We start from the raw sequence: 57,671 nt of genomic DNA, 5'->3' as shown, positions 1-57,671 counted from the left end.
CGGGATAGCCGGCCCGGGCGACGGCACCCATGGCGGCGAGCCGCTCGCTGAGCGGAGCGGTGCCGCCCTCGTAACGCGCTGCCGCCGCCGCGTTGACCGAGAAGCGGATGCGGGTGCGACCGTGATGCGGCAGGTCGAGGAGCGGTTCGACCGCGGCGAACTTCGTCGTGAAGCGCAGCTGCACCGGCGCCTCCCAGGCGCCGAAACGACGGATCGCTGCCGAGAGCGAGCCGGTGAGGTGCTCGATCCCGAGCGGATCGGTGTAGCAGGACGCCTCGAAGGTCGTGCCCTCGGCCGCCCGCGCTTCCTTGGCGCTGGTGACGCCGCCCTGCCCCAGATAGCCGTCGAGATTGCCGAGGATCGCGTCGAGGTTGGCGTAGACGCGCGTCACCGGCGGCCCCGAGAGGGAGCCGGCGAGATAACAGTACTGGCAGTGCGCCGGACAGCCTTCGGCGAGATCGAAGCGCCAATCGGCGCTCGGCGGAATCGGTTGAAGCTTCAGCTTCGTTGGCGGTGCGGTGACGATGGCGAGCGTCGCCTTGGCCTGGGCATAGGCCCGGCGCGGGTTCTCGTCGCGCAACCCGATGAGCCGGTTGCTCTTCAGGCGTTCGATCGGGAGACCCAAATCTTCCGCTCGCGCAACGATCTGCCGGCCATGGGCGTGTTCGAGGGCGGCCGGGGTCACCAGCACCCGGCGCGGATGCCAGAGACGCGCGGAGCGGGGCCGCGGCACGGGCCGGGCATCGGCCTCCTCGGTCGGAACAAGACTCATGCTGCCCCAACCCTTGGCCCCTGCCGAAGGTCCGGGGATGCGTCCTTTCGGAACCGTCGAAGGCCTCGGGCGCTGTTTTCGCGCGGAGGTCTTGCGAGGTGTCGATGACGGAGCTGGAGACGAAACGCGCGGCGATCGCCGACCTTCTCGCCCGGATCGAGGGCCTTAATCCGCGAAACGCTGGGGATCTCGACCGGCGGGTGGAGATTGTGGTGGACGGCTTCGATCCCGGAGCGCCGGAGCCGTCCGATCCGGCCAGGGCCGACCTGCACCGTCTGCTTAAGTCATACCGCGACCTTCGCGATCTCCCCGCCGACCGCAACAACGTGCGGCTTGCCGAGAAGGGCGAGGTGTTCGCGCCGGAGGACGACGCCTGACGCGCGATCCGGCGCGGTGATGCGTCGGAGAAGCGGGCCGAATGACCGGTTGCGATGACTTGGCAAGGGGCTCGGCCCGCGCCAAGCGTCGGCAGATGACCAAGACCCTTCTCGCTTATTCCGGGGCCGCTTTGGCTGAGATCGCCGGCTGCTTCGCCTTCTGGGCCTGGCTGCGGCTCGACCGGTCGGTCTGGTGGGTCGCGCCGGGGCTCGTTTCGCTGGCGCTGTTCGCTTGGCTGCTCACCTTCGTCGAAAGCGAGGCGGCCGGGCGGACTTATGCCGCCTACGGCGGCATTTACATCGCCGCGTCGATCCTCTGGCTCTGGGGCGTCGAGGGGCATCGTCCCGACCGCTGGGATCTTGCCGGCGGGGCGATCTGCCTCGCCGGCACGGCGGTGATCCTGTTCGGCCCCCGGAGCGGCTGAGCCGCTCCGGGGTGGAGGAAATCAACCCTCGCGGATCAGGATCAGGGTCGAGAGCGGCGGCAGGGTCAGGCTCAGGGAGTGCGGCTGGCCGTGGCTCTGCTCAGCCTGGCTCTGCACGCCACCCATATTGCCGACATTCGAGCCGCCGTAGCGCTCGGCGTCCGAGTTGATCGCCTCGCGGTAGTAGCCGGCCGTCGGCACGCCGACGCGGTAACCCTCACGCGGAACCGGCGTGAAGTTCGACACGACGATGGCGATCTCGCCCTCTGCCTTGCCCTTGCGCGCCCAGGCGATGACCGAGTTGTCGGAATCGTCCGCCACCAGCCACTGGAAGCCGCTGGCCTCGACATCGCGGGAATAGAGCGCCGGCGTCGAGGTGTAGACGTGGTTGAGGTCGCGGATGAGATCCTTCACGCCGCCATGCAGGGGAACGTCGAGCAGGTGCCAGTCGAGTGACTGGTTATGGTTCCACTCGCGCTCCTGGCCGAACTCGCCGCCCATGAAGAGCAGCTTCTTGCCGGGGTGCCCCCACATGAAGCCGAAATAGGCACGCAGATTGGCGAATTTTTGCCAGCGGTCACCCGGCATCTTGCCGAGCAGCGAGCCCTTCCCGTGTACCACCTCGTCGTGAGACAGCGGCAGCACGAAGTTCTCCGAGAAAGCGTAGAGCAGGCCGAAGGTCAGGTTGTGGTGGTGGTAGCGCCGGTGGATCGGATCCTCCGACATGTATTTCAGGGTGTCGTGCATCCACCCCATGTTCCACTTGAAGCCGAAGCCGAGACCGCCCGTGTAGGTCGGGTGCGACACGCCCGGCCACGAGGTCGATTCCTCGGCCACCGTGATGGTGCCCGGCGCGTGGCTATAGGTGGCCTCGTTGGTCTTGCGCAGGAAATTGATGGCGTCGAGATTCTCGTTGCCGCCGTACTGGTTCGGAATCCACTCGCCCGCACGGCGCGAGTAGTCGAGGTAGAGCATCGAGGCCACCGCATCCACGCGTAGGCCGTCGAGATGGTAGTGCTCGAGCCAGAAGCGGGCATTGGCCGTGAGGAAGGCCGACACCTCGACCCGGCCGAAATTGTAGATGTAGGTGCCCCAATCCTGGTGGAAGCCCTGGCGCGGGTCGGCATGCTCGTAGAGATGCGTGCCATCGAACAGGCCGAGGCCGTGGGCGTCGAGGGGGAAGTGCCCCGGCACCCAATCGAGCATCACACCGATGCCGGCCGCATGCGCCGCGTTGACGAAAGCGACGAAGTCGTCGGGCGTGCCGAAGCGGCTGGTCGGCGCGAACAGCGAGACCGGCTGGTAGCCCCAGGAGCCGTCGAACGGGTACTCGGTGATCGGCAGAAGCTCGATATGCGTGAAGCCGAGTTCCTTCACGTACGGGATCAGCCGGTCGGACAGCTCCTTGTAGGTCAGGTAGCGGTTGCCCTCGCCCGGCACCCGTGCCCACGAGCCGAGATGGACCTCGTAGACCGACATGGCGGCGTGGCGCGGATCCTTCTCACCGCGCGTGTCCATCCAGGCCGCATCGTGCCATTGCGGCTCGTTGAGCCCCTGGAGAACGGAGGCCGTCTGCGGCGGGTGCTGGCCGCGGAAGGCGACCGGATCGGCCTTCAGCGGCAGCACGGAGCCATCGGGGCCGCGGATTTCGAACTTGTAGTTCTGCCCGGCCTTGAGACCCGGCACGAACAGCTCCCAGACGCCGCCATTGAGCCAGAGCCGCATCGGGTGGCGCCGGCCGTCCCAGTCGTTGAAGTCGCCGACGACGCTGACACGGCGGGCATTCGGCGCCCAGACCGCGAACCGGAACCCGGCGATGCCGTCGAGTTCGCCCGCATGCGCACCGAGCACGCGATAGACGAGGTTGCTGCCGATCAGGCGCAGGCCGTCGATCTCGCTCTGGTCGAGCGACGGGCCGAAGCCGTAGGGATCGTGGCGGCGGGTGCTGGTGCCGTCCCAGGCCTCCACCTCGATCTCGTAGAGGGGCCGACCCTCGCTCTTCACGCTCGCGACGTAGAACCCGTCGGGATGAACGCGCTCGAACGGGATGCTCTGCCCGCCCGTGACAAGGCGGGCCGCCTTCGCCTCAGGCAGGATCGCACGGACCTCCCAGGCACCCGGCGCGACCTGATGCGGCCCGAGGACGCCGAACGCGTCGCCGTGATCGGCTGCCATCACGGCCGCAATGGCATCGGGATGGAGGTGGCCATCGCGCGCTTGCGAGGCCGAGCGTCCCACACGGGGAGCCCCCTCTCCGCCAAGCGCATCCGTCGACCGGGGCGCGCGCGGCGCCTCGGTCGAGCCTGACCTGTTCGGGACGTTGGCGGCCGCCTGCCCCTCGTTACGAGCCGCGGCCTTATCGTCCAGAGCCGTCATCCAATCACCTCTCTCGGAAGCGCTCCCGGGCCGATACAGGATGGGGCGCGGGAGCGCGCAGGTCACACCGAAGCGCGGTCGCGCTTGGCTTCATCCAGTATGTTGAGAACACCCCGTGCCGGGATTTCGATCCAGTCGGGGCGGTTGTTCACTTCGTAATCGACCTCGTAGAGCGCCTTGGTCAGCAGGCTCAGGCGCAGCAGACGGGATTGCGTCTCCGCATCCTCCACCGCAGCCCGGCTGCCGGCCACGGCTTGCCCGTAGCCGTCGAGGAACGCTGCATCGATCATGCCGCGCCACGCGATCGCCGCATTGCGCGCCCGCTCCTCGCTGTCGCCGAACCGGGTGGTGATCTCACGCACCACCGTCTCGGCGCCGTAGGCGAAGGAGCGCAGCATGCCCGCCACGTCGCGCATCGGAGTCGATTTGGCCCGGCGTTGTTCCACCGGACGCGAGGGCTCGCCCTCGAAATCGACGATGATGAGATCGCCCTCGGAGGCCAGCACCTGCCCGAGATGGTAATCGCCGTGGATGCGGGTCTTGGTGGCACCCCGCAGGGGGCCGGAGGCCAACTCGGTGATGAGCGCCTCGACCTCGCCGCGGCGGGACGCGAGCGCCTCGCTGGCCGAGCCGGGCGACCACGCGGTGATCGCAGCGAGTCCCTTGAACGCGCGCGCAGCCTGATGGCGCGCGTCATCCGCGAGCGAAGCGAGATCCGCCTCGCCGAACGGCTCGACTGCGAAGGCCGGATCGTCGGTGTCGATGGCGAAGGCCCGGTGCAGTTCGGCCGTGCGCTGGCCGAGCAACTGCGCCCAGCGAAGATGTGCGTTGAAGGCATCCTCCGGCGCTGGCGCCTCGCTCTCGGGTGCGAGCACCACGATCTCGAAGTCGCGCCGCAGGCCTTCCAGCATCAGTGTCCAGGCGTCGCCCTGGTTGAGGACGAACTTCTGGAGCAGCGCCAGGGCGGTGCGGGTGCCATCCTCGGCCACGTGCTCGACCACGCCGAGCAGCGCCGGCGTGTTGGCGAAATGGGCCTGCTCGGTGAGGAACCGGCCGATCTCGATCTCGGGATGGGTGCCGGGCTGGAGGCGGCGCAGCAGCTTGAGCATCATCCGCGCGCCGATGGCGATCGAGGTGTTGCTCTGCTCGGCCGAGAGGCGGCGCACGTCGGCGGCCTCGAACGGCACTTCCGGATCGTAGGCCGAGGTCGTCGAGAAGACGAGGCTTCCGCGCTCGGACGGGATCGTGACGCCGTCGCGCATCGCCTCGATCAAGGCGACGGCGAACGGCGCGGCGGCGGCAGCCTCGTAGAGCAGGCCGGTGCGGGGACCGCGGCGCACGCGGGCGACCGCGTGGTCCAGCAGAGTCTCGTCCTCGCGGCCCTCCTCGACGGCGAGCGGCACGAAGTAGTCCTGGCGCTCGCCATTGGCGAGGGTCACTGCCACCCGCGGCAGCAGGAACTTGCCTTCGCCGGAACCGTCTTTGACGATGGCGCTGTCATCGACCTGCACCGACTTGATGCTCGTGCCCTTGGCGCCGAACCAGCGGCGCGAACCGATGAAGGGCGGCGCCACCGTGCGCTCGAAGGCCGTGCGCTCGCGGCCCTTGATGAGGGTCTCGATGCCGCCGGTGAGCACCAGGGTGAACAGCTCCGGGCTCTGCGGCTGCGGGCCGATCTCGCCGGTATTCGCGACCGAGAGAGCGAACCAGTAGAAGCCGTAGGCCGGCAGGGTCAGCAGGTAGGGCAGTTCGCCGATCGCCGGGAAGGCCGTGCCGCCGGTCAGCTCGATCGGGATTGCGCCGCGCAGGTCCGACAGATCGAGCTGCACCGCCTGCGGGGCCCGCGAGAGGTTGGCGACGCAGAGGATGCGCTCGTTCTCGTGCTCCCGAATCCAGGCGAGCACCTTGCGGTTCGCCGGATACAGGAACTGGATCGCGCCGCGCCCCAGCGCGACCGAGTTGTTGCGGATCGCTATCATGCGCCGCGTCCAGTTCAGCAGAGAGGTCTGCGCCTGGATCTGCGCCTCGACGTTGATCGCGTCGTAGCCGTAGATCGGGTCCTGGATCGAGGGCAGGAACAGCTTCTGCGGGGTGGCCCGCGAGAAGCCGCCGTTGCGGTCGGGCGACCACTGCATCGGCGTGCGCACGCCGTCGCGATCACCGAGATAGATGTTGTCGCCCATGCCGATCTCGTCGCCGTAGTAGAGCACCGGCGTGCCGGGCATCGACAGGACGAGGGACTTCATCAGCTCGATCTTGCGCCGGTCGTTCTCCAGCAGCGGCGCAAGGCGGCGGCGGATGCCGAGATTGATGCGGGCGCGCCGCTCGGCAGCGTAGAACGACCAGAGATAGTCACGTTCCTCTGCCGTCACCATCTCAAGCGTCAGCTCGTCGTGGTTGCGCAGGAAGATCGCCCACTGGCAGCCCTCGGGGATCTCGGGGGTCTGGCGCATGATGTCGGTGATCGGGTGCCGGTCCTCCCGGGCGATCGCCATGTACATCCGCGGCATCAGGGGGAAGTGGAACGCCATGTGGCATTCGTCGCCCTCGCCGAAATACTGCGCGGTCTCCTCCGGCCACTGGTTCGCCTCGGCCAGCAGCATCCGGTCGGGATACTCGGCGTCGAGCGCCGCACGGATCGCCTTGATGACGTCGTGGGTCTCCGACAGGTTCTCGCAGTTCGTGCCGTCGCGCTCGATCAGGTAGGGGATCGCGTCGAGCCGCAGCCCATCGACGCCCATGTCGAGCCAGTAGCGCATGACCTCGATCACGGCCTCCAGCACGGCCGGGTTGTCGAAGTTCAGGTCAGGCTGGTGGCTGTAGAATCGGTGCCAGAAGTACTGCTTGGCGACCGGGTCCCACGTCCAGTTCGACACTTCCGTGTCGAGGAAGATGATGCGCGTATCGGAATACTTCTCGTCGGTATCCGACCACACGTAGAAATCGCGCTCGGGCGACCCGGCCGGCGCCTCGCGGGCGCGCTGGAACCAGGGGTGCTGATCGCTGGTGTGGTTGATGACCAGCTCGGTGATAACGCGCAAGCCCCGCTCGTGGGCGGCTGCCACGAAGCGGCGGAAATCTTCCATCGTCCCGTACGAGGGGTTCACATCGCGGTAGTCGGCGATGTCGTAGCCGTCGTCGCGCAGCGGCGAGGGATAGAACGGCATCAGCCAGATCGCCGTGACCCCGAGGTCACGGACATAATCGAGCTTCTGCGTCAGCCCCTCGAAATCGCCGATCCCGTCGTTCGACGAGTCGAAGAACGACTTGACGTGGATCTGGTAGATGATGGCGTCACGGTACCACTGCGGATCGCTGCGATCGATCATCCCGTCGCTGCCTCACGTCACTTTCGAGAGCGGAACCGGGCCGTGTGGCACCGGGCTGCGAGCCTCCTCGGCCCGCTTCTTGGCGAGAACACGACGGTGACGCCGTATTCCGCCCGATCTAGAGCGCCCCGCACCGAAAGTGGAGGCCGGTTCGATGCGGGGCGCGGGTCGTCAGGCGCGCCGAGGGCGAATCCGCCAGACGATTGCCGAGCGGTCGGCGGGATCGAGGGCGATCCGGTGGTTCTTGCCGTAGAGCTCGAACTTGTAGCCCAGCAGCAGGTCCTCGACCTCGACTGCCCCGTCGTCGGGCAGGCCGAGCAAATGCAGCGGCACCTCGTAGGTGCATTCCTGCCGGTTCTTCGGGTCGAGGTTGACCATCACGAACACGCAGTTGTCACGCTCCGGCGTCACCTTCGCATAGGCGATGATGTCGTCGTTCCAGGCACCGGTGAAGTGGATGTTCCGGAAGTCCCACAGCGCCGGATTGTCCCGGCGAGCTTGGTTGAGCTTGATGATGTGGTCGCGGATGTTGCCGGGACGGTGATAGTCCCACGCCTTTAGCTCGTACTTTTCCGAATCGAGATACTCTTCCTTGCCCGGATAGGGCGCGGCCTCGCACAGCTCGAAGCCGTTGTAGATGCCGTAGATCGACGAGAGCGTGGCTGCCAGCGTCGCGCGCACGATAAAGCCCGGGCGTCCGCTGGTCTGGAGATAGTACGGGTTGATGTCGGGCGTGTTGGCGAAGAAATTCGGGCGGTAGTACTCGCCCATCTCGCCAGCCAGTTCCAGCGCGTACTCGGTCAACTCCTGCTTCGTGTTGCGCCACGTGAAGTAGGTGTAGCTCTGCTGGTAGCCCGCCTTGGCGAGCTTCTTCATCATCTTCGGCCGGGTGAAGGCCTCGGCGAGGAAGATCGCGTCGGGATACTGCGCGTTCACTTCGCTCAGCATCCACTCCCAGAACGGGATCGGCTTGGTGTGCGGGTTATCGACCCGGAAGATGCGAGCACCTTGAGCGCACCAGCCGAGGACGATGTCGCGCAGCTCGATCCAGAGCGAGGGCAGCGCCCCACCGTAGAAGTGGACGTTCGAGATGTCCTCGTACTTCTTGGGCGGATTCTCGGCGAATTTGAGCGTGCCGTCGGGCCGCCACTCGAACCACTCGGGATGCTGCTTGATCCAAGGATGGTCGGGCGAGCACTGGATCGCGAAATCGATCGCGACCTCCATGCCGTGGGCGTGGCTGGCGGCGACGAGTTGGCGAAAATCCTCCAGCGTGCCGAGTTCGGGGTGCACGGCTTCGTGCCCGCCCTCCTCGGAACCCACCGCGTAGACCGAGCCGACATCGCCGGGCTGCGCCTTCAGCGTGTTGTTCTTGCCCTTGCGGTTGGTCTTCCCGATCGGGTGGATCGGCGTGAAATAGAGCACGTCGAAGCCGAGTTCGCGGATCTCGGGCAGGCGCCGGATCACGTCCGCGAAGGTGCCGTGGCGGTTCGGATCGCCCGACTGCGAGCGCGGGAAGATCTCGTACCAAGCCGAGAACCGGGCCGCGAGCCGGTCGGCGATGACCGGGATGTTCACGGGATAGCGCGAGAGGTTCACCCGCTCGGCGTTGCGCCGGACCAGCGACATCGTTTCCGGCGCCAGGATCTTTTCCAGGATCACCGATGAGCCTTCGGGCTCCGCGGCGAGCGAGCGGATCAGCCCGTCGAGCCGCTGCTTGTCGGCCCCGCTCGCTAGATCCTCGGCAATCTGGATCAGCTCGACACCCTCGATCGTCTCCAGCCGCACATCCACGCCGGCATCGCGCTTCTTCAGGGTGTCGCGCACCCAGGACGAGAAGCCGTCGCGCCACGCCTCGATCGTGAACTCGTAGCGGGCGTTGCGCTCGAGCGGGAAGTGACCGGCCCAGCGGTCGTTGTCCACGAACACCATCGGGTCGCGCCGCCACGTCTCCTCGCCGACGACGCGGGAGAGGATCGCCGCGTTGATGATCTCGTGACCGTCGGAAAAGATGTCCGCTTCGACGCGCACCTGCTCGCCGACGACACGTTTCACCGCCGAGCGGCCGCCGTCGATCTCCGGCGTCACCGCCTCGATGACGACGCGGCCCTTGCCCTGCGGCACGGTCGCGGGCGGCGGTGCGGCGATCTTGGCACGCTCGGCCACGAGGATGCGCAACTCGCCCGGCAGCAGATCGATGCTGGCACCCGGGTGGAAGGCGATCGGCTCGACGTCGGGCGTGCGGTCATCGAAGGGGCCGAGTTGGCCGCCGGTGCGCTCGATCAGGCGACCGGCATCGACCGGTGCCGGAGCGTCACCCGGATTGAACAGGAGGAGTGTCGCCGAATGCGCCGAAGCCGGGTGCCCGGTATCGGTTCGGAACAGGGCGGTGAAGGGCGCATCCGGCGCCGAGAGCCGCATCTGTGCGCCCTCGACATTGGCGGCCGGAATCGAAGCCTTCAACGCGTTGATCGCCGTCACGTAAGCCGAGATGTCGATTCCCGTGTCGTGCTCGCGCGAACCGGGCGTGGTCTCGACCACGTGCAGCGCCCGGCGATACCCCCACTCGTAGCCGATCGGCATCAGCACGCCGGCCGAAAAGAAGGCGGAGAGCGCGTAGCGTGTCTTCAGCCTCTGGGCGACCGCTTCCGCCCCGCCGGGGATGTCGGCGGCGAGCCGGCTCATGTCGTGGTTCTCGGGGAAGGCAATGGAGGGCGCGACCACCCGCAGCCGCTCGTACTGTTCCAGAGCCCAGGGCGCCTTGAGGTTCCACCACGCGAACGAGTTGAACAGGTAGTCGAAGCCGGCACCTGCCGTCGCCTGCGCCTCCTCGAAGGTGCAGCCCAGCGTCTCGGCAGCGAACAGCGTGTCGGTTTCGCGCTGCTTGGCGGCCTGGATCAGTGCGCGCCAGACATCCGGAGGGACCTTGTAGGCGGCGTCACAGCGGAAGCCGCGCACGCCGAGCCGTTGCAGCCGGGCGATGTAGCCGTCGAAGATGCGGATCAACTCACCCCGAGCGTGCTCGGAATGGTAGTCGAGTTCGATCAGATCGCCCCAGACCGTGCGCTTTGACGGATCGTCGGGATCGATCGCCGCCGGGCTCACCGGCTTGCCCTCGGCGTCGCGCACGAACAGGTCCGGCCGGTCGTGGAACAGGCGGGCATTGTCGGCGGTGTGATTGATGACGAGGTCGCTCATCACCGACACGCCGTGCGACTCAGCGGCCCGGCAGAACTGCGTGATCTGCTCGTCGTCGGACGTGCCGTCACCGTCGCGAAACCGCTCGTCGAGTGCGTCGAGATCGGCCACCGCATAGAGGCTGCGCGAGCCGCCGGTCTGGTGGAACGGGTTGAGATAGACCCAATTGAAGCCGAGATCGGCGATGCGCGGCAGTTCCGCCGTCCAAGCCGAGACGGTCCCGACGAGGAGCGGGAACAGGTTGTAGATGCGCGGACCCTCCGCGCGGGGCGCGAAGGCGGCCGGAAGGGCCACCGTCTCCGCGCCGGTCCGGGTCGCGGGCGTCATCGCGGTGTTCGGTGCGTTCATGGATCGCCTCCGTCTTGTCGCTTCTCGCCAAGCGCGTTTTGATGAATCGAGGCCGTGGTCCAGCATTGACGAAACGCCGAACGACCAAACTCGCTCACCGCCCGAGAGGACGGCGAGCCTGTGTTTCATGGGGCCGCCTCAGGCAGCCCGCCGCAACACCAGATAGGGCAGTTTGGCGAAGTGCCGACCGAGGTCGAGCCCGTCGCCCTCCGCCGCAATCTCGCCGCCGCCGACCACGTCCACCCACCGGCTGCCGGCTGGCACGGGCAGGACGGTTCCGGCGAAGGCTTCGCTGGACCAACCCGATTCGGCCGTCATCCGTGCGACGAGCCTCGGCACGGCGACCAGCAGATCGTCCTCACCCGAGGTGACGGCCGAGCGGGTAAACGCGATGACGTGATCCGCACGTGCCCCTTCCGCGGGGAGCGGACGGTAATCCGCATCGGCGTAGAAGGCCGGGCGCGCCGCCCGATCGGCGAGCAACCGCGCCAACGTCGCCTGTTTCACGCGCCCGTCTGGCCAGGAACCGATCAGCGCGTCCGGCGTGCCGCCGGCCTCGAGCGCCCGGGCCCTTTCCGTGTAGTCGACAGGCCGACGGTTGTCGGGATCGACGAAGGAGAAGTCCCAGAACTCGGTGCCCTGGTACGTGTCCGGAATACCGGGAAGGGTGCATTTGAGCACGGTGCGTCCCAATCCTGCGATCATGCCGAGGAACGCGAGACGACGCACGAGCGGCCGGAGCCGATCGAGGCAATCCGAGCCGGGCACGATCAGGGCCGCGAAGAGCGCGTGGACGGCGCTCTCGTAACCTTCGTCCACGTTGACCCAGCTCGACCGGCGCTTGCTCTCGCGCAAAGCCTTCTCGGCATAGGCGTCGAGCCGTTTGCGGAAGTCTTCGATCGCGTGCGGGTCGTCACCGTCCAGAAGCTCGAGCGGCCACGCGCCGAGTATCGCCTGGAGGAACATCCACTGGTCGTTCGGGTCCGGTGCCGGCTCGCCTTCGACCTGCTTGATCAGCGGCTCGGAGGCACGGCGCCACGTGTCCCAGGCGCGGGCCCATTCCTCCGGAAGCTCGGAGAGAGCGAGTTGGCGCGTGCGGGCATCCTCGCCGCGCTTGGTGTCGTGGGTGGCCGTGGTGATCATCGCGTTCGGCCAGTCGCGGGCCCGCGCGGCCTGAAGCGCGTGGAAGTGCTCCGCGTCGAGGCCGTACTCGCCGGGATCGCCGCCGACCTCGTTGAGACCGAGCAGTTCGACAAAGCGATAGAACAACGTGTCTTCCAGGCTCTTGGCCATCACCGGGCCGGTGAGCTGCTGGAACCGGCGGCGGAAGCGCAGGACCACCTGCTGATCCGGGTGACCGGCAGAGCCGAGATCGGTCCGGCCGAGCAGGGCTTCGGCAGCAAAGTCGTGCACCGAACGATCCGGCAGGGCGCTCCAGCGCTTGGCCTTGCGCACGGCGCCCTCGATCAGCCGCACATCCTCGGCCTCGATCTCGGTCTCATCGAGATCGCCGGGCAGGTAGGAGCGATAGACGGGGAAGCGCGCCACGATCTCGATCAGCGCCCGACGGATCGCGTTGGTGGAGAAGTCGCGGGTGCGCCGGTCGGAATCGGCGATCTGCTTGAGGTCGCCGGTCATCACCTCGAGTTCCGAAGCGAAACTGATCTCCAGAATCTCCGCCTTGGCCGCCCGGAATTGGAAGCCGTAGGGCGTGTCCATATCGGTGGCCCACCGATAGAATTTTTCGATGCGCGGCTTCAGCGCTCGATCGACCAGGATGCCGTCGAGCTGATTCAGCACGTCGTAGCCGGTGGTGCCGGCGACCGGCCAGTCGCGCAGCTTCTCGCCGGGCTCCAGGATCTTCTCGACGACGATGTAGAATCCGGGACCGACGGCGGCCTGAAGCGCGCGGGCGTAACCCAGCGGATCGGCCAGCCCGTCGATGTGGTCGATGCGCAAGCCGTCGATCCGACCCTCGCCGATGAGGCGGAACAGCAGATCGTGCGAGCGGACGAACACGTCCGACAGCTCGACGCGCAGGCCGGCCAGCGAGTTCACGTCGAAGAAGCGGCGGTAATTGATGTCGCTCGACGCGATCCGCCAATGGGCGAGCCGGTAGGATTGCTGTTCGAGCAGCCGATGCAGCGGTCCGAAACTGTCGGGATAGTCCCGGTTGCCGTTCAGGAGATGCAGCGCCCGGTAGATCGAGGCGGCGATCTGCGGCGAGGCCCGCACGGTGCCCGCAAGCTGGCGCTTCAGTTCCTCGGCGGCCTCCGGCATGGCCCGGCGGCGCTCGAGATTGGTCTCCTCACCCATGGCCCGCAGGCGCTCGGTGATCGCGAGGACCTCCGCCGACATGTCGTCCCCGATCTCGCCGAGCGCCGCGAGCGCCCGGTTGAGGATCGTCGGGTATTGCAGCGGGCAGATCGGGAACTGATGCTCGTAGTGCCAGACGCTGAAGGCGCCGGACGCCTCGTCGAATTTCAGTTCCAGCGTGCCCTTCTCCAGAGCCTCACCGTAACGCTCGCCGAGGAAAGGGATGACGAGCTTGCCGTTGGCGCCGAGCCGCTCCCAATCGATGTCGAAGGCGTTGGCCGCGGGCGAGAGGCCACCCCATTCGAGCACCGAGAGCCACCAGGGATTGTCGGCGCCGCCCACACCCATGTGATTGGGCACGATGTCGAGGAGCAGCTTCAGGCCATGGGCGTGGAGCGCGTCGGTGAAGCTGCGGAAACCCTCCTCGCCGCCGATCTCCGGATTGATCTGGGAGTGATCGACGATGTCGTAGCCGTGGGTCGAGCCGGGCCGTGCCCGCTGCAGCGGCGAGGCATAGACATGGCTGATGCCGAGCTTCTGAAGATAAGGGACCGTCTTCTCCGCATCCGCGAAGGTGAAGCCTTCGTGGAACTGGAGGCGATAGGTCGCCCGCGGCGGCGCCGAAGCGAGGCGGGCAGCGCCCGAGCGCGGTCCCCGCTCCTCCGCCGACAGGGCGGCGGCGAGCTTGGCGAGCGGCCCACCGGGGGCAGCGATGGCTTCGAGGTTTCTGTCGAGCTTGCGCCGCCAGTTCGGATAGCCCTCGGTCGAGCCGGGCACGTTGGCCTGCGACAGCTCGCCGACGACGTCTTCGTACTGCACGGCGGTCAGGATTGACGGCGCGCGGGCGAGGTAGCGGGCGGCCGCCTCGAGCGGCGCATGTTCCGGCGGCTCGGAGCTCGGCAGGAGTTGCTGAGCTGCCAGCGCCTCCGACAGGCGCCAGCGCTCGGCGACGCGCTCGGTGCGTTCGGCCTCGGCCCGCTCGGCATCGTAGAGGCCCAGCGATTGCCGGGTATCGGTATCGACGCCGCGCCACCAGCCGACGAAGGTCGGCAGGTCGTGGGTGGTGATCGCGGTCAGCGCATCCTTCGGATAGGCCTCGGGCGCCTTGAAGGCGCCGCCCTGCTCCCGCTCGAAGGCGAGGATGCGGTAGCTGAGGATGCCGGACTGCATCAGCGCATCGGAGAAGCCCTCCGGCGCGGTGCCGAGATCCTCGGCGATGACGAGGCACTTGGCGCGGTGGCTCTCCAGCCGCAGCACGGCCAGCATCGGCTCGAACGGCATCGCGACATACGCACCCTCGCGGGCGGAACGTCCGAGCGGGATCAGGAACAGGCGCGCGAGCTGGAATGCGTGGTCGATGCGGATCGCGCCGGCATGGCGCATGTTCGCTTTCACCAGGGCCCGGAAGGCTTTCAGACCGTCGCGCTCCATCTCCAGCGGATCGAAGGCCGGCAGGCCCCAGTCCTGGCCCTTGGGGGCGAGTAGATCCGGCGGCGCGCCGATCGAGACGCCGTTGGCGAAGCGCTCAGGATGCGACCAGATCTCCGAGCCACCCCGGTCCGCGCCGACCGCCAGATCGCGATAGAGGCCGAGCCGCATGCCGGCAGCCAGCGCCATCTCGGAGGAGGCCTTGAGCTGGGTGTCGGCGAGGTATTGCAGGAAGACGTGATAGCTAATGCGGTCCGCGTGCGTCTCGGTAAAGGCCCGCACGGCGTCGGTACCGGCGCGGCGATACTCTTCCGGCCAATCGCCGAGCCAGTGCGCGCCCTTGGTCCGGAAAAGTTCGGAGAGCGCGTCGAAGGTGGCGTGCGATATGAGGTTCTCGCCGCCTTCCTCGCGAAACGCGGCGAAACCGGCATCCTTGCCGGCTCGAGCTTCGGAATCCTCCCAATAGGCTTCGAGGATGGGCGAGAGAACTTCCCAGACGCCGGCATGATCGACCAGGGAGATGTCGCGCAGCGTCTCGATGCGGGCGCGGTGGCGTTCCAAAATCTCAGCGGCGCGGCTCCCGGCGAAGCCCGGCAGAGCGCCCGGTTCGATGTAGAGGGTTTCAAGGAAGAGGCGCGAGGACGGCGAATAGGGGGAGATCTTCGCCCGGTCCGTGGGGAACAGGGCGTGGGCCGGGCTGAGCCCGAGGAACGAGGCACCGCGCAAAGCCGCATCGCGGGCGGCACGGCCGGCATCCGCATACGTGCCGATGCCGAGGTTGCTCGGCGAGCGCAGGCCGTAGAGCTGGGCGGCGAGGCCCCAATCGCGGGCGCCGTCCTCGGCATAGGCACGCGGGCGCCAGCAGCGCTGCGGTGCAGCGACGATCCAGGCCTGGGCCCGGCGTTCCCCAACCGTAACGGCGAGCCTGTGATAGCCCGGCGTCAACGGCGGCAGGTCGAACCCGGCGCCGTCTTCCGATGCGGTGAGGGTGGCACGTCCCTCACGGGAGCGGTCGTGCTCATCCACCAACCGCCACGCGACGGCGCCGGAGGTGACGCCCATCCGCACCGGCACGCGCACGCCGCGCCGTGCCTCGGCCGCCAGCAGGGGCGGGATCACGTTGGCGCGCACGGCCTCGACGGCGGCAAGGCTGCGGCGGATCGCTTCGTCATCCGCCGCCTTGAATCCGAGGGCTTCGAGCATGCCGCGGCGAACATCGAGCGGCGTATCGACCCGCTTCCCGAAAGCATCGGTGAAGCCGTCGGCAATGCCGACGAGGTCGGCCAGGCGTTCGAGATCACTCACGTCCGAGGCACTCACGTCAGAGAGATTCACTTGGTGCCACCGATCAGAAAGACGCCCGTCCATGACGGCAGTTGCATCTCCTGTCGGACAGCCCCGCTCGACCAGATCACCTGGCCGCCGTCGGCGCTCGCCGAGAATTCCGCGTCGCCGACATTCGCGATGAAGCGCAGCCAGCCGTCCGCGTAGCGCCAGGTACAATCCACGACGCCCGGCGCCGGGATCTCGGCGTCAGCCCCGAGGTAGCGGCTCTTGGTGAGGGGCACCACGCTCTGCCGACGGATCTGGAGGATGTTGCGCGTGTCGGCCCAGATGGCGCGATGCGGCTCAGTCTCGGCCTCGTCCCAATCGATCTTCGAATCCTCGAAGGTCCGCGCCTCCGTCGGATCGGGAATCACCGAGGTGTCGTCGGCGAAGGCAGCGAAGCTCTTGAACTCGCGGCGGCGGCCCTCACGCACTGCCTTGTTCAACTCCTCGTCGGGCGCGAAATCCACGAAGAACAGGAAGGGAGCGGAGGCCGACCATTCCTCGCCCATCCAAAGCATCGGGATCTGCGGCGCAAGCAGCAGCCCGGCGCGGGCAAGCGCCAGCTTCTTGGGGTCTGCGAGATGGTTCAAGCGTTCGCCGAGCGCCCGGTTGCCGACCTGATCATGGTTCTGGAGGAAGGTAACGAAAGCCGAGGGCGGCAGATGCGACGAAGGCTCGCCGCGCGGATGGTTGTCGAGGGTCGGGAAGGGCTCGCCCTGGTAGGCAAATCCCTCTGAAAGACAGCGGGCTAGGTGCTCCACCGGCTTGTCTGCGAAGCTCTCATAGTAGCCGGCATCCTCGCCGGTCAGAAGCACGTGCCAGCAATGGTGCAGGTCGTCCGCCCACTGTGCACTGTGAAGCACGGGCGACGCGTTGTCGTCGCGCTCCAACCAGCGGGCCTGATTGGCCTCGTTCTCCAGAATCAGATGGATGTGCCGCTCCGGGAAGGTCTCGCGGATCGTCTCGCCGAGCTCGGCCAGGAAGTGCTTCTCGGAGTCATCGAGGATCGCGTGCACCGCATCGAAGCGGATTCCGTCGAAGTGGTACTCCTTCAGCCAGTAGAGCGCGTTCTCGATAAAGTAGTCGCGCACGACCGGGCCCGACTCCTTGCCGTCGAAATTGATGCCGGCGCCCCACGGCGTCTGGTGACGCTCGGTGAAGAAGGTCTTGGCGTAGGCGTGCAGGTAGTTTCCGGCCGGGCCGAAGTGATTGTACACGCAATCGATCAGCACCATCAGGCCCTTGGCGTGGGCGGTGTCGATCAGGCGCTTGAGGTCGTCCGGGCGGCCATAGGCCGAGTCCGGGGCGTAGGGCAGCACGCCGTCATAGCCCCAGTTGCGCGTGCCCTTGAAGTCGGCGAGCGGCAGCAATTCGATCGCCGTGACGCCGAGATCGACCAGATCGTCGAGGCGCTTCTCCAGCCCGGCATAGGTTCCCTCGGGCGTCGCCGTGCCGACATGCACCTCGTAGACGATCGCCTCTTCCCAGGGCCGCCCCGTCCACTCTTGGTCGGACCACGCATAGGCGCTGGGGTCGATCACCTCGGAAGGCGCCGAAACGTCCTCGGGCTGGAAACGGGAGGCCGGGTCCGGCACCACGAGGTCGCCGTCGATGCGGAAGCCGTAGCGCGCGCCGGCCTTCACCCCCGGCAGTGTGGTCCGACGCCAGCCTTCGCCGACAGCGGGGATCGGGTGGTCCGTCCCATCCACGACGAGGGTCACATCCTTGGCGGTCGGTGCCCAGAGGGCGAACCGCACACCGTCCTCGGCAAACTCGCTGCCGAATCGCATCGTATGGGCACGCCGCATCAGGCCACCGGTCTCCACTGAGAAAGGAATCGATCGTCGTTCTGGCTGGCGGGCGTTTCCTGTGTCTCACAAGGCGCCCGGCCAGTGCTTGTTCCCCCTCGTCGCAGTTATGGCGGGTTCGAGCTGCGACAACCGTCAGGCGTGACAGATTTGCTGCACCGCACGCTCTTTGTATTCCAACGCGCAAAGGGCTCCCCGCCGGTAGGCGGGGAGCCCTTCACTGAAGCAGCGATCGGTTGAGAAGCGAAGAGATCAGGCTTCGATGGTCGGGCCACCGCCCTCGGAGCGGCGCTTGGCCATGAAGGCGTCGAACTGCTCGCGGTCCTTGGCCCGCTTCAGCTCCTCGACGAATTCGGCGAAGGCGCGGCTTTCTTCCTGAAGCGCACGGCGACGGGCTTCCAGGCGCTCCAACTCGGCCCGACGATACTCCTCGAACGCCCAGTTGCCGGATGTGGCGCTGGTGCCGGAATACCCCTTGGCCGCCTCGAAGGCGCGGGCGAAGCGCGACCGGCCATCGCCACCCGCGAAGCTGAAGCTGCCGCTGTTGGCGAACTCCTTCATCTGGCTGAAGGCGGGATAGCCCGCGATCTTCCAGGCGACGTAGGCGACGGCGACGGGCCACCAATAGATGAACGCGACAACGATCGCGCCGATTTCGAGGGACAGCTTGGGAAATGGGCCGCTACGGTGAGACGCGCCGCAGGACCAGGGAGAGGTGGAGGACGTGTTCACGGCTGAGGACTCCGGGGTGTGAATGTGAACAACATTCACATGCGGACCCGCCTCGACCGTTTCAAGGGTGCCGCCTCCAAACAGCACGGCCATCGATCGAGGGCGACCCAACCAGGTCTTGCCGGCCTCGGTCGTCGGCCGGTCTCCGCGGCTTCAGGCTTTCGCGCCGCGAAGCCGCTCAAGCGGCTTCGAGCAATCGCCCGCCCTAAGCTTTGTCCTTCGCCCGCCCACCGGCCCCATGGACCAGGGCGAGAACGCCCGCGCGCAGCAATTCGTACTTGTCCGGCCCGGGCTTCGGCAATTGGCCCGCAGCCGACAGCGTGGCGATTCCGTGCGAAAGCGCCCAGACCTCAAGTGCGAGGAAGCGCGGGTCGACGCCGTCGAAACCGGCGGGGAAGGTCGTGCGTAGGGCTTCGACCAGAAGGTCGAACGGATTCGGCCGCTCCGGGGCGGGCGCCGGGGCTGCCTGACCGCGCACTTCGAAGATCGCCGCATAGTAGCCCGGCTCCTCCTCGGCGAAGGCGAGATAGGCTTCGCCCATGCGGGTGAAACGCTCCAGTGGCGTGCCCCGGCCTGCCAGCGCCCGCGCCAGCCGGTCGGCGAGGTCGGCAAAGCCGCGGCCCGCCACCTCCTCCAACAGGGCTTCGCGCCCGCGGAAATGGCGGTAGAGCGCCGCGGGCGTCACCCCGACCAAGCGGGCGGCATCGACCAGCGTGAAGCCACCGATGCCCCGCTCGGCGATGAAGCGGCGCGCGGCCTCGATCAACGCCTCTTTGAGGTTGCCGTGATGGTAGCTGCGCCGGTCGCCCGGTCCCTCGCGCCAGGGTCGCACCCGTTCACCCTCCTTCGTGCAAACCGAATGCGTGCGGTGGCAACCGATGAAACACCTCATCGGTCCCGCAGCGCGACCGCCCTGCGTCGGCGTCGGTGCCGCCCCGGCCTTTTCTCCCGAGACGGTACACGAGTCGATCATCTTTTCCGCCGATCCGACTTGACGGCATCGCGGTGTTGCAATGTTATAAAGTAACTTACTTGGCCCTGCCCTGGCGCTTGAACCATGTCGGCGACCACCCCTCGCCTCCCCGTCACCGTGCTGTCGGGTTTCCTCGGTGCCGGCAAGACGACTTTGCTCAATCACCTGCTCAACAATCGCGAGGGTCGGCACGTCGCGGTGATCGTCAACGACATGAGCGAGGTGAACATCGATGCCGATCTCGTCCGCGACGGTGGGGCGGATCTATCGCGCACGGACGAGCAGCTCGTGGAGATGACCAACGGCTGCATCTGCTGTACCTTGCGCGACGACTTGCCGGCCGAGGTTCGCCGTCTCGCCGCCGAGGGCCGCCTCAACTACCTGCTGATCGAGGGCACGGGCATCGCCGAGCCCTTACCGGTAGCGAGCACCTTCTCCGTCCGCGACGAGGCCGGCGAAGCGCTCAGCGACGTGGCGCGGCTCGACACGATGGTGACCGTGGTCGATGCGGTGAACCTCCTGAAGGATTACGGCTCGAACGACTTCTCTGCGCCAGCGCGGCGAGACCGCGGGCGCCGACGACACTCGCACCCTGGTCGATCTGCTGGTGGAGCAGATCGAGTTTGCCGACGTCGTCGTGATCAACAAGGCGCGCAACGTCTCGCCGGATCACCTCGACCTCGTGCGCTCGGTAGTGCGGGGGCTCAACGCGGATGCGCGCATCGTCGAGGCTTCGCGCGGCCAAGTGCCACCGGACGCCATACTCGATACCGGCGTCCACTTCGTCGGAAAACGCTCAAAGCGGAGAAGCGCACGGGATGGGCTTCATCAGCCTGAAGGATTGGCGTGCCCGCTCGGCTGGGCTGGTGCTGGCGGCCTCGCGCGCGAAGGCTCTGCTTCACCCGGCATTCGGCTTGAGCGAGGCGGACGCCCTGTCGGTCAACGAGATCGCCTGCCCCGATCCCGGCTGCCCGGACGTCGAGACGGTGGTTCTGGTGATGCGGGCCGGCGAGCCGACGCGGGCCTTGCGCTATCGTGGCCGGCTCGAGGACCTGGACGAGGCCGCCGCCCGCGCCCTGGCCTCCGAGGAAGGCAGGCTTCGCGCGCTGTGAAGCCGGCTTTCATCATTCCGTCTTGGTCGGCGTGGGAGTAGGCCAGGGGCCAAAACCGATTCCACCCTGGCCCGAGTGCGGACATGAGTATCAAGCTACGACCGCTGGAGCGCGAAGACCTGCTCTTCGTGCATCAGCTCAACAACAATGACAGCATCATGCGCTACTGGTTCGAGGAGGCTTACGAGTCCTTTGCCGAGCTGGCGCAGCTCTACGAGCGCAACATCCACAATCAGACCGAGCGACGCTTCATCATCGCGACGGAGCGTAGCGAGCCAGCGGGAATGGTCGAGCTGGTGGAGATTAACCACCTGCACCGCCGCTGCGAGTTCCAGATCGCGATCCACCCCGACCACCAGGGAAAGGGCTACGCCAAGCGCGCGACCCGCATCGCCATCGACTACGCGTTCAAGGTGCTCAACATCCACAAGCTCTACCTGCATGTGGACAAGGACAACAAACGCGCGGCCGGCATCTATGAGAGCTGCGGCTTCCGCCCCGAGGGCATTCTCAGGGACGAGTTCTTCGTCAACGGCCGCTACCGCGACGCGGTGCGCATGTGCCTGTTCCAGCCCCACTATCTGGCCGAGCGTGGCGCTGGCGACGTCGCCGAGCCGGTGCTCAAGACCTGATGGCCCCAAAATGAAAACGGGCCCCGAAAGGCCCGCTCCATCCGTCGCGAAGATGCGTGATGCTTACCGGTACGGGTTGCCGTAGCGCGCCACGTAGGAGGTCGGGTCGATCGCGTCGATGGCCGAGAGGTCGACGTTGCGGATCGCCGTGGAACGGGCGCCGATGAAAGGTCCGTTGGTGATCGGATCGGGCAGCACGCCACGACCGTAACGGTCCGTCGGACCGTAGGGCGGCAGAAGTGCGTTCGAGGCAGCGATGAAGGCCGGGTTGGTCGCCGGGTTCGACACCGAGCCGCTTCCGGGCTCGACCACGTTGCCGGCATCGAGCCAGGAGCGCGGGCGGATACGGATCGGCAGCGGCTGGCTCACACGAACGTAGCCGGGGTTACCGTAGGGGCCCTGGGCCTCAGCACTGGTTCCGAAGCCGATCGCGGTGAGGGTCATGGCGCCCAACAGGGCGAGCTTGGAAAAGCGCATGGCGTACCTTGTCGTGTGAGAGCCTACGGTACGGGCCGTTCGTTAAGAATCCCGCTTGTTGAAGAGTAGACGTTCTGGCGTGGCCGTTGTTCCCCGGAATATGGCCGCGCTTCATTATTTCCGCCGCGTTTTTGCCGTATTGTTTCTCGTCGGGGCCTCGGCGACGGCGATCGAGCCGGTGCTATTGCCCGGCACCGCGGCGGCCTCTTCGATCCGGCAGGCGCTCGCACCGGTGAGGGCATCGGCGCCGAGCGCCGCCGTCACACGGCCGGCCAGCGTGATCCGGTCGATGGCGCAGGCGACGGAGCGGGGGTCCGGCGCCTGGCCGAGGATGCCGCACAGCCAGCCGTCGATCGCCACCGCCTTCAGGTCGAGGCTGCGAAAGCCCGTACAACTGCGTTTGCCTGCCGCCGACAGCGTGGCCTCGACGGTCTCGAAGCTGCCGAGAGTGGTCGCGACGATGCCGCGCTCTCCGGTGCGGATGACGGAGAGGCCGCGCCCGTCCGCCGCCCGGCGTACCAGCGTCACGAACAGGCTGGCGCCGGGCTCGGCTCGCCCGCCCGCATCGGTGGCCGTGAAGAGGAGGTAGGGCGCCTCGATCATGTCGAACGCGCCCTGGCTCACGCTGTCCTCACGCTGTCCGTTGCCGGAGTTCCACCGCGTCGGTCCGGGTTGGGGCGGCAGCTCGGCCGCGTCGTCCCGCAACGTCAGCAGCGGTTCCGTCGCAGCGATCGCCCGGCGTGCGCCCTCGGCGGCCCGCGGAGGCTCGCTCCAAGATTGTGGCGGCTCAGGTGCCACGGCCCGATCGCGGGCGACCAGGGAGAGCCCGGCGATCAGGGCCGCGCTGGCTGCGAGCTTGGCCGCCAGCCGCAGGCGGCCGAGGGGACGGGGACGGGACAGGTCCTGGAAGTCGTCGGATCTCTCGAAGGCGTCGTCCGGATGGGGGAGCATGCGCAGGCCTCGATCGGGTCCGCGGGGCCGCAAAGGCCCTCGCCGTTGCCCGATCTCTGCCCCGACGCACGCCACCAGCGGGTTGAGGAAACACGGCCTGTCCTCGGATTCCTCGTCCGATGGTGAATGCAGGGTTGCCGCTCGCATCATCCTGTCACGTCTGTCCCGGCGCGGCCGGAACGCACCACTTGACACTTGACAGGGGAGCACGCCGGGCATCTTGCTCCGGGTGCTTTGAGAGCCCACCTCGACGAACCGGGGCCGGTTCTTCAGCCTATGGAATCTTCCCGAACCTAGGCCCGAGCGGTGCGTCCGCCGGCTACGGGAAGAGGCGGTCCGGTGACATCCGGCCCGCGCAGCGGAGTTTGGTGAGATGGGTTACAAGGTCGCCGTCGTCGGAGCCACGGGCAATGTGGGCCGCGAGATTCTCGACATCCTGGCCGAGCGCGCCTTCCCGGCCGACGAGGTCGTGGCGCTGGCCTCCAGCCGGAGCCTGGGCCAGGAAGTCTCTTTCGGCGACAAGATTCTCAAGGTCAAAACGCTCGACACCTACGACTTCTCCGACACCGACATCTGCCTGATGTCGGCCGGCGGCGAGACGTCGAAGGAGTGGAGCCCGCGCATCGGCAGCCAAGGCTGCGTGGTGATCGATAACTCGTCGGCCTTTCGCTACGACGCCGACGTGCCGCTGATCGTGCCGGAGGTGAATGCCGACGCGGTCGTGGGCTTCTCCAAGCGCAACATCATCGCCAACCCGAACTGCTCGACCGCGCAGCTCGTCGTCGCGCTCAAGCCGCTCCACGAGGCGGCCACCATCAAGCGCGTCGTGGTCTCGACCTATCAGTCCGTTTCCGGGGCGGGGAAGGAGGCCATGGACGAGCTGTTCAGCCAGACCCGCGCCGTCTTCACCGCCGGCGAGGTGGTGACGAAGAAGTTCACCAAGCGGATCGCCTTCAACGTCATCCCCCACATCGATGTGTTCATGGAGGATGGCTACACGAAGGAAGAGTGGAAGATGGTCGCCGAGACCAAGAAGATGCTCGATCCCAAGATCAAGCTCACGGCGACCGCGGTGCGGGTGCCGGTCTTCATCGGCCATGCCGAGTCGGTGAACGTCGAGTTCGAGCGCCCGATCTCGCCGGACCAGGCGACCGAGATCCTGCGTGCGGCGCCGGGCGTGCTCGTGATCGATAAGCGCGAGAACGGCGGCTACATGACCCCGCACGAGGCGGCGGGCGAGGATGCCACCTACATCTCCCGCATCCGTGAGGACGCCACGATCGAGAACGGCCTGAACTTCTGGTGCGTCTCGGACAACCTGCGCAAGGGCGCGGCGCTCAACGCCGTGCAGATCGCCGAGGTGCTGGTGAACCGCAAGCTGCTGAACAAGGCCAAGCAGGCCGCCTAGCCTTTCACGGCCCTAACCATTTCGAAACGCCGTCCCTGACCGGGGCGGCGTTGTCGTTTGGGCGATCATCCGAAGCAGGAGCACGATCCACGACGTCGAGCGCGTCGTTTTATAACATATGATATAAACAATCGGATATTAAAGGCGGCCCATACCCGCTTCCGACTTCTGCCAAATGGCCAACCGTCCGACAAAGCGCCCGATGCGTCTCTCATTGTGGGAGGTCGTTCTCTTCGTCCTGCTGCTCGCTTGGATCGCGGCGGTTCTGGCCACCGAGCACGGACCGATGAAGCTGACGCCGCCCCTGGTCCCCTACGGCACCACCGATCAGCCGTCCGGCGCCGCCGCTTCGAGCGCGGCGATGTCGCCGCCGCCGATCAGGGGCAGGTGAGCCGTGATCCGCTCGATCGGCCAATCCCACCACGCCACTGCCTGCAGTCGTGCGGAGTCCTCTTCCGAGAAGCGGCGGCGGACAACCTTCGCGGGGTTGCCGGCTACGATCGCGTAGGGCGGGACGTCCGCCGCCACGACAGAATGCGCCGCGACCACCGCCCCGTCGCCGATTGTGACGCCCGGCATCACGGTGCTGCGATACCCGAACCAGACATCGTTGCCGATGCGCGTGTCGCCGCGATTCGGGAAGTTCAGCTCGCCCTCGAAGCGGCCGATCCAGTCGCCGCCGAAGATCGGGAAGGGGTAGGTCGAAAGCCCGTCGAGGCGGTGGTTGCCGCCATTCATCAGGAAGCGCGTCTGCGCGGCGATGGCGCAGAACTTCCCGATCACGAGCCGGTCGCCGATGAAGGGAAAGTGGTAGAGGATCGCGTCGAGAAAGGCCTGCGGCCCGGCCGGATCGTCGTAGTAGCTGTAGGCGCCGACCACGACATTGTCCGGCAGGTCGAGGTTGCGGATGAAAGTGACGCGCCTGTGCCCGGGCATCGGATGCAGCGCGTCTGGATCCGGTCCGATCATGGTCGCCGGCATGCTCCCCTCACCTCTCGCCTACGGACGAGGTGGTGTTTGCAGCCGGAGATGGCCGGATCGCGGCACGGGAGGGCGGGGAACCCGCCTCGAAGCGCTTGAATTCGCCACGCAGCGGGGTTAAGTCACGGCTCAACATTTCTGGTGCAGTCGATAGGCTGCTTGCGGGAGTGGGCCCCCCGGGGTCCGCTCTTTTTTATTTTCGCGAGCACCTCCAGCGCTGGATTTGCCAAGCTTAACCCCCGATCGAGACCTTCGGAAAACCACAGCATGGCGGAGCCCACCGAGAAACGTCTTGTCAGCGAGACCGGCGTCGCCGCGCGCGTCGCCCAGATCGTCGAGGGACCGATCGAGGGCCTCGGCTTCCGGCTGGTCCGGGTGAAGATCTCGAACACGAACGGTCGCACCGTGCAGATCATGGCCGAGCGGCCCGACGGCACGATGGGCGTCGACGAGTGCGAGGCGGTGAGCCGCGCGATTTCGCCGATCCTCGACCTGGAGGATCCGGTCGGCGACGCCTACTATCTCGAAGTCTCATCGCCTGGCATCGACCGGCCCCTGGTGCGGGTTTCCGATTTCGAGCGCTGGGCCGGTTACGAGGCAAAGGTCGAGCTTGCCGTGCCGATGGACGGGCGCAAGCGCTTCCGCGGCATCATCGGGGTTCCGAGCGCGGACGGCACCACGGTGCCGATCGACCTGCCCGACGTGAAGCCGGGCCTTCCGAGCCGCATCGATGTGCCGCTGCGCGATCTCGGCGAGGCGCATCTCATTCTCACGGACGAGCTGATTCGCGAATCGCTCCGCCGTGGCTCCGCCCCGCCGCAGGACGGCGAGGAGGTCGACGAGGAAGAGGGCGCGGAAGCCGAGCACGAGGCGCCGCAGGTCCGCTTCATCCCGCAACCGAAGCGGCCTAAGCCCAAGCTGGACAAGAAGGCCGACAAGCCGGTGAAGGCGAAGAAGCCCAAGCCCGGCGGCGGTATCGTCACGAAGGCCGCCCGCCTCAAGAACCGCGACACGCTTCACTGATCCGACGGCATCGCTTCGGGCGCCCGGTTCCGGCACCGTCGCGATGCAAAAAGACCTTGAAAAGTTAGCCCGCTCTCGCAGCGGAAGACACGACCGAAGGAAGGACCAGACCCCATGGCTGTCGTCAGCGCCAATCGGCTCGAACTCCTGCAGATCGCCGAGGCGGTCGCCCGTGAGAAGGTGATCGACCGCCAGATCGTCATCGAGGCGATGGAAGAGGCGATCGCGAAGGCGGCCCGCTCCCGCTACGGCGCCGAGACCGACGTCCACGCCGAGATCGACACGAAAAGCGGAGCACTGCGCCTGTCCCGCCACCTCCTCGTGGTCGATCAGGTCGAGAACGATGCCCGCGAGATCACCCTCGATCAGGCCCGCCGCTACAACCCCGGCGCCCTCATCGGCGACGTGATCTCCGATACCCTGCCGCCGTTCGATTTCGGCCGCGTCGCGGCGCAATCGGCCAAGCAGGTCATCGTCCAGAAGGTGCGCGACGCCGAGCGCGCTCGCCAGTACGACGAGTACAAGGACCGGATCGGCGAGATCCTCAACGGCGTGGTCAAGCGCGTCGAGTACGGCAACGTCATCGTCGATCTCGGCCGCGGCGAGGGTATCGTCCGCCGCGACGAGATGATCCCGCGCGAGACCTTCCGCCCCGGCGACCGCATCCGCGCCTACCTGTTCGACGTGCGCTCCGAGGTGCGCGGGCCGCAGATCTTCCTGTCGCGCTCGCACCCGCAATTCATGGCCAAGCTGTTCGGCCAGGAAGTGCCGGAGATCTACGACGGCATCGTCGAGGTCAAAGCGGTCGCCCGCGATCCCGGCTCGCGCGCCAAGATCGCCGTCATCTCCCGCGATTCCTCGATCGACCCGGTCGGCGCCTGCGTCGGTATGCGCGGCTCCCGCGTCCAGGCGGTGGTCGGCGAGCTTCAGGGCGAAAAGATCGACATCATTCCGTGGTCGGAAGATCAGGCGACCTTCATCGTCAACGCGCTGCAGCCGGCCGAAGTCGTGAAGGTGGTGCTCGATGAGGAGGCCGACCGCATCGAGGTGGTGGTGCCCGACGACCAGCTCTCGCTGGCCATCGGTCGCCGTGGCCAGAACGTGCGGCTGGCCTCGCAGCTCACCGGCTGGGACATCGACATCCTGACCGAGGCCGAGGAATCGGAGCGGCGCCAGAAGGAATTCGCGGAGCGCACTCAGGCGTTCATGGAGGCGCTCGACGTCGACGAGACGGTCGGCCAGTTGCTGGCGGCCGAAGGCTTCCGCAACGTCGAGGAAATCGCCTTCGTCGATGTGGCGGAACTCTCGAACATCCAGGGCCTCGACGAGGAGACCGGTGCCGAGATCCAGGCCCGCGCCCAGGATTACCTCGCCCGCATCGAGCAGGAGCAGGACGACCGCCGCCGCGAGCTCGGCGTCGAGGACGAGTTGCGTGAGATCGACGGCATCACCACCGCGATGATGGTGGCGCTGGGCGAGAACGAGGTGAAGACCGTCGAGGATCTGGCCGGCTGCGCGACCGACGATCTCGTCGGCTATACCGAAGGCCGTGGCCCCGAGGCCGTGCGCCATGCGGGCTATCTCGACGGATTCGAGCTGTCGCGGGCCGAGGCCGAGGCGCTGATCATGGCTGCCCGTCTGAAGGCCGGCTGGATCGACGCGCTGCCGGAGCCGGAGGGTGAGGCCGCCGATGGTGACGCCCACGACGGCGAGGTGACCGAGGTCGCGACGGCCGAACCGCAGCAGGCCTGAGCCAGAGGTACGGAGAGACGGTGCAGGATATGATCGCTCAGGAGGGCACGGACGGCGAATCGGCCGAGACCGGCCCGGATCTCGACCGTGGCCCGAGCCGCGGCCGTGAGCCTGTGCGCACCTGCATCGTCACCCGTAAGGCGCAATCGCCCTCGGCGATGATCCGCTTCGTGCTGGGGCCCGACGCCACAGTGGTGCCGGACCTGCGCGCACGCCTGCCGGGTCGCGGCGCATGGGTGACCGCCACGCGCACGACGATCGAAGCCGCGGTCAAGCGCCGTGCCTTTAACCGTGCCTTCAAGTCCAATGAGGCGAAAGTCCCGCCCGATCTCGCCGATCAGGTCGCCGAGGGGCTGCGCACCGATCTGCGTCAGGCCTTGGCCATGGCCAACAAGGCCGGTTGCGTCGTGACCGGCTTCGGCAAGGTCGAGTCGGCGATTCTGGGTGCCGTCGGCGTCGCGGCGGTGATCCATGCCAGCGATGCCGCTCCGGACGGTCGGCGCAAGCTCGCGGCTGCCTTGCGGCGGCGCTACGGTGATGCCATATCGGTTATTCCTGTTGTCGATGACCTGTCCAACGCCGAATTGGACATGGCATTGGGCCGGGATCATGTGATACACGCTGCCCTTATCGCGGGAGCCGGCACTACCGGCTATCTCGCGCGTTGGCGTCGGTTCCGCACCTTCGAGGGTATGGCGTCGGCGTCTGAAGAGGACGCCCCGCTTGCTGCTGGCGCGACCGCCTTCGATTCGCACGACGACGAATTGACATGACACTCGGCCGGGCATGCCCGCCGCCGGCCGATGGGACGATGGAAACCCTCAGGGTTCAGACTGAATGAGCGATACGAACAATCCGGGTGACAAGACGCAGACCAGAGCCCCCTCGAAGCCGTTGACGGTCAAGCGTCCGGTCGAGCAGGGGACGGTCCGTCAGAGCTTCTCCCACGGGCGGTCGAAGTCCGTCGTGGTCGAGACGGTGAAGCGGCGCACGATCGGCGCCGCGCCCGGAGCGGTCGCGCCCCGTGAGCCTGCCGCACCGCCGCCGCGTCCTGCCTCCGTGGCGCCCGCGCCGACTCCGGCCGCGCGTCCGTCGGGTCGCAGTGCGTCCGGCGTCGTGCTGCGCACCCTGAGCGAGCAGGAGCGGGATGCCCGCGCCGCCGCCCTGGCCGATGCACAGCGCCGCGAGGCCGAGGCCCGCGCCCGTGCCGAAGCCGAGGTGAAGGCCCGCCGCGACCGCGAGGAAGCCGAGCGCCGTGAGCGTGAGGCGGCCGAGGCACGCCGCCGCGAAGAGGATGAGCGGCGCCGCCAGGACGATGAACTTCGCCGCAAGGCCGCCGAGGATTCGCGCCGCCGCGCCGAGGAAGAGGCCGCGCGCGTCGCCGCCCTGCCCGCCGCCGAGGCCCCGCCCGCTGCTGCCCCCGCGGCGCCGGAGCCTGTTGCTGCCTCGGCCCCGGCCGCGGCCCCGGTGGCTCGTCCGACCACCGCCCCCGCTCGTCCTGCTGCCGCTCCGTCGGCGGCGCGGCCGGGTGGTGCGACGCAGCGTCCGGCCGCGTCCGGTGCCCGTCCCGGCGTCCGTCCGACGCCGTCGGCTGCCCGTCCGGCTGCGCCGCAGCCGCCGGCCGAGCCGCGCCGCACCATCACGGCGGATATCAAGAAGCCGCGCGACCTGAACTTCATGGCGCGTCCGGCCCCGGCGCCGGAGCCCGAGAAGGCGCCGAGCCCGACGACCGCCGCCCGCCCCGCGGGTGCGGGCGCCGCTGCGCGTCCCGCCGGACGTCCCGGCGCGGCTGCGGCCGAGGAGGAGTCGGATACCAAGCGGGTGATTCGTCGCCCCGGCATGCCGCTCAAGATCATTACGCCGCCCAAGACGCCGAAGTCGCCGGGCGGTGACCGTAACCGTGGCCGCCTTACCATCGCCAACGCAACTGCGGGCGAGGAAGAGCGCACCCGTTCCGTGGCCTCCTTCCGCCGCCGCCAGCAGCGGATGAGCGGCCACCGGCACGAGGAGCCCAAGGAGAAAATCGTCCGCGACGTGACAATCCCAGAGACGATCACCATCCAAGAACTCGCCAACCGCATGTCCGAACGTGCGGTGGACGTCATCCGTCTGCTGATGAAGCAGGGCCAGATCCACAAGATCACCGATGTGATCGACTCGGACACGGCTCAGCTCATTGCCGAGGAGATGGGCCACACGGTCCGCCGCGTCGCCGAGTCGGATGTCGAGGAGGGTCTGACCTCCGACGAGCCGGATCTGGAGGAGGATCTTGATCCGCGTCCGCCGGTCGTGACGATCATGGGTCACGTCGATCACGGCAAGACTTCGCTGCTCGACGCGATCCGCGCGGCCAACGTGGTCGAGGGTGAGGCCGGTGGCATCACCCAGCATATCGGTGCCTATCAGGTCGCGGCGCCCTCGGGCGATCTCGTGACCTTCATCGACACCCCCGGCCACGCGGCCTTCACCTCCATGCGCGCCCGCGGCGCCAAGGTGACGGACATCGTCGTGATCGTGGTGGCGGCCGATGACGGCGTGATGCCCCAGACCGTCGAGGCGATTCAGCACGCCAAGGCGGCGGGCGTCCCGATGATCATCGCCATCAACAAGATCGACAAGCCCGATGCGAACCCGCAGCGGGTGCGCACCGAGCTGCTGCAGCACGACATCCAGGTGGAGTCGATGGGCGGTGAGACCCTCGAGTTCGAGGTCTCCGCCAAGACCGGCGAGGGCCTGCCCGAGCTTCTCGAGGGCCTTCAGCTCCAGGCCGAAATCCTGAACCTGCGCGCCAACGAGAAGCGCGACGGCGAAGGCACCGTGATCGAGGCTCAGCTCGATCGTGGTCGCGGCCCTGTCGCCACCGTGCTCGTCCAGCGCGGCACGCTGTTCACCGGTGACATCGTCGTCGCCGGCGCCGAATGGGGCCGCATCCGCGCCCTCATCGACGATACCGGCAAGCACGTGCCCTATGCCGGCCCCTCGGTCCCGGTCGAGGTGCTCGGCTTCAACGGTACGCCGGACGCCGGCGACCGCGTGGTCGTGGTGCCGAACGAGGCCCGCGCCCGCGAGGTCACCGAGTACCGTGCCCGCATCAAGCGCGAGCGCTTGAATGCCCGCACCGGCGGCGCCAACCGCTCGCTCGTCGACATGATGCGCGAGGCCAAGGAAGGCGCCAACCGCAAGGAACTGCCGATCATCATCAAGGGTGACGTGCAGGGTTCGGTCGAGGCCATCAACGGCGCGCTCACGGCGCTCGGCAATGACGAGGTCGGTGTTCGCATCCTGCTTTCGGGCGTGGGCGGCATCACCGAGTCGGACATCACGCTCGCCAACGCCTCGAAGGCCGTGGTGATCGGCTTCAACGTGCGCGCCCACAAGGAAGCACGCAACGCGGCCGAGCGCGACGGCACCGAGATCCGCTACTACAGCATCATCTACGACCTCGTGGACGACATCAAAGCCACGCTGTCGGGCATGCTGCCGCCGACGCTCCGCGAGGAGCGTCTCGGCGAGGCGCAGATCCTGCAGATCTTCGACGTGTCGAAGGTCGGCAAGATCGCCGGTTGCCGGGTCATGGAGGGTGTGGTCCAGCGCGGCGCCCATGTCCGCCTGCTGCGCAACGATGTGGTGATCCACGAGGGCAAGCTGTCCCAGCTCAAGCGCCTCAAGGACGACGCCAAGGAAGTCACGGCCGGCTACGAGTGCGGTATGTCCTTCCAGAACTACCAGGACATGCGCGTGGGCGATTTCATCGAGTGCTTCAACGTCGAGGAAATCAAGCGCACGCTCTGAGCGGCCCTCCCCTACCGCTCTTCCTTACGGGGCCGCGGCGAAAGCTGCGGCCCCCTTTGTTTCCAGGCACCCGCCTGATGGTTCAGCGACGTCGATCAGCCGATGGCCCAAAAGCAGACTCCCTCCGGTCCCACGCAGCGTCAGCAGCGCGTGGCCGAACTCATCCGCCACGCTCTGGCCGAAGTGCTGCAGCGTGGTGACATTCAGGATCCGGTGCTCGGCTCGCATGTCGTCACCGTTCCCGAGGTTCGGATGTCGCCGGACCTCAAATTGGCCACCGCCTACGTCATGCCGCTCGGTGGTCAGGACGAGGCCCCGGTGATCGCCGCGCTCGAGCGTCACAAGAAGATCCTCCGCCAGGAAGTCGCCCGGCGGGTGAATCTGAAATTCGCGCCCGATTTGCGCTTCCGGCGCGATGAAACCTTCGACGAGGCGGCCCGGATCGACCAGCTCCTGCGGAGCGAGAAGGTCCAGCGGGATCTGGAAAGTGCACCTCGCGAGGACGACGAGGGCGAACCGGATTCGCCCTCGCGCGATTGATCTCCATCCGGGCGGCTGCCGTTGCTCCGCCCCAACGCCCAGCGGGCCGCGTGATGGCCCCTTGATGGGCTGAGCCGCTCAAGAGCCTCGTCCTGGATAGCGGATCCAGGACGATTCTCTCCGCTTTTGTTTTTGCATCGTCTTCATCCGAGAGCCGGTGGCCACCTTTCGGGACGATGCTGTAGAAAACCCGTCGATCGAGGACAGGATGCAAGACGACATTTCTTCCGAACGCGCCGGCGAAGCGCCGCAGGAGCCGCGGGGCGACGTGCGCCGGGACGGACCGCCTCGGGGCGGACGCCGCCCTCAGCGCGGCCGTCCGCGCCATGACCGGCCGAAGAAGAACGACGTGAGCGGCTGGGTGGTGCTCGACAAGGGTGTCGGCATCACCTCGACCCAGGCTGTGGCGGTGGTGAAGCGCCTGTTCAACGCCAAGAAGGCGGGCCATGCTGGCACGCTCGATCCGCTGGCGTCGGGCATCCTGCCGATCGCGCTCGGCGAGGCAACGAAGACCGTGCCGTTCGTCATGGACGGCCGGAAGGCCTACCGCTTCGAGGTGACCTGGGGTGTCGAGACCGACACCGACGACGCCGAAGGTCGCCCGGTCGAGACCTCCGACGTCCGTCCGACCCGCGAGGCGCTCGAGGCGGCTCTGCCCGCCTTCGTCGGCGAGATCGAACAGGTGCCGCCGCGCTACTCCGCGATCAAGATTCAGGGCGAGCGCGCCTACGACCTTGCCCGTGACGGCGAGGTGGTGGAACTGGTGGCCCGCTCCGTGCGCATCGACCACCTCTCGGTGATCGAGCACCACGGCGACCGCACCTTGATCGCTGCGGAATGCGGCAAGGGCACCTATGTTCGTGCGCTGGCCCGCGATCTCGGTCGGGTGCTTGGCTGCTACGGTCACGTCTCGGCCCTGCGGCGCACCCGCGTCGGCCCCTTCGAAGAGGCGGCCGCCTGTAGCATCGCCACCCTCGAAGAGAGCACCGAGATGCACCTCCACGCGGTCGAAACGGCTTTGGACGAGGTTCCCGCGGTCGCTGTCAGCCGCGACATGGGGCTTCGCCTGATGCGGGGTCAGCCGGTGATTCTGCGCGGGCAGGACGCGCCGATCGGCGGCAAGGCCTACGCGACCTGCGGCGGCGTGCTCGTCGCCGTCGGCGATGTCGAGCGCGGCGAGTTGGTGCCGCATCGCGTGTTTCACCTCGGCGGAACGGCGGCGCCGAGAAACTGAAGGATCGTTCCTCTCGTACGTTCCGTCGAGCGATTTACATCAAAAGAAAATGCTTACGGGCTATTCTTCGGATTCAATCGAGAATAGCCGGCTCTATTTAACCTTGGAGCAAACACACTCTCCATAAAAGCCCGTCGACTCTATGGATCGGCGGGCTTTTCCATGCGCGTAACTCTGGGCTTCAAACTGGCGATGGTCGTCGGGCTCCTCGGCCTCGTCGGAGCGGGCATCTCGGCCTTCGCGCTGCGGCAGGCGTCGCAGGAACAGGCCCGCGCCGCCCTCACCGAATCGTTCTGGAATGCCGGGCTCCAGGCCCGAGGTCTGGCCCAAGCCATCGAGCACGCCGTGGTCCAGGCCACCGCCGTCTACACCGCCTCCGACACCGAGGGGGCCAAGGAGCGGCTCTCCGCGCTTCAGACGGCGCTCGGTGACGTGGAGGCAGCGCGCGGGCCGTTCCTGTCCGCTATGGAAGGGCATCTGCCGCCGGAGGAGCGGCGCCGGCTCGACCTCGCGGTGAAGGAGTTCGTCGCCTATCAGACCGAGACGGCCGAACTTGGTCTCGCGGTGTCGCCGCGCGCCGCCCTGATCCAGGCGAGCGACGAGGCGACGGTGAAGAACCGCGAACGCATGGTGGCGGCGATCTCGGCGCTGGGCCGCGACGTGCTCGCGCGCCTCGACGGACAGCGGGACGCGGCGGCGCAAGCGCAGCGCAAGGCCTTCATCACGCTCATCGCCGCGCCGGCCGCAGCGCTCATCCTGGCGTTGCTCGCCGCCGTCTGGATCATCCGAACGCAGATCCAGCGCCCGCTGCACCGGCTGAAAGCGACCATGCAGGCGCTCGCCGACGATCGGCTTGACGAGACGGTGCCGTTCATCGCGCGCCGCGACGAAGTCGGCGAGATGGCCGGCACCATCGCCCGGTTTCAGGCGGCACTGATCGAGAAGCGCCGGCTCGACGGTGAGGCTCGCGAGCGACTGTCGCAGGATGGAGCCCGTGGCGCACGCCTCGCCGCGGCGACGCAGGACTTCGAGAACGAGACCCGGCGGGCGGTGGCCGGTCTCACCGGCTCGGCGCACGCGATGCGCGCCGCCGCGGATCGCCTCCGCGAGACCGCGGGCGATACGACCCTTCGCGCGGCGGAGGTTGCGGCGGCCTCGGATCAGTCGGCGGGCGTGGTGGACAGCATCGCGGGCGCCGCCGAAGAACTTTCGGGTTCGGCCCGGAGCATCGGCGAGCGCGTCCGCCACGCGAGCCGCATCGCCGAGACAGCGCTCACCGATACCCGCGGGCTGGAGACGACGGTGGCATCCTTGTCGCGCGCGGCGGACGAAGTCGGCGCGGTGGTCACGCTGATTCGCACGGTCGCCGAACAGACCAATCTTCTGGCCCTGAACGCCACGATCGAAGCCGCCCGTGCGGGCGAGGCCGGTCGCGGCTTCGCGGTGGTGGCCGGCGAGGTGAAGGCCCTGGCCGGTCAGACCGCCACGGCGACCGACCGCATCGCCGCCCAGATCGCAGCGATCCAGCAGGCGGCGGGCGGCACGAGCGGCGCCATCGGGGAGATCGGGCAAACGATCGCGCAGCTCAGCCTCATCGCCGCCGAGGTCGCGACGGCAGCCGAGCAGCAGGGGCAAGCCAGCCACGACATCGCGCGTGCCATTGCCGGGGCCGCAGCGGATGCCCGGACGGTGTCGCTGAGCATCGCGGAAGTTCGGGCTGCGGCCGCATCCAACGAGGAGCGGTCCGACGAAGTCCGCTCCGGTGCCGAGCGGGTCGGTGATGGCAGCGCGACGCTGCACGTCGCAATCGGGACGTTCCTGGAACGGGTGCATGCCGCCTGAGGCGTCCACTCCGTTGAGACCCCGCAGGATACGCGATCACGGGATGGGCCGCGGCCCCATCGATCACAGAACACTCCGCTCTCGCACTGGCCGCTCTCAGGCGGGCAGACCCGTCTCGATGATCCGCGCCCAGAGCGAGGCACCGTAGGGGATGGCGGCGTCGCTGAAGTCGTATTCCGGGTGATGGAGGCCGGCGGAGGGCCCGTTGCCCATGAAGATGTAGGCGCCGGGCCGGTGGGCCAGCATGTAGGAGAAATCCTCGGCCGCCATCATCGGCGCCACGTCCCGCTCCACATGATCCTCGCCCACGATCTGCGCGGCGACATCGGCCATGAAGTCGGTCTCGGCCGGGTGGTTCTCGGTCGCCGGGTAGCCGCTGGCGAAGTCGACGCTTGCCCGCGCGCCGAAGGCCACGGCGACATTCTCCGCAATCGTGGCGAGCCTTTCGCGCATCAGGTCGCGTACGGCCGGCGTCAGCGCCCGCATCGTGCCGCGCAGTTCCGCCGTCTGCGGTAGCACGTTGAAGGCCTCGCCCGCATCGACCGCGCAGACGGAGACGACGCCTGAGTCGAGCGGATCGATGTTGCGGGCGACGATGGATTGCAGGGCGACGACGATGTGGCTCCCGACCAGCACCGTATCGACCGCCGCCTGCGGCAGGGCCGCGTGCCCGCCCCTGCCCTCGATCAGAATCGTGAAACGGTCGGTGGAGGCCATGATCGGGCCGGGACGGATCGCGAAGGTTCCGAGCGGCTGGCCGGGGATGTTGTGCAGGCCGTAGACCGATTCGACGCCGAAGCGCTCCATCATCCCGTCCTGCACCATCGCCTCGCCGCCGCCGCCGCCCTCCTCGGCCGGCTGGAAGATCAGTACCGCGCGGCCGTCGAATTCGCGGGTCTCGGCGAGGTATTTCGCGGCGCCGAGCAGCATGGCGGTGTGCCCATCATGGCCGCAGGCGTGCATCTTGCCCGGCACGGTCGAGCGGTAGGGAAGGTCGCGGATCTCCTGGATCGGCAAGGCGTCCATGTCGGCGCGCAGGCCGATCGCGCGGTTGGAGCCATGCGCGCGCCCGCGGATCACCCCGACGACGCCGGTGCGCCCGATGCCGGTGACGACCTCGTCGCAGCCGAAGGCGCGCAGCTTGTCCGCCACGAAACCGGCGGTGCGGTGAACGTCGTACTGAAGCTCCGGATGGGCATGGAGATCGTGCCGCCAGGCAGTGATCTCGTCCGAGAGATCGGCGATGCGGTCGATGACGGGCATGGATCCAACCTTTTCGGAGGGTTCCAGCAAGCAGAAGGCCAACACGGGGTCAACGGCCAAGCCTGAGGGAGATCGTCCGAAAGCGATCACCCTTGCCTTCGTACTCGTTGCAATCGTGCCGCGCCGGCCTCCGTGGAAGCGGCCCCCTCGCCTCCCGCCAGATCGTCGAGGATCGGGCAGTCCGGCCGGTCGTCGCCGCAACAGCGTTCGGCAAGATGTTCGAGGGTGCGGGCCATCGCCTCCAATTCGCCGATGCGGCGGCGCAGGTCGGCGACATGGCCGAGCGCCACCGCCTTCACGGCGCCGCTGGCTCGGGAGCGGTCGTGCCAGAGTGCGAGCAGGTCGGCGATCTCCCGCATCGAGAATCCGAGGTCGCGGGCGCGGCGCACGAAGCGGAGCGCGTGCAGGTCGGCCTCGCTATACACGCGGTAGCCGCCGGCGGTCCGTCCTGCGGGACCGAGCAGGCCCGTCTCCTCGTAGTAGCGGATCATCTTGGCCGAAACGCCGGTCGCACGGGCCGCCTCGCCGATAGTGACGGAGGGCGTGCTCATGGGGTGCCTCCTGCCCGCTTGAGGCGCAGCGCGTTGCCGACGACGAAGACGCTGGAGAGCGCCATCGCCCCGGCCGCCAGGACCGGCGAGAGCTGCGGACCGCCGACAATCGTCAGCACGCCGGCGGCGACGGGGATCAGCGCCGCGTTGTAGGCAAACGCCCAGAAAAGGTTCTGGCGAATGTTCGCGAGCGTCGCCCGCGACAGGACCACGGCCTCGACCAGCCCGGTGAGCGCACCGGACATCAGCACCAAGTCGGCACTCTCCACCGCGATGTCGGTGCCGGTGCCGATGGCGATGCCGATATCGGCCTCCGCCAGAGCGGGCGCGTCGTTGATGCCGTCGCCGACGAAGGCGACCGGACCGTGGGCCTCGCGCAAGCGGCGCAGGGCCGCGACCTTGCCCTCGGGCAGCACCTCGGCCTCGACTTCGGTGATGCCGAGCGACCGGGCGACCGCCTCGGCGGTGACGCGGGCATCCCCCGTCAGCATCGCCACGGTGAGGCCGCGGGCGCGCAGGGCATCGAGGGCCGCGCGCGCCTCCGGCTTGACCGGATCGGCCACCGCAACGAGCGCCGCGAGCCGGCCATCCACGGCGGCGAAGATCGGGCTCTTTCCCTCTTGAGCGAGACGGGCCGCCTCGCTTTCGAGCGCCCCGGTCGTCACGCCGAGCCGTTCCATGTAGCGGCGGTTGCCGAGCGCCACCGCCCGTGCCTCGACCAGGGCCGAGACGCCGTGGCCCGGCACCGCCTCGAACGCTTCGGCCTCGGGCAGTGCCCCGGCGTCCCGCGCCGCCGCGGCGATGGCGCGGGCGACCGGATGCTCGGAGCGGGCCTCGACGGCGCCTGCAAGCGCCAGCACGCTCGCTCGGGAGAAGCCGGGCGCGGTGACGAGATCGGTCAGGCGCGGACGACCCTCGGTCAGCGTGCCGGTCTTGTCGAGGGCGATGACGCGGGCGTCCCGCAGCGCCTGCAGCGCGGCGCCCTGACGGAACAGCACGCCCCGTTCCGCCGCTCGGCCGGTACCGACCATGATCGAGACCGGCGTCGCCAGCCCCATGGCGCAGGGGCAGGCGATGATGAGCACGGAGATCCCCGCGACCAGGGCATGACCGAGCGCCGGCGAAGGCCCTAAGACGAGCCAAGCGAGGAAGGTCAGCACGGCGATGGCGATCACGGCGGGCACGAACCACAGGGTGACCCGGTCCACCAGCGCCTGGATCGGCAGCTTACCGCCTTGCGCCTCCTCGACCATCCGCACGATCCGCGCCAGCGCGGTGTCGGCACCGGTGCGGTCCACCGTGAAGTCGAAGCTGCCGGTGGTGTTGAGGGTGCCGCCGACGACTCGGGCGCCGCTGCCCTTCTCCACCGGCACCGGCTCGCCGGTGATCATGCTCTCATCGACGAAGGAGGAGCCCGACGCGACGAGGCCGTCCGCCGGCACGCGCTCGCCGGGGCGCACGCGCACCCGGTCGCCGATCTTGAGGTCGGCGGCCGGCACCTCGCGCTCGGTCGCGCCTTCCACAAGCCGCGCCGTCTTGGGCGAGAGGTCGATCAGACGCGCGATCGCCGCGCCGGCCCGGCCCTTGGCGCGGGCCTCCAGGGTGCGGCCGAGCAGGATCAGCGTGACGATGAGGACGCTCGCCTCGAAATAGAGATGCGCCGACCCGTCCGGCAGCGACCACGGCGCGGCGGTCGAGACCAGGGAAAAGAGGTAGGCCGCTCCGGCGCCGAGGGCGACGAGGGCGTTCATGTCGGGATGGCCGCGCAGCAGGTTCGGCAGGCCGAGCCGGAAGAAGCGCCGGCCGGGACCGGCCAGCACCAGGGTCGCGAGCACCGCCTGCATCCAGGCGAAGCCGCCTGCGCCGAGAAGGCCGGTCACGGCATGGTGGAAGCCCGGCAGCAGATGGCTCCCCATGTCGAGGACGACGACGGGGGCCGACAGCACGGCGGCGACGATCAGGTCGCGGCGGAGTGCGGCCGCCTCCCGCTCCTGCCGATCCGCGTGCGCGACATCGGCTGCGGCTCCGAGCGCACGCGGCTCGTAGCCGGCCTGCCGCACCGCCGCCTCGACATCACTCAGGGCGACGGTGCCGGCGGCGTGGTGCAATTCCGCCCGGCCCGTGGCGAGGTTCACCCTCGCCGAGACAGCACCGGGAAGCGCCATGAGGGCGCGCTCCACGCGTCCGACACAGGAGGCGCAGCTCATCCCCTCGACGGAGACGGCGGTGACGGATTCCGGCACGTCGTAACCGGCGTCGCGGATTGCCTCGACCGCCCGCGAGGGTGGCATGGCATCCGGCAGGGCTAGGCTGGCGCGGCCGGTGGCGAGGTTGACCGCGACATCGGTCACGCCGGACAGCGCGCGGAGCGACCGCTCGACGCGTCCGACGCAGGAGGCGCAGCTCATGCCGTCGACCGGCAGGGTCAGGCGGGACGGCCGCTCGGCACCGGGGGGCGCGAGCGGCATGGTGTGGGATTCAAGGATCGGTTCCATGCCACCTCAGATGGGCCTTCCCATCATGGGAAGGTCAAGGGGCGGGGCGTTTCAGGCGTTCAGGGCACGGAAAGCACCTTGGCCTCCCCGCATCTTTCGGCACGTCTCGCGTCGGTCGATGTCCGCGCTGCCGCAACGGCATCAAACGAGTCTTTCCGGCAAACGGGGCCGAGTGTGCACCGTTCCCCTAGGATCATCCCCTAATCCCGTACGGGCACCTCGTCCGGCATCGCTCCCTTGGTGTCGGGTCGATGCTCCGGCAGGCTCACCCGCACTGTGGTGCCATGCCCGGGTTCGCTCTCGATGATGAGCTTGCCCCGGTGGCGCTTGAGCGTGTGCTTGACGATGGCGAGCCCGAGACCGGTTCCGCCCTGCTGCCGGCTCGACGCCGTATCGACGCGGTAGAAGCGCTCGGTCAGCCGCGGGATATGCTCGGCCGCGATGCCCGGCCCCTCGTCGCGCACCCGCAGCTCGATCCGGGCCCCGCACTCGTCCACCCCCTCGACGCGGTGGAGCGACACGACCACCACGCCACCGCTGCCGCCATACTTCACCGCGTTCTCGACGAGGTTCTCGATGACGCGCAGCAACTCGTCGCGATCCCCGAGGACCGGGAGCGGGATGTCGGGCCGCTCGACGCTCAACGCGACGCCGCGCTTGAGGGCGAGCGGCGCCTGCATGTCGACCATCCGGCGGGCGATGCGCCCGAGATCGACCATCCGGGTCGGCACGACGTGCTCGTGCAGCTCGATGCGGGAGAGCGAGAGCAGGTCGTCGATCAGCCCGGTCATGCGTTGGGCCTGGCTACGCATGATACCGAGGAACTGCTCGCGGGCGCGGGCGTCGTCTCGGGCGGGGCCCTGAAGAGTTTCGATGAAGCCGAGAAGGGCGGCGAGCGGCGTGCGCAGTTCGTGGCTGGCATTGGCGACGAAATCGACCCGCATCGCCTCGAGGCGACGCGCCTCGGTGAGGTCACGCAGGAACAGCACCACGTTGGCCTCGCCACCGCCGGGCATGTCGGACATCGGCAGGGCACCGATCTGCACCTCGAAGGCGCGCTCGGTCGGCACGCGGGTCGCGTACTCGGTCCGGACGGCCGAGCCGGTGCGCAGCACTTCCTCGATGCCATCGAGCACGTCGGGCGCGCGCAGGGAGAAGGAGAGCGGATGGCGGAGCTTGAGCCCCGGCAGGAGCCGCCGGGCGGCTGGGTTGGCCTCCATCACCACCACCCGGCGATCGACCAGGATGACGGGATCGGGAATGTTCGCCAGCAGCGCCTCGGCGATGGTGTGGCGGCGCGGCGGGCCCACCTCGGACTGCTGGAGAACCGGCCCCTGCCCGCGGCGCCCGAGGAGCCCGCCGATGAGGAGGGCAAGGCTGGCGGAGACGATCAGGGCCGTGTCGACCGTGCCGCCGACCGCTTCCGCGAAAACAATCACGGCCACGGCCAGGGTGACGCCGAGCCATAGGGGGCGGGCCGGATTGCTCGACATGCAGGGCTAGAGAACCGGCCGGATCACGGGTCGTTCGCGGGCGCCCGACGCCGCAGCCGCTGCATCCCCTCGTAGATGCCGAGCATCACCAAAGCGAGAGCGAAGGGAACGAGGTAGTAGCAAACCCGGAACAGCAGCAGCGAGCCGAGCACCGACTCGCGCGGCAGGTAGGACAGGGCGAGCAGGATCGTCGCTTCGAACACGCCGATGCCGCCCGGCGCGTTGGAGGCGATGCCGAGCATGGCGGCCAGCACGTAGATCGCCAGGAAGGTCGTGAAGGGGAGGTTCATGCCCTCGGGCATCAGCATGTAGAGCACGGCGGCCGCCGCGCAGACATCGCCGATGCCGACCACCATCTGGCTGAACGACACCGTGGCGCCCGGCAATTCGAGCTGCCAGTGGCGCACCTTGATGTAGCGCCGCTTCACCGAGACCCAGGCGAGATAGCCGAGCACGAGCCCGAGCGTGCCGAAGCCGAGGATCTGATTGAGGCGCGCGGTGGTGTTGACGCCGATGCTCTTGAAGGTGAGGCTCGCAAGCTGGCCCGCCTCGATGATGAGGCTGAAGCCGAGCACCACGCCCATGCCGAGCCAGAAGGTGAAGCCGGCGATCACCGTGAGCGCGGCGATCTTGGCCGCCGACAACCCGCGCTTCGAGTAGATCCAGTAGCGGATCGTCGCCGCGGTGATGAGCGGGAAGCCGAGGGTGAAACTCACGGCGTAGCTCGTGAAGGAGGCGAGCGCCGTAATGCGGTAAGGCAGCTTGATCCGGAGCTGGCGCAGGGCGAGCGCGTCGTAGCAGGTCAGGAACAGGTAGCTGACCGCCACGAACAGGAAGGCTTCGCTGAGCTGTGTCGCGGCCACCGCGGTGAAGGCCGCCTGCAGCGCGGCCCAACTGATCTCTGCCGAGAGCTTCCACAGTACGCCGAGCGAGGCGACGATGAGGATGAGGCTGGCGATCGTGCCGATCCAGGCATAGCGCCCGCGCTTCGACGCGTGCTTCGATCCGGCATCAGCCTCTCGGTCCGCGTCGGCCGGCTCGGCCTCCGTGACCATCCTGTGCTTCCCGGCAGGTTTCATGTGAGAACGGTATCCGCCTCCGCTGGTCGACCGCAGGGTGTATCCGGCGCGGGTCGTCCCGGGCGGTGTCGATCCCGAACCGCCCCCGCGGCATTTAGGGGCTTCGACCGCCAAAGGCCAGCGAAGGGCCGCCGGCACGGGGATGCCCTGCACCGGGAATGCGGCTGAAATCGCGGCATCCGGACGGTCACGGCGCCGCAGCGAGATGCGCGGCCGCCTCTGCCAAGCCCGCCAGGATGCGCTCGCGCACGGAGGGCGCGGTGCAGACATAGGTCGGGCTCGGATGGGGAATCGCCACCACCGGCAGCGACGGGCGCAGGGCAGAGAGCGGCGCCGAGGCCTCGCGCGCGAAGCGCCCGGCCGGGACGACCACGGCGAGCCGCGGCAGCAGAGCAAGGAGCGGCGCGAAGTATGGCGCGGCGGCGCTCGCTTCCGATCGGCGGGGCGCGCGGTTGAGCGCGCCGGGCGCGTGGATCACCCAGGGTACCGCGTTCCAGATCAGCGTGTCCCGCCGCGCGATCCCGGCCTCGGCCAGGAAGCGGAACAGGTTGGCGGCGGTACCGGTCGGGTTGTCGCGGGAGACGAAGCCGGTGCGGCCGATCGAGGGGCCCGGTGTCTCGAGCAGCAGGAGCAGCCGCGCCTCCACACCGCCGTCGAGCGGATCGGGATCGGGTACGGCCGCGCCGCGCTCGGCGGCGATCATGCGGGCGAAGACGCGCAGCGGCCGGATATGCGGCGCGTCGGCCATCGCCCGGCGCTCCTCGAGAAGGGCGGGTTCGCGCAGGCTCTTGGGCGCGTCAGGCGAAGCCGGCATCGCGCAGATCCGGCGGCACCCGGCCCTGCAAGCGGAAGCGTTCGACGCCGTTCTCGGCGGCGAGGCGCGTACGCAATCCCTCCAGTCCGCCGAACTGGAAGCCGATCTGCGAGCCGTAGGCGGCGCAGGCTTGCGCCTTGCGGTGCTCGGCATCGGAATCGAGGCGCACGACCTGTTCGGGCCAATGCTCGAAGATCGCCCGCAGCGGCTCTTTCGGCTCGGTGCTGCGCACCGTGTAGGGAAAGTCACGCCACCACAGTACCGGCAGGGGCGGCTGCGCGGCGCGGAAGGCGCGCACGACCTGCACGTGATCGACATGGCCGCCGACGGCCTGAGGCGCGAGGATCAGGTCCGGCCCGGTATCGGCCACCAGTCGCTCGAACGCGTCGGCGAGGTTGGCGCCGATCCGGTCGTCGGGGGCAAGCTCGGCGAACAATTCCGGCGCCGATGCGTAGCCGCGATGCGGCGCCTCCCGGAACGGCAGGTGGACCGGCTCATCGAGGCCGAGCGCACGGGCCGCCGCGCGATCCTCCTCGCGGCGCAGGGCCATGTAATCGACCTCCGGCGCCAACCCCTTGTCGAGTTGGCACGCGAGGGCGAAGCCGCGCGGGTCTCTCACCGATGCCGTGAAGATCGTCGCCATGACGACCTGCCAGCCCTGCGCGGCGAGTCGCGCCAGCGTGCCGCCGGCCGAGAAGACTGCATCGTCGAGATGCGGCGAGATGGCGAGTGCGGTGCGCGTCACAGCAGGTGCGGCTCCTTGCGGAAGCGGCATTCGGCGTCGATCGGCAGCGTGTCCGGGACATCCGTGTGAGGACGCTCCCCGGCGACCTGCGCATAGACGTCCATGATCTGCCGGCCGACGGCGGTCCAGGAATAGACCCGGCGGCACTCCTCCAATCCGGCCTCGGCGAGACGCTGGCGCAGATCGTCGTCTTCCAGAACCCGCCGAAGGGCGGCGGTGAGCGCCCGCACATCGCCGGGATTCACCAGCAGGCCGTTCTCGTCGTCCCGCAGGCAATCCGAGACGCCGACGGAGTGGGTCGAAACCACCGCGAGCCCAGCGGCCATCGCCTCCAGAATCGTGTTCGAGAATCCCTCCGCATAGGTCGGCGAAACGAAGACGTCGGCCTCGCGGTAGAGGTCCGGCACCGTGTCGTAGTCGGCGTAGCCGGTGAAGCGGACCTGTGCCGAGGTGAAACCGATGGCGTCCGCTTTCGCGCGGGCAGACTCGACATCCGGTCCGATGCCGGAGATCGTCGCATCGAACGGCACGCCGGCCTCCCAAAGCCGCTCCAGGGCGTCGAGGAAGTCGAGCACGCCTTTCCGGCGGTCGACCCGGCCATGGTAGAGCAGCCGCACCGGCTCCTCGTCCTCGCGCTCGGCCTGAAAGCGTGGTCCGGGGGTGAAGCGGGCTGTATTGACGGCGCCGGGGACGATGGTGAAGCGGGCCGGATCTGAGCCGAGCCGGTCGCAGACTTCCCCAAGGAAGGATTGCCCGCCGATCAGCAGCGCGTTGGCATGGGCCAGCACCTCGACCATCGCACGGCGATGCGTCTCGCAGCAGGAGCCGACCCAGTGGCCGTCGCCGCCCTGGATCGAGACGATCGTCGGCACGCCGAGCCGCTTGCCCGCGAGCAACACCGCCCAGCCGGTCGGGTAGCCGTATTGCGCGTGCAGAACGTCGAACGGCTTCCTGGCGTGCTCGGCGCAGATCGTCGCGACGATCGTATCGATGTCGCGCTCGAAATCGCCCCCCTCCTGCTCGCCATTCTGTTCGAGGCCGATGACGTGGACGCCGGGCACGGCGGGCGGCGGACCGCCGCCATAGACGCGCGTGCCGAATTCGTCGCCGCGATATTGCGAGATCATCGTCACGTCGTGGCCGGCCCCCGCCACCTCGCGCAGGAGGTTCTGCGCGTAGACGCTCATGCCGGAGATCGCCGGAAAGTAGCGGCGGCTGACGAAACAGATTCTCATGACGTGGGCAGCCCGGGCATCGCGGATTCGCGCGGTGTGGTGTCCGGCATCGGAAGTCCGGGACCGGGACGGCGGCAGGTGCGGAGATAATCGAGGGATTGGCCGACCATCACGTCGGCCCGGTGCGACTCGCGCGAGAGCTCCACGCAGACCAGCTTCCCGAACCCGATCGCGTCGAGCGCGTCCAGAACGGCGGGGACATCCATGTCACCCTCGCCGAAGGGCAGGTGGATGTGCTCGCCCCGCTTCATGTCCTCGATCGCCACGGTGCCGAGGCGTGGGGCGAATTCGTGCACGGCCGCGGCCGGATCGCGTTCCCCCGTCACGAGGCAGTGACCGGTATCGAGGGCGAGCGACAGGCCCGGCAGATCAATCGCGGCAAAGTCGTCGAGCGTCTCGATCAGCATGCCGGGCTCGGGTTCGAGGGCTGCGACGACGCCCTTCTCGGCGGCGAAGTCGCAGACCCCGCGCAGGCCGTCGATCAGCCATCCCCGCGCTTCGCCGTGATCCACGCCCGCCTTCGGCACGCCGGCCCAGAACGAGACGGCCTCGGAGTTCAGGATCCGTCCGATCTCGATCGCCCGCTTGAGGAAACCGACGCGCCGGGCCCGGCCCGAAGCGTCGGCGGTGACGAGCGTCGGCTCGTGCTTGGCGGTCGGGTCGAGCAGGAAGCGGGCGCCGGTCTCGATCACCGAACCGAGTTCGAGCCGGTTCAGAATGCTGGCGATGCGATCGGCCTCGATCACCCAATTCTCGGCGAACGGGTCGAGATGGTGGATGTCGAGGGTGAGCGCGACGCCGTCGTAGCCCGCATCCTTGATGAGGCGGATCGCATCCTCGATGCGGTGGTTGGCAGTGCCGTTGGTGTTGTAGGCGAAGCGAAGGCTCATGCAGGCCTCCGCGCGGCCCGGCGGCCCTGGCGCTCGTAGCGGAACGGCGCGTGGTGCGATTCCGGCTCGCGGTAGAGCGGATAATGCGAGCCGACGATCTGCTCGGCCAAAGCCGTGTCGAAGAGCGGCTGGCCGCCGAGGCGCTCGATCGCCTCCGGCGTCAGGCGGACGGGCAGCAGCGTGTCGGTCGGTGTGCCGAAGCGGATCAGAGGGTGATCGCGCTCGATCAGCTTCCGCGCGTTGCGCTCGCCGATCCGGTAGTAGCTCATGGTCTCGACTTCGAGCCCCGGCACGATCGCCTTGACCACGCCGATCCCGCCGCCAGGCGGCGTGCAATCGACGTAGAGCACATCGAAGCCCGCCTCCTCCAGGCGGTCGCGGGCGATCTTTCCGCGGGCGTGACCATCCGGGGCCGGTGTCGTCGGCAGGTCGGAAAACGCCTTGGTGCTGCGCTCGGAATAGACCGTGTTGCTCAAAACCTGACGCAGCTCGGCCGAAGAGAGGTCGAGCCATGCGAGCATGGCCTGAAGCGCGCGGCTCTCCTCCAGATCGAGGCTCGGCAACGCCTTCTGGATGAAGGATTCGACATAGCCGGGCGGAGCCACCGTGTCGGCGAGCGCCAGCGGCCCGTGGCCGAAGGTCTTCCGGACGCGCGCCGCCTGGAATTCGAGGAGCGCCTTGCGCAAAGCCCGCTCGCGGTCGGGATCGCAGGCCTCGCCGCAGGCCGAGAGCGCGATCGGCGCGGGCGTCCGGGCCGGGTCCACATCGTAGCCGACGACGTAGAGGTTGGTGAGCCCGAACTGGTCGGTGGCGAATTTCGGCAGCGCGCGGATGCCGAGGCTCTCTAGCCTATCGAGCATGCCGCGCGTCTCGGGGCCGATTCCGTCGAGGTCGAGCATCACGCCTTGGTCGAGGGCCCGGAACAGCAGGCCGTTGCCGTCGCGCTGGAGCAGTTCGAGCAGGCCGTGACCCACCGCAAACGCCACGTCCGGTCCGGCACCGAGACCGTTGGTGATGAGGTTGGTGAAGGGCTGATAGCCCTCGCGCAGCTCGAAGTAATCGGTCGCGGCGATATCGAGCGGCATCCACACCGACTCGCCGGTGCGGGCGCGGACCGCCTTGGTCCAGTCGAGCGGGGTATCGCGGCCGACGGACGAGCCAGCGGGCAGACACAGCGTCAGCGGGTCGGCGACGGAGGATGCGCCGTAGACGCGTGAGAGGTCGGCGTAGGAGACGGCCGCTTGGTTGTCGCCCTTGCGCGGCAGCAGGGCAACGGATGGCATGAGGTTCTCGGCGATCTCGGCCACCGCGCCGATCAGGGCCTCGTCGTCGGTGGCGCCGTAACCGATGCCGGAGGGCATGGCGCCGACATAGAACGGGTCATCGAGAAAGAGCGCGACGAACCAGACCGGGATGCCGGTGCGGTCGAGCCCGGCCAGATTGAAGCCGACGACCCGGCCCTCCGGCAGAACGTCGAGATAGGCCTTCACGACATCGGGCAGCCGCGCGGGCAGCCCCTCGGTTCGGCGCGGGGCGCCACGACGATAGGGGCGCGGCGCCGCGAGATTCGGGTGGTGGGCGCGGTCGTCCCGGTCGAGGGCGTCGGTCGCAGTCATGTCCGTTCCATCAGCAGCGGCTGACCGTCCCGTCTCCAACCCTGAACCTCATCCTGAGATGCCGCGCTTCGCTGCGCACCTCGGAGATGAGGGCGAGGGTGGGATCGTACGGTCTGCTCCAAACTATCGTCGTCAGGCCGCGTCGCGGCCCGCCGGTTTGCCCGCCGCCGCGTAGGCGCGGGCGATCAGGCGCATGGTGTGCAGGTCGCGCTCGGCGTCCCAGGCGGCGCGCTCGTCCCGTTCGCGCAGGGCGCGGCCGAAGGCGCGCACCTGTTCGAGGAAGGGCGAGGCCGTCTTGTCGAAGGCGATGTCTTCGACCCGGCCATCCGCACCGTTCGTGAAGGTGACGCTGCCGCCTGCGGTCTGGCCCATCGTGTCGGTCGCGGTCAGCATCCCGCTTGTGCCGACCACCTCCAGCCGTCGGCGCGGCAGGGCGTCGGGGCAGTTGTAGGCGACGTTGAGCTGGGCGAGCGCGCCCGAGCCGGTTCGGCCGATCAGCAGGGCGCCGTCATCGACGGCGTAGTCCTGCGCGCGGGCCTGGGTCATGGCCGCGATCTCGGCGATCGGCTCGCCGAGCAGGAAATCCACGAGGTCGATCCCGTGGGGCGCGAGGTCGATCAGCGCGCCGCCGCCCGCCTGGGCCGGATCGATGCGCCAATTGTCCTGGCCCCGGAACGATGCCCAGGCCCGGTCGAGCCAGCAGGCATAGACGATGCGGATCGCCGTCACCGTGCCGAGCCGTCCCGCGCGGATGAGGTCGCGCATGGCGCGGTGGCCGGGATGATGGCGCTGGTCGAAGGCGGTGCCGTAGAAGGCGCCGGACTTGCGCACCGCTGCCGCCATCACCTCGGCATCGGCGAGGGCGGCGGCCATCGGCTTCTCGCACAGAACCGCCTTGCCGGAGGCACAGAGCGCTTCGACGGCGCCGCGATGAAGATGGTTCGGCGTGGCGACATAGACCGCCTCGACCTCGGGTTCGGCGATCAATCCGGCGAGGTCGGCATGCGCCCGCGCACCCTCGGCTTCCGCCGCCGCGCGCGACGTCGCGCCGGGATCGGCGACGGCGATCAGGCGGTGCCCCGCGGCGCGGATGCCGGGCGCCATGTAGTCGCGGGCGACCCAGCCATAGCCGACGATGCCCCAGCCGACGCTTCCCACCATCACCAGCGCTCCGGCAGATCGACGTATTCGCGGCGGCGTACCCGCGCTGCGTCCGATGTGTTGGGCTTGCCGTTCCAGTCGATGGCCTCCGGGCCGTCCGAATGCAGCGGATAGGTCGCCTGTGAGGCGTACTCGGCCTCGTAGCGCTCCGACGGCCAGCGAATGGCGAAGCCGCCCTCGTCGGGCTTATAGAGCGGATTCAGGTGAAGCGCCGCGTCCGCCGGCGGCAGCGTGATGCCATCGACGATTGCCCGGGGCGCCGGACGCATTCCGGGCCCGGCCACGACCGAGAACGCTTCGCAGCTCCGAAGGTCGCGCGGCTCGCGGGGCTGCGGTGCGCGGGCCTCGACCAGGGCGCGGGTCAGTTCGGCGTCGTCATAGACGAGCCCGTCCGGGAACAGCTCCTCGATTTCGGCCGCCGAGATCGCCTTGCCGGCCGAGAAGCCAGGCCGCCCGCTGTTGTGGATGTGGCTGAGGGCAAGCCAGCCCTCCTCCCCGGCTGTCTGCCGCAGGCAGGACAGGATGCCCGGCTTGTCGTCGAGGAAGTAGAAGGCGTCGTTGCAGATCACGAGGTCGACCGGCGCCTCGGGGATCGGCCAATGCGGCGAGGACGCGTCGAAACAGACGAGTTGCGCCTTCTCGCCGACCACCCAGTGCCGGGCGACCCAGAGCTTGGCGAAAACCACGTCCGCACCTGCGACCTTCACGCCGCGGCGCTTCAGTTCGCGCAGGTAGTGGCCGATGCCGCAGGCAAGCTCGAACGCGCAGACCGGATCGTTCCAGTGCGCCTCCAGCAGGCTCAGGCCCGCCAGGAAGGTCGGGTCGGTCCAGCGGTTGACGAAATAGTCGCCGACACGGCCCCAGCCGAGCCAATCCACCGCCTGTCGCAGGGTGGCGCTCGCGCGCTCCCGCACCAGCCGGCGCAACGCCTCCGGGTCGGCCGGCGGACCGGTCCACCAATCGTCCTGATCGGCCAGCAGGAGGACGAGAGCGTCCTCCCGCCGATCGGCGTCGAGATGATCGAGGGCGGTCGCGACGAGGCTGCCGCGGCCGGTGCGAAGATAGGGAATGCCGTCGATGACGGGCCAGCGGGCTCCGGTTTCGGCGTCGCGCAGAGCATGCGCGCCGTCGGCCTTCAGCCTGTGGCCGGTCTCCGGCGAAAGGAGATCGAAGGGGATCATGAGCCTGGATTCTGCCGGACAGCGCGGGATGTCACGGGATGCGCATATCGGTCAGAACGCGATCCTGGAAAGCCTTGACCGGCCCGGCATGGACCAGTTCCATTTCACCCAGCACCGTATCCATCGTCAGCGAGGCGGCCCGGAGGTGCTGGGCGATCTGCAGAACCCGGTCGATGGAATCGGCGGCGTGGAAGGCGCGGCCCTCCGCCGTGGCATCATCCGCGAGGACGAGGCGAGCGGCGCGAACCGTCTCCCGCAGCGGCGGCTCAAGTTCCTCCAAGGCCCATTCGGAGCAGCGCCCGACGATCGGCCAGAGATGGTCGCCGAGCAGCATCTCGCCGGTGAAGCCGGCATCGGGCATTGCCGCATTGTGGAAGTGGTGTGCCATCGCTGCCAGGAACACGGTTGTCGGATCGGCCCGGTAGAAAGGGCTGAGCAACACACCGTAGACCGCCACGACGAGGCAATGCTCGGCGTGGTTCTCGGGCGGTTCGAGCAGGATGCGCGGCTTGCCGGGGCAGGTCACCCCCGCGCGTGGCTGCTGCGCCAGGGCGCCGACGAAGCCAGGCATGGGCCCGGCCGACAGAGCGGCGGGCTCGCGCAGGCAGGCCCGCAGCCGATCCCGCAACCCGGCATCGACCGATTCCGAAACCGCATCGAGCCCCGCGACGAGCACGGCGGAGGCCTGCGCCTCATCGAGCCCGGCGGTCGCGAGGAACGCGGCATCAAGGTCGCAGAGCCGCGCGGCGGCCAGTGCCTTGGCCGTGATGTCGAGCGCGATGGTCTCCGGCGGGGCGCCGCCGGTGAGCGCCGACCACCCTTGAGCGAAGAGACGCTCGGCAATCGAGCCCGAACGTCCCGCCGAGCGGACGCGCTTGAGATCGCCGAGTTCGACCAGCAGCTCCCGCACGGCGACGGGGGCTGCCGGTCCGGTTTCCGAAAAACTCGTCACGCGCTCGGAGCCTTACTGCTGCGCGCCGAGCCAGTCGAACAGCATGCGCTGCTGCTTGCCGAAATCGTGCTCCGGACCGTGGCCGTTCTTCACCATCGGCGCCTTGAAGAAGGTCGAGAGCTGCTCCTGCACGCCGCCGTCACCGCGGGACTTGGCGAGATCCAGCACGCGGGCGATTTCGATCACCAGCGGTGCGGCCAGGATCGAGTCCTTGCAGAGGAAGTTGACCTTGATCTGCATGCGCTGGCCCATGAAGCCGGTGACGTCGATGTTGTCCCAGGCTTCCTTGTCGTCGCCGCGCGGGCGGTAATAGTGGATGTGCACGAGGTGATCCTCGACCGGGTAGCCGAGGATCGAGTCGAGCACCGTGCCCTTGGTGTTGAGCTTCGATTGCAGCGAGTTCGGATCGTTGAGGGCCAAGCCGTCGCGGTTGCCGAGGATGTTGGTCGAGAACCAGCCATCGACGTGAAGCTGGCGGGCCTTCAGGGCCGGCGCCAGCACCGTTTTCATCATGGTCTGGCCGGTCTTGCCGTCCTTGCCGGCGACCGGGACGTTCAGCTCGCGGGCGAGTTCCATCAGGGCCGGCACGTCGGCGGCGATGGAGGGGGTGAAATTCGCGTAGGGAACGCCGCTCTTGATCGCCGCATAGGCATAGAGCATCGCCGGCGAGATCGATTCGTCGCTCGAATCGAGCCCCTTCTCGAAGGCTTCGGCCGAGTTGAGAACCGGGACGGAAAGATCGGGCCAGCGCTCGGTCGAGGCGAGGTTGATCACCACCACGTCGTCGAGGTTGCTTTCCTTGCGGAAGCGGTTGAGGTCGTTGGCGATGACCGAGACGGTCTCACGATGGTCCTTGGCGACGATGCGGTTGCCGCCGTCGATGTTCTTGCAGAACTTGGCCGAACCGACCGCCGGCCAGGGCGTGATGCCCTTGAGTGCCTGGGCGCCGCTCTCGATATCCTCGCGGGTCAACACACCGTGGCCGGTGGCGGCAGAAGCGAGGTCGTCGCCGTTCAGATCCCAGCCGCCGAAGACGAGATCCTTGTAATCGGCCATCCCGGCGACGGACACACCTGCGAGCGGAAGGCCATCCAGACGGTTCGAACCCGATTTGATGGTTTCGATGCCGGCGATGGCTGTCGTCGCGACTGCACCGCCCATGCCAACGAACGCCACTCCGACGCGTCGACCGGTCTGAATGCCCATGGGAACTCGATCTTTCTGTTGTGGTGGCGCTGACGCCTTGGGATGAACCCTAACGGGAGGCCGCGCGGCCCATGACAACTGTGACCAACCCGGTGCGTTCCGGTGCCGACCCTGCCATCTTTGCCGCAGGCCGGATTGCGCCGGGACCGCATCTTTTGGTTAAAATATCGTAAACACAATGGCTTAACGCTGCATTAACGGGATCACGTTTGGATCACGGGGTGGTCCCATTGTGGTCACACCCGGCGGCGAAACCTCCGCCGGTCAAACGAAGCCCGGCACAAAAGAACGCCGAGGCACCAACAAGGAAGACCGATGGGGGTTTACCCGGAGCCGGCGCGCTGCGCCGACGACGTAAGCCGACTCGTGCCTTGCGGGTCGAATGCCGGCAACGGTGCTGCTTCGCAGCCGTCGCGCGTTCGTTCGCCGCTGGTGCGCAGCCTTACCGCACTGGCCGCCAGCGTGACCCTGCTGCTGGCCGGGCCGCAGGACGTGTCCGCCTACGAGAACGCACATGTTTCGATAACGATCCCGATGATGGTGCGGGCCGATCTCCGCCCGGCCGGGGCCGAGGCGGAATGGGGCGGCACCGCGCTGCTCGGCCAAGATGGCGGGCTGACTGCCTCGATCGAACGCATGCAGGCGTCGCTGGCCAATCTCCGTTCGGACACCGACGACGAAATCCTCCGCTTCGGCGAGATGAGCGTGCCGCGTCCGCTGGTGGAGACGATCCTGAAGGCGTCCGAGGTGACCGGCGTCGATCCCGTCTACATGATGGCGCTCGCCGACAAGGAATCGAGCTTCGATACCGGCGTGAAGTCCTCCGCTTCCTCGGCGCAGGGTCTGTTCCAGTTCGTCACCGGCACTTGGCTGGAGATGATCCGCCAGTACGGCGCTAAGCACGGGATGGCCGATGACGCCGCCGCGGTGAAGGGTCACGGCGCCGGCATCACCATCGCGGACGCGGCGACGCGCAAGCGGGTGCTCGACCTGCGCAACGACCCCTACATCTCCGGCCTGATGGCCGGCGAGCTGATCAAGCGGGACCGCAGCCGGATCGAGGCGCGGATCGGCCGCGAGTTGAAGACCACCGAACTCTACCTCGCACATTTCCTCGGCACCGCGAGCGCCGGCAAGTTCCTGTCACTCAGCGCCGAGGATCCGGACAAGGTCGCCAAGGCCGCCTTCGGCCGGGCCGCACGTGCCAACCGCGCCATCTTCACCGCCAAGGACGGTGCCAAGCGCCGCAGCCTGACCGTGGCCGAAGTCCACGAGAAGCTTGACGGCATGATCGACCGGCGCCTGAGCCAGTATCAGGCCATCGCCGACCTTGCGCAGCAGCAGGCCGAGGAACCGGCCGCACCCATCCTCGACGCCCGCCTGCGTCTCGGCGAGGACGTGGTGCCGTCGCTGGCGATCCGCTCGGTGCAGTAGGGACGGCGCTCAACCCCACAGCTCGGGCGGCGGCGGATAGACCGTGCTGCCCTCGTAGCGCAGGGCCGGCACACGGTCCTGGGCGAGCAGCAGCGGCCCGTCGAGATCGACGTAGGCCGCGTGGTGGGCAAGCAGCAGGGCCGGCGCCATGGCGAGCGACGAGCCGACCATGCAGCCGACCATGATCTCGAAGCCGCGCGCCCGCGCCTCGTGGGCGAGCTTCAGCGCTTCCGTGAGGCCGCCCGCCTTGTCGAGCTTGATGTTGATCGCGTCGTAGCGCTTGGCCAGCGCGTCGAGCCCGGCGCGGTCGTGCAGGCTCTCATCGGCGCAGATCGGAATCGTGCGGTCGATCTCGGCGAGCAACCCGTCCTCGCTCGCCGGCAGGGGCTGCTCGATCAGGCCGACACCCGCTGCTGCGCAGGCCGCGAGGTTGTCGCGGATCGTCTCCGAACGCCAAGCCTCGTTGGCATCGACGATGAGGCGTGAATCCGGCGCGCCGCGGCGCACGGCAGCGATCCGCTCGGGGTCGCCCTCGCCGCCGAGCTTCACCTTCAGCAGCGGCCGGTGCGCCGCCGCGCGGGCCGCTTCCTCCATCGCCTCCGGATCGCCGAGACTCAGCGTATAGGCGGTGGTGACCGGCTCCGGTGCGGCAACCCCCGCGAGTTCGTAAGCGGACCTGCCGGTGCGCTTCGCTTCGAGATCCCACAGGGCACAGTCGAGGGCGTTGCGGGCAGCACCCGGCTTCATCCGCCCGGCGAGGTCGAACCGCCCTCCCCCGTCGGCGATCCATGCCGCCTGCTCAGCAAGGAAGGCGGCGACATTCTCCACCGTCTCGCCGTAGCGGGCATAGGGTACGCACTCGCCCCGGCCGCGAAACGGACCATCCTCGACGGTCGCGACGACGACGACCGCCTCGGTGCGGCTGCCGCGGGAGATCGTGAACGATCCGGCGATGGGGAAACGCTCGACGGCAACGGTCAGACGCGGCATCGACTGTTCTCCCTCAGGCCGGAAACTCGGCGGCGATCCGGTCCACGATCCCTTCGACGCCGAAGCGCACGGGATCGGTGGCGGGCAGGCCGTTGACGGCTTCCGCCTCGCTCAGCAGCGCGCGCGCCTGCGACTCGGCCAGGGCCTGCGTGTTCACGGCGATGCCGACCGGGCGAATGCCCGGATTGGTGAGCGAGCCGCAGCGGATGGTCAGGTCGATGACGTCCTGGATCGTCGGCAGGCTCGCCTCGACGCCGCGCATGCGGGTGCGGGTCGGCTCGTGGCAGATCACGAAGGCGTCGGCCTGCGCACCGTGCAGCAGGCCGAGGCTGACGCCGCCAAAGGAGGGGTGGAACAGCGAGCCCTGCCCCTCGATCAGATCCCAGTGATTCGGCTCGGCCGCCGGGGAGACCCACTCGACGGCACCGGAGATGAAATCGGCCGCCACTGCGTCGATGGCCGCGCCTCGGCCGGAGATGAAGACGCCGGTCTGACCCGTGGCGCGAAAATCGGCATCGAAGCCACGCGCGCGCATGCCGCGTTCGAGGGCGAGCGCGGTGTACTTCTTGCCGACGGAGCAATCAGTGCCGACGGTGAGGAGCCGCCGGCCCGGACGCTTGGTGCCCTTACCGGTAGGGAAGGTCTCGGTGGTGTGGCGGACGTCATGCAGGGCGCGCCCGCTGCGCTTGGCCGCCTCGGCGATCTGCGGGATCGATCCGAGCCGGACGTGCAGCCCGCTCGCCACGTCGAGCCCGGCATCGAGCGCCGCGACGATCTCCGCGACCCAGTGGTCGGGCAGCACGCCACCGGCATTGACGACGCCGACGACCATGGTCTTGCAGCCCTTGGCGACGGCGTCCTCCAGCGTCAGATCGGGGATGCCGAGATCGGCGGCACAGCCCTCCATCCGAAGCTGGCCGACGCACCATTCGGGGCGCCAGTCATTGATGCCGTAGGCGGTCTTGGCGGCGAGCCGGTCCGGCACGTCGCCGAGAAACATCAGGTAGGGCGTGGCGATTTGCATAGGCGATGGTCCCGTCCGGAGCGAAGCTCCGTCTGAGAACGCGTCTATGCGCGATCCGTGCCCGATGCGCGAGGCATGACTGAAAAAGTTGGGCAGCCATACTTCGCCATGCCGATGTTGGCGGCGTGATGCCGAATCGGGGTCTTGCCTATTCCTCGATCCGCCGCACCGCGCCTTTGGCGGCGCTGGTGGCGAGCATGGCGTAGGCGCGCAACGCCGCGCTGACCTTGCGCTTGCGGGGCGTGGCCGGACGCCAGCCTTCCGCGTCGCGGGCGGCGCGACGCTCGGCCAGCACGGCCTCGTCCACCGCGAGGTGGATGCGCCGGTTCGGGATGTCGATCTCGATCCGGTCACCCTGCTCGACGAGGCCGATCAGACCGCCCTCGGCGGCTTCCGGCGAGACGTGGCCAATGGACAGGCCGGAGGAGCCGCCGGAGAATCGGCCGTCGGTGACGAGCGCGCAGGCTTTGCCGAGGCCCTTCGATTTCAGGTAGCTCGTGGGATAGAGCATTTCCTGCATGCCGGGGCCGCCGCGGGGGCCCTCGTAGCGGATCAGCACCACCTCGCCGGCCTTCACCCGGCCGTTGAGAATGGCATCCACCGACGCATCCTGGCTCTCGAAGACGTGGGCGGTGCCGGTGAAGGTCAGGATCGAGGCATCGACGCCGGCCGTCTTCACGATGCAGCCGTCTTCCGCGAGGTTGCCGTAGAGCACGGCCAGCCCGCCATCCTTCGAGTAGGCGTGCTCGGCCGAGCGGATGACGCCGGCCTCGCGGTCGACGTCGAGTTCGTCCCAGCGCGAGGCCTGACTGAAGGCGACCTGGGTCGGCACGCCGCCGGGCGCGGCGCGGAAGAAGGTCTGGACCGACTCGCTCTGAGTCTTCGTGACGTCCCAGCGGTCGAGCGCGGCGCCCAGCGTGCCCGAGCCGACATTGCCGACGGACCGGTCGATCAGGCCGGCGCGGTCGAGTTCGCCCAGGATGCCCATGATGCCGCCAGCCCGGTGCACATCCTCCATGTGGACGTTCGCGACCGCCGGGGCGACCTTGCAAAGAACCGGCACCCGGCGCGAAAGCCGGTCGATATCGGCCATGGTGAAGGGCACCTCGCCCTCATGCGCGGCGGCGAGCAGGTGCAACACCGTGTTGGTCGAGCCGCCCATGGCGATGTCGAGGGTCATCGCGTTCTCGAAGGCGGCCATCGTCGCGATGGAGCGCGGCAGAACGCTGGCGTCGTCCTGCTCGTAGTGGCGGCGGGCCAGATCGACGATGAGGTGGCCGGCCTCGACGAACAGGCGCTTGCGGTCGGCATGCGTCGCCAGCGTCGAGCCGTTTCCGGGCAGCGACAGGCCGAGCGCCTCGGTGAGGCAGTTCATGGAATTGGCCGTGAACATGCCCGAACACGAACCGCAGGTCGGGCAGGCCGAGCGCTCGATGACGGCGACATCCTCGTCCGACACCCGGTCGTCGGCTGCGGCCACCATGGCATCGACGAGGTCGAACTTACGGGTGACGCCGTTCATCACCACCTTGCCGGCCTCCATCGGGCCGCCGGAGACGAACACCGCCGGGATGTTGAGGCGCAGCGCCGCCATCAGCATGCCGGGGGTGATCTTGTCGCAATTCGAGATGCAGACCATGGCGTCGGCGCAATGCGCGTTGACCATGTACTCGACGCTATCGGCGATCAGCTCGCGGGACGGGAGCGAGTAGAGCATCCCGTCATGGCCCATGGCGATGCCGTCATCGACCGCGATGGTGTTGAACTCCTTGGCCACACCGCCCGCCTGCTCGATCTCGCGGGCCACGAGCTGGCCGAGATCCTTCAGGTGGACGTGGCCGGGCACGAACTGCGTGAACGAGTTCACCACCGCGATGATCGGCTTGCCGAAATCCGAATCCTTCATGCCGGTGGCGCGCCACAGGCCGCGTGCGCCGGCCATGTTGCGGCCATGGGTGGTGGTGCGGGAGCGGTAAGCGGGCATTTTTGCTGATCGACTTTTCGAGCCGGATCGGCCGCAAGGCCGATCTTCCAGAACGCGCCCTCAGCCTGAGGTGCGAAGCGAAGCGGAGCCTCGAAGGAGGCCTCCAGAAGTCTCGCCATCCCTGGAGCCCTCCTTCGAGGCCCGCCAAGGCGGCCGCTTCAGGATGAGGGGATCGGAGGGGACGAGCGTTGGCTAGACCACCGCGGCGTGTTGGGCGTGCAGCCTAACGGAGGCGGCCGAGAGCTTGTTCAACGCCGAGAGATACGCCTTGGCCGAGGCCACCAGCGTGTCCGGGTCGGCGCCGCGGGCGGTGACCGAGCGCTCGCCGGCCTTCAGCCGGACCGAGACCTCGGCCTGGGCGTCGGTGCCCTCGGTCACGGCGTGGACCTGATAGAGTTCCAGC

Annotated in this window: 42 protein-coding genes and 1 pseudogene (2 of these 43 running past the window's edge); 14 read left to right on the top strand and 29 right to left on the bottom strand. The window is 68.3% G+C overall.

The window, feature by feature from the left end; genetic code table 11:
- On the bottom strand, window positions 1-772 hold the 5' portion of the coding sequence (locus tag E4V01_RS16340; RefSeq protein ID WP_135299070.1) for a radical SAM protein. Its footprint begins 341 nt before the window's first position; the window shows 772 of its 1,113 coding nt (coding positions 1-772); it begins with the start codon at window positions 770-772; its stop codon lies off the left edge, out of view.
- Between the two features lie 104 nt (window positions 773-876).
- On the opposite strand from E4V01_RS16340, the gene E4V01_RS16335 reads away from it, so the two are divergent.
- Window positions 877-1,149, top strand: coding sequence for a hypothetical protein (locus tag E4V01_RS16335; protein WP_135299069.1), 273 nt, complete (start codon window positions 877-879; stop codon window positions 1,147-1,149).
- Between the two features lie 95 nt (window positions 1,150-1,244).
- Window positions 1,245-1,574, top strand: coding sequence for a YnfA family protein (locus E4V01_RS16330; protein ID WP_135299091.1), 330 nt, complete (start codon window positions 1,245-1,247; stop codon window positions 1,572-1,574).
- A 21-nt stretch (window positions 1,575-1,595) separates the two neighbouring features.
- Here the strand turns inward: E4V01_RS16330 and glgB are convergent, their stop codons facing one another.
- From glgB to E4V01_RS16295, 7 genes are all read right to left on the bottom strand, one after another.
- Window positions 1,596-3,950 (bottom strand): 1,4-alpha-glucan branching protein GlgB, encoded by a 2,355-nt coding sequence (gene glgB / locus E4V01_RS16325; RefSeq protein WP_135299068.1) that lies wholly within the window; start codon window positions 3,948-3,950, stop codon window positions 1,596-1,598.
- A gap of 62 nt (window positions 3,951-4,012) precedes the next feature.
- Window positions 4,013-7,279, bottom strand: a complete 3,267-nt coding sequence (gene treS / locus E4V01_RS16320) for a maltose alpha-D-glucosyltransferase (RefSeq protein ID WP_135299067.1) — start codon at window positions 7,277-7,279, stop codon at window positions 4,013-4,015.
- A gap of 171 nt (window positions 7,280-7,450) precedes the next feature.
- Entirely contained in the window at window positions 7,451-10,825 is a 3,375-nt protein-coding gene (locus tag E4V01_RS16315) for a maltotransferase domain-containing protein (RefSeq protein ID WP_135299066.1), read from the bottom strand.
- A 138-nt stretch (window positions 10,826-10,963) separates the two neighbouring features.
- Window positions 10,964-15,904, bottom strand: a complete 4,941-nt coding sequence (locus tag E4V01_RS16310) for a malto-oligosyltrehalose synthase (protein WP_135299065.1) — start codon at window positions 15,902-15,904, stop codon at window positions 10,964-10,966.
- Window positions 15,901-17,706 (bottom strand): malto-oligosyltrehalose trehalohydrolase, encoded by a 1,806-nt coding sequence (gene treZ / locus E4V01_RS16305; protein WP_135299064.1) that lies wholly within the window; start codon window positions 17,704-17,706, stop codon window positions 15,901-15,903. The genes E4V01_RS16310 and treZ overlap by 4 nt, the downstream gene beginning before the upstream one ends.
- A 252-nt stretch (window positions 17,707-17,958) precedes the next feature.
- Window positions 17,959-18,438 carry a DUF2852 domain-containing protein gene (locus E4V01_RS16300; protein ID WP_135299090.1) on the bottom strand — a complete coding sequence of 160 codons (480 nt, stop codon included), beginning with the start codon at window positions 18,436-18,438 and terminating at the stop codon, window positions 17,959-17,961.
- A gap of 205 nt (window positions 18,439-18,643) precedes the next feature.
- Window positions 18,644-19,270 (bottom strand): TetR/AcrR family transcriptional regulator, encoded by a 627-nt coding sequence (locus tag E4V01_RS16295; protein WP_135299063.1) that lies wholly within the window; start codon window positions 19,268-19,270, stop codon window positions 18,644-18,646.
- A 225-nt stretch (window positions 19,271-19,495) separates the two neighbouring features.
- Between E4V01_RS16295 and E4V01_RS16290 the strand changes: the two are divergent.
- The 3 genes and pseudogenes from E4V01_RS16290 to speG all read left to right on the top strand — a co-directional run.
- Window positions 19,496-20,189 (top strand): annotated as a pseudogene (locus E4V01_RS16290) (GTP-binding protein); the annotation flags it as partial.
- Between the two features lie 40 nt (window positions 20,190-20,229).
- Window positions 20,230-20,523, top strand: a complete 294-nt coding sequence (locus E4V01_RS16285; protein WP_135299089.1) for a hypothetical protein — start codon at window positions 20,230-20,232, stop codon at window positions 20,521-20,523.
- An 83-nt stretch (window positions 20,524-20,606) separates the two neighbouring features.
- On the top strand, window positions 20,607-21,155 hold the full coding sequence (gene speG, locus E4V01_RS16280; protein ID WP_060770138.1) for a spermidine N1-acetyltransferase: 549 nt from the start codon (window positions 20,607-20,609) through the stop codon (window positions 21,153-21,155).
- Between the two features lie 63 nt (window positions 21,156-21,218).
- On the opposite strand, the gene E4V01_RS16275 is transcribed toward speG, so the two are convergent.
- Together E4V01_RS16275 and E4V01_RS16270 are read right to left on the bottom strand one after the other, a co-directional pair.
- Window positions 21,219-21,632, bottom strand: a complete 414-nt coding sequence (locus E4V01_RS16275; protein ID WP_060770137.1) for a hypothetical protein — start codon at window positions 21,630-21,632, stop codon at window positions 21,219-21,221.
- Window positions 21,633-21,746: 114 nt separating this feature from the next.
- On the bottom strand, window positions 21,747-22,583 hold the full coding sequence (locus tag E4V01_RS16270) for a hypothetical protein (RefSeq protein ID WP_135299062.1): 837 nt from the start codon (window positions 22,581-22,583) through the stop codon (window positions 21,747-21,749).
- Between the two features lie 373 nt (window positions 22,584-22,956).
- On the opposite strand from E4V01_RS16270, the gene E4V01_RS16265 reads away from it, so the two are divergent.
- Entirely contained in the window at window positions 22,957-23,991 is a 1,035-nt protein-coding gene (locus E4V01_RS16265; protein WP_135299061.1) for an aspartate-semialdehyde dehydrogenase, read from the top strand.
- Window positions 23,992-24,318: 327 nt separating this feature from the next.
- On the opposite strand, the gene E4V01_RS16255 is transcribed toward E4V01_RS16265, so the two are convergent.
- Window positions 24,319-24,972 carry a CatB-related O-acetyltransferase gene (locus tag E4V01_RS16255; RefSeq protein ID WP_135299059.1) on the bottom strand — a complete coding sequence of 218 codons (654 nt, stop codon included), beginning with the start codon at window positions 24,970-24,972 and terminating at the stop codon, window positions 24,319-24,321.
- A 267-nt stretch (window positions 24,973-25,239) separates the two neighbouring features.
- Between E4V01_RS16255 and rimP the strand changes: the two genes are divergently transcribed.
- The 7 genes from rimP to E4V01_RS16220 all read left to right on the top strand — a co-directional run bounded on the left by rimP (window position 25,240) and on the right by E4V01_RS16220 (window position 35,155).
- Window positions 25,240-25,995: a ribosome maturation factor RimP gene (gene rimP, locus E4V01_RS16250; protein ID WP_060770133.1), complete on the top strand. Its 756-nt coding sequence runs from the start codon at window positions 25,240-25,242 to the stop codon at window positions 25,993-25,995.
- Between the two features lie 114 nt (window positions 25,996-26,109).
- Complete coding sequence (gene nusA / locus E4V01_RS16245) at window positions 26,110-27,747, top strand: transcription termination factor NusA (RefSeq protein ID WP_135299058.1); 1,638 nt, start codon at window positions 26,110-26,112, stop codon at window positions 27,745-27,747.
- 29 nt (window positions 27,748-27,776) lie between these two features.
- On the top strand, window positions 27,777-28,520 hold the full coding sequence (locus E4V01_RS16240; RefSeq protein WP_060770131.1) for an RNA-binding protein: 744 nt from the start codon (window positions 27,777-27,779) through the stop codon (window positions 28,518-28,520).
- A gap of 64 nt (window positions 28,521-28,584) precedes the next feature.
- Window positions 28,585-31,539 (top strand): translation initiation factor IF-2, encoded by a 2,955-nt coding sequence (infB, locus tag E4V01_RS16235; protein ID WP_135299057.1) that lies wholly within the window; start codon window positions 28,585-28,587, stop codon window positions 31,537-31,539.
- Window positions 31,540-31,641: 102 nt separating this feature from the next.
- Complete coding sequence (gene rbfA / locus E4V01_RS16230; protein WP_060770129.1) at window positions 31,642-32,079, top strand: 30S ribosome-binding factor RbfA; 438 nt, start codon at window positions 31,642-31,644, stop codon at window positions 32,077-32,079.
- 208 nt (window positions 32,080-32,287) lie between these two features.
- Window positions 32,288-33,313, top strand: coding sequence for a tRNA pseudouridine(55) synthase TruB (gene truB / locus E4V01_RS16225; protein WP_135299056.1), 1,026 nt, complete (start codon window positions 32,288-32,290; stop codon window positions 33,311-33,313).
- A 162-nt stretch (window positions 33,314-33,475) separates the two neighbouring features.
- On the top strand, window positions 33,476-35,155 hold the full coding sequence (locus E4V01_RS16220) for a methyl-accepting chemotaxis protein (protein ID WP_135299055.1): 1,680 nt from the start codon (window positions 33,476-33,478) through the stop codon (window positions 35,153-35,155).
- A gap of 96 nt (window positions 35,156-35,251) precedes the next feature.
- Here E4V01_RS16220 and E4V01_RS16215 read toward each other — a convergent pair whose 3' ends face one another.
- The 14 genes from E4V01_RS16215 to E4V01_RS16150 all read right to left on the bottom strand — a co-directional run bounded on the left by E4V01_RS16215 (window position 35,252) and on the right by E4V01_RS16150 (window position 51,836).
- Window positions 35,252-36,418: a M20 aminoacylase family protein gene (locus tag E4V01_RS16215; protein ID WP_135299054.1), complete on the bottom strand. Its 1,167-nt coding sequence runs from the start codon at window positions 36,416-36,418 to the stop codon at window positions 35,252-35,254.
- 86 nt (window positions 36,419-36,504) lie between these two features.
- Window positions 36,505-36,969 (bottom strand): Cu(I)-responsive transcriptional regulator, encoded by a 465-nt coding sequence (cueR, locus tag E4V01_RS16210; protein WP_135299053.1) that lies wholly within the window; start codon window positions 36,967-36,969, stop codon window positions 36,505-36,507.
- Complete coding sequence (locus tag E4V01_RS16205; RefSeq protein WP_135299052.1) at window positions 36,966-39,464, bottom strand: heavy metal translocating P-type ATPase; 2,499 nt, start codon at window positions 39,462-39,464, stop codon at window positions 36,966-36,968. Before E4V01_RS16205 ends, cueR begins: the two co-directional genes overlap by 4 nt.
- A gap of 200 nt (window positions 39,465-39,664) precedes the next feature.
- Window positions 39,665-40,957 (bottom strand): ATP-binding protein, encoded by a 1,293-nt coding sequence (locus E4V01_RS16200; protein ID WP_060770123.1) that lies wholly within the window; start codon window positions 40,955-40,957, stop codon window positions 39,665-39,667.
- 23 nt (window positions 40,958-40,980) lie between these two features.
- Window positions 40,981-42,012: a lysylphosphatidylglycerol synthase domain-containing protein gene (locus E4V01_RS16195; protein WP_060770122.1), complete on the bottom strand. Its 1,032-nt coding sequence runs from the start codon at window positions 42,010-42,012 to the stop codon at window positions 40,981-40,983.
- A 211-nt stretch (window positions 42,013-42,223) separates the two neighbouring features.
- Window positions 42,224-42,850 carry a uracil-DNA glycosylase gene (locus E4V01_RS16190; RefSeq protein ID WP_135299051.1) on the bottom strand — a complete coding sequence of 209 codons (627 nt, stop codon included), beginning with the start codon at window positions 42,848-42,850 and terminating at the stop codon, window positions 42,224-42,226.
- A complete protein-coding gene (locus E4V01_RS16185) occupies window positions 42,834-43,595 on the bottom strand; it encodes a PIG-L deacetylase family protein (protein ID WP_060770120.1) in 762 nt (253 codons plus the stop codon). The genes E4V01_RS16190 and E4V01_RS16185 overlap by 17 nt, the downstream gene beginning before the upstream one ends.
- Entirely contained in the window at window positions 43,592-44,830 is a 1,239-nt protein-coding gene (locus tag E4V01_RS16180) for a glycosyltransferase family 4 protein (RefSeq protein WP_135299050.1), read from the bottom strand. The genes E4V01_RS16185 and E4V01_RS16180 overlap by 4 nt, the downstream gene beginning before the upstream one ends.
- Entirely contained in the window at window positions 44,827-45,720 is an 894-nt protein-coding gene (locus E4V01_RS16175) for a sugar phosphate isomerase/epimerase (protein ID WP_135299049.1), read from the bottom strand. Before E4V01_RS16175 ends, E4V01_RS16180 begins: the two co-directional genes overlap by 4 nt.
- Window positions 45,717-47,336, bottom strand: a complete 1,620-nt coding sequence (locus tag E4V01_RS16170; protein WP_135299048.1) for a YcaO-like family protein — start codon at window positions 47,334-47,336, stop codon at window positions 45,717-45,719. The genes E4V01_RS16175 and E4V01_RS16170 overlap by 4 nt, the downstream gene beginning before the upstream one ends.
- Window positions 47,337-47,468: 132 nt before the next feature.
- A complete protein-coding gene (locus E4V01_RS16165; protein ID WP_135299047.1) occupies window positions 47,469-48,497 on the bottom strand; it encodes a Gfo/Idh/MocA family protein in 1,029 nt (342 codons plus the stop codon).
- Window positions 48,497-49,678: a bifunctional 2-polyprenyl-6-hydroxyphenol methylase/3-demethylubiquinol 3-O-methyltransferase UbiG gene (locus E4V01_RS16160; protein ID WP_135299046.1), complete on the bottom strand. Its 1,182-nt coding sequence runs from the start codon at window positions 49,676-49,678 to the stop codon at window positions 48,497-48,499. The genes E4V01_RS16165 and E4V01_RS16160 overlap by 1 nt, the downstream gene beginning before the upstream one ends.
- A gap of 31 nt (window positions 49,679-49,709) precedes the next feature.
- A complete protein-coding gene (locus E4V01_RS16155; protein ID WP_193763214.1) occupies window positions 49,710-50,630 on the bottom strand; it encodes a hypothetical protein in 921 nt (306 codons plus the stop codon).
- 12 nt (window positions 50,631-50,642) lie between these two features.
- Window positions 50,643-51,836, bottom strand: coding sequence for an inositol-3-phosphate synthase (locus tag E4V01_RS16150; protein WP_060770113.1), 1,194 nt, complete (start codon window positions 51,834-51,836; stop codon window positions 50,643-50,645).
- 315 nt (window positions 51,837-52,151) lie between these two features.
- Here E4V01_RS16150 and E4V01_RS16145 point away from each other — a divergent pair, with 315 nt between their 5' ends.
- Window positions 52,152-53,270: a transglycosylase SLT domain-containing protein gene (locus E4V01_RS16145; protein ID WP_060770112.1), complete on the top strand. Its 1,119-nt coding sequence runs from the start codon at window positions 52,152-52,154 to the stop codon at window positions 53,268-53,270.
- 9 nt (window positions 53,271-53,279) lie between these two features.
- Here the strand turns inward: E4V01_RS16145 and dgcA are convergent, their stop codons facing one another.
- From dgcA to E4V01_RS16125, 4 genes are all read right to left on the bottom strand, one after another.
- Complete coding sequence (gene dgcA / locus E4V01_RS16140; RefSeq protein WP_135299045.1) at window positions 53,280-54,260, bottom strand: N-acetyl-D-Glu racemase DgcA; 981 nt, start codon at window positions 54,258-54,260, stop codon at window positions 53,280-53,282.
- A gap of 13 nt (window positions 54,261-54,273) precedes the next feature.
- A complete protein-coding gene (dgcN, locus tag E4V01_RS16135; protein WP_135299044.1) occupies window positions 54,274-55,284 on the bottom strand; it encodes an N-acetyltransferase DgcN in 1,011 nt (336 codons plus the stop codon).
- A gap of 148 nt (window positions 55,285-55,432) precedes the next feature.
- Window positions 55,433-57,268: a dihydroxy-acid dehydratase gene (gene ilvD / locus E4V01_RS16130; RefSeq protein ID WP_135299043.1), complete on the bottom strand. Its 1,836-nt coding sequence runs from the start codon at window positions 57,266-57,268 to the stop codon at window positions 55,433-55,435.
- Between the two features lie 192 nt (window positions 57,269-57,460).
- A protein-coding gene (locus E4V01_RS16125) for a 2-isopropylmalate synthase (protein WP_135299042.1) crosses the window boundary here: on the bottom strand, window positions 57,461-57,671 show its 3' end. 1,352 nt of this gene lie beyond the right edge of the window; 211 of the gene's 1,563 nt are visible here — the last part of the coding sequence; the start codon falls outside the window, past its right edge; its stop codon occupies window positions 57,461-57,463.

It is taken from the genome of Methylorubrum sp. Q1 (assembly GCF_004683995.1).
Lineage (GTDB): Bacteria > Pseudomonadota > Alphaproteobacteria > Rhizobiales > Beijerinckiaceae > Methylobacterium.
This window is presented reverse-complemented; position numbering and strand designations above follow the sequence as displayed.

Bases quoted from the DNA above. Each gene is read 5' to 3' on its own strand.
- E4V01_RS16275 (WP_060770137.1), bottom strand. From the start codon at position 21,632: ATGCGCTTTTCCAAGCTCGCCCTGTTGGGCGCCATGACCCTCACCGCG.
- nusA (WP_135299058.1), top strand. From the start codon at position 26,110: ATGGCTGTCGTCAGCGCCAATCGGCTCGAACTCCTGCAGATCGCCGAG.
- E4V01_RS16240 (WP_060770131.1), top strand. From the start codon at position 27,777: ATGATCGCTCAGGAGGGCACGGACGGCGAATCGGCCGAGACCGGCCCG.
- E4V01_RS16160 (WP_135299046.1), bottom strand. From the start codon at position 49,678: ATGATCCCCTTCGATCTCCTTTCGCCGGAGACCGGCCACAGGCTGAAG.
- cueR (WP_135299053.1), bottom strand. From the start codon at position 36,969: ATGAGCACGCCCTCCGTCACTATCGGCGAGGCGGCCCGTGCGACCGGC.
- E4V01_RS16190 (WP_135299051.1), bottom strand. From the start codon at position 42,850: ATGCCGGCTTCGCCTGACGCGCCCAAGAGCCTGCGCGAACCCGCCCTT.
- E4V01_RS16255 (WP_135299059.1), bottom strand. From the start codon at position 24,972: ATGCCGGCGACCATGATCGGACCGGATCCAGACGCGCTGCATCCGATG.
- E4V01_RS16170 (WP_135299048.1), bottom strand. From the start codon at position 47,336: ATGACTGCGACCGACGCCCTCGACCGGGACGACCGCGCCCACCACCCG.
- dgcN (WP_135299044.1), bottom strand. From the start codon at position 55,284: ATGCAAATCGCCACGCCCTACCTGATGTTTCTCGGCGACGTGCCGGAC.
- E4V01_RS16150 (WP_060770113.1), bottom strand. From the start codon at position 51,836: ATGGGCATTCAGACCGGTCGACGCGTCGGAGTGGCGTTCGTTGGCATG.
- E4V01_RS16145 (WP_060770112.1), top strand. From the start codon at position 52,152: ATGGGGGTTTACCCGGAGCCGGCGCGCTGCGCCGACGACGTAAGCCGA.
- E4V01_RS16315 (WP_135299066.1), bottom strand. From the start codon at position 10,825: ATGAACGCACCGAACACCGCGATGACGCCCGCGACCCGGACCGGCGCG.
- E4V01_RS16215 (WP_135299054.1), bottom strand. From the start codon at position 36,418: ATGCCCGTCATCGACCGCATCGCCGATCTCTCGGACGAGATCACTGCC.
- E4V01_RS16195 (WP_060770122.1), bottom strand. From the start codon at position 42,012: ATGGTCACGGAGGCCGAGCCGGCCGACGCGGACCGAGAGGCTGATGCC.
- E4V01_RS16330 (WP_135299091.1), top strand. From the start codon at position 1,245: ATGACCAAGACCCTTCTCGCTTATTCCGGGGCCGCTTTGGCTGAGATC.
- truB (WP_135299056.1), top strand. From the start codon at position 32,288: ATGCAAGACGACATTTCTTCCGAACGCGCCGGCGAAGCGCCGCAGGAG.
- dgcA (WP_135299045.1), bottom strand. From the start codon at position 54,260: ATGCCGCGTCTGACCGTTGCCGTCGAGCGTTTCCCCATCGCCGGATCG.
- infB (WP_135299057.1), top strand. From the start codon at position 28,585: ATGAGCGATACGAACAATCCGGGTGACAAGACGCAGACCAGAGCCCCC.
- E4V01_RS16265 (WP_135299061.1), top strand. From the start codon at position 22,957: ATGGGTTACAAGGTCGCCGTCGTCGGAGCCACGGGCAATGTGGGCCGC.
- E4V01_RS16335 (WP_135299069.1), top strand. From the start codon at position 877: ATGACGGAGCTGGAGACGAAACGCGCGGCGATCGCCGACCTTCTCGCC.
- E4V01_RS16200 (WP_060770123.1), bottom strand. From the start codon at position 40,957: ATGTCGAGCAATCCGGCCCGCCCCCTATGGCTCGGCGTCACCCTGGCC.
- E4V01_RS16175 (WP_135299049.1), bottom strand. From the start codon at position 45,720: ATGAGCCTTCGCTTCGCCTACAACACCAACGGCACTGCCAACCACCGC.
- E4V01_RS16220 (WP_135299055.1), top strand. From the start codon at position 33,476: ATGCGCGTAACTCTGGGCTTCAAACTGGCGATGGTCGTCGGGCTCCTC.
- E4V01_RS16270 (WP_135299062.1), bottom strand. From the start codon at position 22,583: ATGCTCCCCCATCCGGACGACGCCTTCGAGAGATCCGACGACTTCCAG.
- treZ (WP_135299064.1), bottom strand. From the start codon at position 17,706: ATGCGGCGTGCCCATACGATGCGATTCGGCAGCGAGTTTGCCGAGGAC.
- treS (WP_135299067.1), bottom strand. From the start codon at position 7,279: ATGATCGATCGCAGCGATCCGCAGTGGTACCGTGACGCCATCATCTAC.
- speG (WP_060770138.1), top strand. From the start codon at position 20,607: ATGAGTATCAAGCTACGACCGCTGGAGCGCGAAGACCTGCTCTTCGTG.
- rimP (WP_060770133.1), top strand. From the start codon at position 25,240: ATGGCGGAGCCCACCGAGAAACGTCTTGTCAGCGAGACCGGCGTCGCC.
- E4V01_RS16180 (WP_135299050.1), bottom strand. From the start codon at position 44,830: ATGAGAATCTGTTTCGTCAGCCGCCGCTACTTTCCGGCGATCTCCGGC.
- ilvD (WP_135299043.1), bottom strand. From the start codon at position 57,268: ATGCCCGCTTACCGCTCCCGCACCACCACCCATGGCCGCAACATGGCC.
- E4V01_RS16285 (WP_135299089.1), top strand. From the start codon at position 20,230: ATGGGCTTCATCAGCCTGAAGGATTGGCGTGCCCGCTCGGCTGGGCTG.
- E4V01_RS16165 (WP_135299047.1), bottom strand. From the start codon at position 48,497: ATGGTGGGAAGCGTCGGCTGGGGCATCGTCGGCTATGGCTGGGTCGCC.
- rbfA (WP_060770129.1), top strand. From the start codon at position 31,642: ATGGCCCAAAAGCAGACTCCCTCCGGTCCCACGCAGCGTCAGCAGCGC.
- E4V01_RS16205 (WP_135299052.1), bottom strand. From the start codon at position 39,464: ATGGAACCGATCCTTGAATCCCACACCATGCCGCTCGCGCCCCCCGGT.
- glgB (WP_135299068.1), bottom strand. From the start codon at position 3,950: ATGACGGCTCTGGACGATAAGGCCGCGGCTCGTAACGAGGGGCAGGCG.